The sequence below is a fragment of the Limnohabitans simekii (SeqCode) genome, assembly GCF_965234735.1.
GTDB lineage: Bacteria > Pseudomonadota > Gammaproteobacteria > Burkholderiales > Burkholderiaceae_C > Limnohabitans > Limnohabitans simekii.
The window spans coordinates 1-57671 of sequence record NZ_OZ248545.1 but is presented as its reverse complement, the minus strand read 5'-3'; the positions used below and the strand labels follow the sequence as shown (position 1 = coordinate 57671).

The following is a 57671-nucleotide window of genomic DNA, read 5'->3' as shown; positions in this document are numbered from 1 at the left end:
TTCGGGCATGGCCATCTTGGTGCGCTCGGTGGCAATGCGCAGTGATGCGCCCTGTGCCAAGCCCATGCCCCCGCCCATCACCACACCGTCCATGAAAACGATGCAGGGTTTGGCGTAGTGGTGAATCAAATGGTTCAAGCGGTACTCTTCGGTGAAGAAATCATCCAAGGCCGCGTCCCCTGCCAATGCCGCTGCATGAAAAAACCGAATATCACCACCCGCGCAAAACGCACCAAACGCGCCCTCTTTGCCCATGCCGCGCAGGGCCACAGCTTGCACACGGTCGTCTTGCGCCCACGCCAACAACACCTCGGTCAGGCTGCGCACCATGCCCAGGGACAAAGCATTCAAGGCCTTGGCACGGTTCAAGGTGATCAGGCCCACTGCGCCTTGCACCTCGGCCAACACATCACCTTGTTGAATTGAGAAAGGATCATCCATGTTGCGTTCTCCTGCTTCGCGATTCGTTCCACGCCAAGGCGCACAGCACCAAGCCGCCGCCCACCAACACATTCAAGCCGGGCTCTTCACCCGCGCCCCACCAAGCCCAAGCAATGCCAAACAACACCTCGAGCAAGGCCAACAAGGCCAGCTCGTGTGAAGCCAACACTTGCGCGGCCCGCACTGCCAACAAACAAGGCACGGCCAATTGAAACAAACCCAAGGCGGCCAACCAAGCGATGTCGTTGGTGCTGGCCACGGTGGGCCAAGCCAGTGGTGCGGTGTACACACAGGACAACAAGGCACCGACCCACACGGCGGACATGAAGTCTGGGGGTTGCGCCGCATTTTGCAGACGGTGTGTCACGGTCCATTGAACTGCACCAGCCATCGGCACACACAAGGCCACAGCCATGCCCCAGACATGCCGTGTGCCTTCCAACTGCACTTGGCTGATGAACATGAAGGCCATGCCCACCCCAGCGGCAGCAATCGCCCACCAGGTGTGCGCGGCCAACGGTTTTTTCAGGACCAGGCGCGACAACAAGGCGGTGAGCATCGGCCCCATGGCCATGGTGATCAGCACATTGGCCACGGTGGTCATGGTCAGGGCCAGCATGAAGGCGGTGAACATCACCGACCAACAGACACCCGAGAGCCAAAAGGTTTTGTCACGCCAAGGCAGTTGCGTCAACAGCGACCGGCCTTTGAGCATCGGCAACAAAACACTGAGCGACAGCACCGTGAAAAAGCTGCGCCAGAAGGTGACTTCAAAGCCCTGGGCGTGGGTCACCTGACGCGACACCACACCCGCGATGGACCACAGCAAGGTGGCCAGCAACATCAGCCCCAGGGCTTGAGTGTGGCTGAGCTTGTGAACCATGGCGTGGCGTTCAGGCGTCGCGGCTGGCACGTTTGCGTTCGTGCTCTTTCAAGTGGCGCTTGCGCAAGCGAACGCTCTTGGGTGTGATTTCCACCAACTCGTCGTCTTCAATGAACTGCACACCGTATTCCAAAGTGCATTGGATGGGTGGTGTGATCTTGATCGCGTCTTCTTTGCCGGACACGCGGAAGTTGGTCAGCTGCTTGGTGCGGGTGGCGTTCACCACCAAGTCGTTGTCGCGGCTGTGGATGCCCACGATCATGCCTTCATACACCGGGTCGTTGGGTTTCACAAACATGCGGCCACGGTCATCGAGTTTGCCCAAGGCGTAGGTGAAGATTTCACCGTCATCCATGGAAATCAGCACGCCGTTTTTGCGGCCACCAATCTCGCCCTTGTGCGGTTCGTACTTGTCAAAGATGTTGGAAATCAAGCCCGAGCCACGCGTCAAGTTCAAGAACTCGGTGGTGAAGCCAATCAGGCCCCGTGCAGGAATGCGGTATTCCAAACGCACACGACCACGGCCATCGGGTTCCATGTTGACCAACTCGCCTTTGCGCTCGCCCAGGGCTTGCATGACGCCGCCTTGGTGCTGCTCTTCGATGTCAGCGGTGACCAATTCGATGGGTTCGCAACGCTCGCCGTTGATTTCACGAAACACCACGCGCGGTTTTGACACGGCCATCTCGTAGCCTTCGCGGCGCATGTTTTCCAACAAAATCGTCAAGTGCAATTCACCCCGGCCGGCGACTTCAAAAATACCGTCTTCATCGGTTTCTTTGACGCGCAGCGCCACGTTGTGTTGCAACTCTTTTTGCAGTCGGTCCCAGATTTGACGGCTGGTGACGTACTTGCCTTCGCGACCGGCCAAGGGGCTGGTGTTGACGCAAAAATTCATGATCAGCGTGGGCTCGTCCACTTTCAACATCGGCAAGGGCGCAGGTGTCAGCGGGTCGGTCACGGTCACGCCAATGCCAATCTCGTCGATGCCGTTGATCAACACAATGTCGCCAGGACCTGCTTCGGTGGCTTGAATCCGGTCCAGGCCTTGGAACTTCAACACTTGGTTGATGCGGCCTTTCACAGGCGTGCTGTCCGGACCTTCCATCACCACCACGTCCATGTTGGGCTTGATGGTGCCTGCGCTGATGCGACCCACGCCAATGCGGCCCACAAAGGTGGAGAAATCAAGCGCTGAAATTTGCAATTGCAAAGGCGCAGCAGGGTCACCTTGTTGGGCGGGCACGTGTTTCAACACGGTGTCAAACAAGGCCGACATGTCGGGGCCCCATTGCTCGCCTTGTGGGCCTTCTTCGAGTGAAGACCAGCCATTGATACCCGAGGCATAGACCACGGGGAAATCGAGTTGCTCGTCGTTGGCGCCCAGTTTGTCGAACAAATCGAAAGCGGCGTTGATGACCTTGCCGCAATCGGCACCGGGCTTGTCCACTTTGTTCACCACGACGATCGGCTTCAAGCCCAAGGCCAAGGCTTTCTTGGTGACAAAGCGGGTTTGTGGCATGGGGCCTTCTTGCGCGTCAATCAACAGCACGACGCCGTCAACCATCGACAAAGCACGCTCCACTTCGCCACCGAAGTCCGCGTGTCCGGGCGTGTCCACGATGTTGATGTGGGTGCCCTTCCAACTGACCGCGCAGTTCTTGGCCAAGATGGTGATGCCGCGTTCGCGTTCAATCGCGTTGTTGTCCATCACGGTGTCCACCACTTTTTCATGGTCGGCAAAGGTGCCGGACTGGCGCAACAGTTGGTCGACCATGGTGGTTTTGCCATGGTCAACGTGGGCAATGATGGCGATGTTTCGAATTTGTAAGGTCATGCTGCACTCTCGAGTAAAGATTGGATTTCTTGGGGATTCAACAAGCGCTCGGGAATCAATTCCCCAGCGCGAACATGGGCGGTGCCCAGCAAGGCATGCGGGCTGGCACCATAGACAGCCACTTGGTCTTGGTCGGGCCAGTCACCCCGGCGGCGCAAGCCACTCAGGAATCGACCTGCATCATCGGGCTGCAATGTGATCGGTTGATGACTGTCGAGCAAACTGTCCACAGCGCGAAGCTGACTGAAACGCTGTGCTTCAGGCAAGGCTTCCAAAGCCTCCAGGCTCACACACGCATCAATCGAAAAACGGCCGCTTTGCAAGCGACGCAGTGCACTCAAATAAGCGCCACAACCCAGTGCCTTGCCAATGTCTTCGCCCAAGGTGCGGATGTAGGTGCCTTTGGAGCAATGGGCTTTGAGCCAAACACTGCGCACACCGTCTTGCACCGGCAGTTCTTTCAATGCAAGCGCATGGATAGTGACTTGCCGGGGGGCGCGTTCCACTTCCAAACCTTCGCGGGCATATTCATACAAGGCCTTGCCGTCTTTTTTCAAGGCGCTGTGCATGGGCGGCACTTGCATCAACACACCGGTGAACAAGGCTTGCACTTGCAGCAGTTGTTCGGGTGTGAAGTTCACCGGTGCTTCGGCAATCACTTCGCCTTCGGCGTCGCCGGTGCTGGTGCATTGACCCAAGCGCAAAACGGCTTCATAGGTTTTATCGGCGTCCAAATGCAACTGGCTGAATTTGGTGGCCGCACCAAAACAAAGTGGCAAGACACCGGTGGCCCGCGGGTCGAGCGTGCCGGTGTGACCGGCTTTTTCAGCCCGCAACAACCACTTGGCTTTTTGCAAAGCCTGGTTGCTGGAGAGTCCGAGGGGTTTGTCCAACAGCAACACCCCATGCACGGGGCGCCGTTGCACCCGTGTGCGTGGCGTGTTCATGGGTTCAGTCGGTGTCTTTGGCACGCGAGGCGACAGCCCGCGCAATCAAGGCGTTCATGTCGGCGGCGCGTTCGGGGGTGCGGTCGTATTGAAAATGCAGCGTGGGCACGGTGTGAATGTGCAAGCGCTTGAACAAACCATTGCGCAAAAAACCAGCGGCTTGGTTCAGGCCTTCCACGCAAGCCTCGGGGTCGCCCACCAAGACGCTGAAAAACACCTTGGCGTGGGCATAGTCGGGCGTGACTTCCACCGATTGGATGGTGACCATGCCCAAGCGCGGGTCCTTCAGCTCACGAATCAACTCGGCCAAATCGCGCTGGATTTGGTCGGCGACGCGGAAACCGCGGTGGGCTGTGGAGGACTTCTTGGCGGGCATGCAGGTGGTTTAAATCGTGCGAGCGACTTCCTTGATTTCAAAGAACTCGAGCTGATCGCCTTCTTGAATGTCGTTGTAGCCCTTCAGGTTCAAACCGCACTCGAAGTTTTCTTTCACTTCGCGCACGTCATCCTTGAAGCGCTTCAAGCTTTCCAATTCGCCGGTGAACACCACCACGTTGTCGCGCAGCAAACGCAAACGCGCATTGCGACGCACCACACCCGTGGTGACCATGCAACCCGCGATCGCGCCGATTTTGCTGATGCGGAAGACTTGGCGAATCTCGGCCATACCGATGATTTCTTCCTTCTTGTCTGGCGTCAACATGCCCGACATGGCGGCCTTCAATTCATCGACCGCGTCGTAAATGATGTTGTAGTAATGGATGTCCACACCATTGCCTTCAGCCAGCTTGCGCGCACCTGCGTCAGCCCGCACATTGAAGCCAATCACCACGGCTTTGGAAGCGATGGCCAGGTTGATGTCGGACTCGCTGATGCCGCCCACCGCGCCATAGACCAGCTGCACACGCACTTCTTCGTTGGTGAGCTTGAGCAAGGACGCGGCCAAGGCTTCTTGCGAACCTTGCACGTCGGCTTTGATGATGATGGGCAGGTTTTTGATTTCGCCAGAGCCCATGTCGGTGAAGATGTTCTCCAGCTTGGCGGCTTGTTGCTTGGCCAGTTTGGTGTTGCGGAATTTGCCTGCACGGTAGGTGGCGATTTCGCGGGCACGACGTTCGTCGTTGAGCACCATGAATTCGTCCCCTGCTTGCGGCACTTCCGTGAGACCTTGGATTTCCACAGGAATGGACGGGCCGGCTGATTTGATGGACTTGCCGTTTTCATCCAGCATGGCGCGAACACGGCCAAAGGTTTGACCGGCCAACACCACATCGCCTGTTTTCAAGGTGCCAGACTGCACCAAGATGGTGGCCACAGGACCACGACCTTTGTCCAAACTGGCTTCAATGACCAGGCCCTTGGCCATGGCGTCAATCGGTGCTTTGAGCTCCAACACCTCGGCTTGCAACAGCACTTGCTCGAGCAAGTCGTCAATGCCTTGACCGGTTTTGGCCGAGACGGACACGAAGGGTGAGTCCCCTCCGAATTCTTCAGGCACCACCTCTTCCACCACCAACTCGCCTTTGACCCGGTCGGGGTTGGCGTCAGGCTTGTCGATCTTGTTGATGGCGACCACGATGGGCACACCGGCTGCTTTGGCGTGCTTGATGGCTTCTTTGGTTTGCGGCATGACGCCGTCATCGGCGGCGACCACCAAGATCACGATGTCGGTGGCTTGGGCACCACGGGCACGCATGGCCGTGAAGGCCTCGTGTCCAGGGGTATCCAAGAAGGACACCATGCCACGCGGTGTTTCCACGTGATACGCGCCAATGTGTTGTGTGATGCCACCGGCTTCACCCGAGGCCACTTTGGCGCGGCGGATGTAATCGAGCAAAGAGGTTTTGCCGTGGTCGACGTGACCCATCACCGTGACCACAGGAGCGCGGGTGACGGACTCGGCTTGCAAACCAGAGGCTTCTTCTTCGGTGAAAGCTTCCGGGTCGTCCAACGCGGCGATGACCGCTTTGTGGCCCATTTCTTCCACCACGATCATGGCGGTGTCTTGGTCCAAGGGCTGGTTGATGGTGGCCATTTGGCCCAGCTTCATCAGTTGTTTGATGACCTCGGAGGCTTTGATGGCCATCTTGTGGGCCAACTCGGCCACGGTGATGGTTTCAGGCACATGCACTTCAATGATGCGTGCTTCCGCCGGTGCGCTTTGCACCGGGGTGTCATCCCGATCCCGGTCCCGGCGGCCACGGGGGCCGCCACGCCAGCTGTTGCGACCCACACCCCCGCTGGCGTCGCCACGGGTTTTGATTTCTTTTTTCTTGGCTTGTTCATCGGCCCAGCTGGACGACAGCTTGGCGCTCTTGACTTCTTTTTGGCCGTCTTTGGTAACCGCGCCACCAGCTGGACGTGCACCGGGTGCGGTGCTGCCAGCAGCCGGTTTGTGCAAGGTGCCTTTGATGGCTTTGGGGTCGACCGCGGCTTTTTCGGGCTCTGGTTTTTTGGCGACCAAGACTTTCTTGGGCGCATTCATCATGGTGCGGATGGCTTCGGCTTCGGCCAACGCGGTGCGGCGGCGGCTGTCCAAATCTTTGGCGCGAACCGCGTCCTCTTCAGCACTGACCTTGGCAGCGGCTTCGCGCTCTGCGGCTTCGGCCTGGGCTTGGGCCAATTGCGCGGCAGCGGCATCAGCGTCTTTGTCGTTGGCGGGCACGGCTTTGGCGGCCAAGACTTCGCGGTCTTTGGCCTCTTGGGCTTCGCGCAAGCGGCGTTTTTCCGCCAGCTCTTCTTCTTGACGGCGAATGAATTCGGCTTGGCGACGCGCTTCTTCTTCGCGACGCGCCAATTCGGCTTGATCGAGGATGGGTTGAACGGGCGCGGCTTCTTGCGCAGACTCAGCAGGGGCTTCGGCTTCCACCTCGTCGTCGCGTTTGACGAAGGTGCGTTTCTTGCGCACTTCCACTTGGATGGTGCGGGCTTTGCCCGTGGCATCGGCTTGTTTGATCTCCGAGGTGGATTTCTTCACCAAGGTGATTTTTTTGCGCTCTGGCGTGTCTGTGCCATGGCTAGCTTTCAAAAAGCTCAGCAGTTTTTGCTTGTCAGCATCCGTCAACTCGTCTGTGACCGCGCCCTTGGCGACGCCCGCAGACTTCAACTGCTCAAGCAGTGTGTCGGGAGATTTTTTGAGTTCCTTGGCAAACTCGGCAACCGTTGTGATGGTCATCTGTGGTGTTCCTCTTCATGACCGTTACGCTTGACCCGTGAACCAATGTTCACGCGCCTTCAGGATCAAAGTTTTTGCATCTTCTTCAGACTGGCCGGTGATGTCCACCAACTCGTCCACCGCCAAATCGGCCAAATCATCGCGGGTGTTGATGCCACCCTCGGCCAATTTGGCAATCAATTCGGTATCCAAACCGTCGAGGTCGCGCAGGTCTTGGGAGACCTCTTCCACGCTTTCTTCACGGGCAATTTCCATGGTCAGCAAAGCGTCTTTGGCACGGGCACGCAGTTCATTCACGGTGTCTTCGTCAAAGCTTTCAATCTCCAGCATTTCTTGCAGCGGCACATAGGCCACTTCTTCCAAGCTGGTGAAACCTTCTTCGATCAAGATGTCGGCCACTTCTTGGTCGACGTCGAGTTTTTCAACGAACAAAGCACGCAGGCCTTCGGTTTCGTTGGCTACTTTTTGCGCCGATTCGGCGGCGTCCATGATGTTGATTTTCCAACCGGTGAGGTCGGAGGCCAGGCGCACATTTTGGCCGCCGCGACCAATGGCCATGGCCAAGTTTTCATCGTCCACCACCACGTCCATGGCGTGTTTTTCTTCGTCCACCACGATGGAGGACACGTTGGCCGGGGCCAACGCACCGATGACGAACTGGGCGGGGTCTTCGCTCCACAACACGATGTCGACGCGCTCGCCAGCCAATTCGTTGGTGACCGCGTTCACGCGGGTGCCGCGCACACCGACACAGGTGCCGATGGGGTCGACGCGTTTGTCGTGCGAAATGACCGCGATCTTGGCGCGGGAGCCGGGGTCGCGGGCGCAAGATTTGATTTCCAACAAGCCTTGCTCGATTTCAGGCACTTCTTGGCGGAACAACTCGATCATGAACTCGGGCGCAGAGCGCGACAAGATGATGGGCGCACCGCGCAAGGTGGTGTCGACTTCCATGATCATGGCGCGCACACGGTCGGCGCTGCGCAGGTTTTCTTTGGGGATCATTTCGCCACGGCGCAAACGACCCTCCACACGGCCGCTTTCAACAATCAAGTCGCCTTTGTCCATGCGCTTGACGGTGCCCACAAAGATGCGGTCGCCGCGTGCCAAAAAGTCGGTCAGCAGCATTTCGCGTTCGGCATCTCTGATTTTTTGCAGGATGACTTGCTTGGCCGCCATGGCGCCAATGCGACCAATGGGCAAAGAGTCCATGCTTTCTTCGATGTACTCGCCCACCTCGATGTCGGACAAACGCTCTTTGGCGTCCATCAGCATTTCTTCGGCGTCGGGGTTTTGCAAACCGGCTTCGTCGGGCACCACCAACCAACGGCGGAAGGTTTCGTACTCGCCCGAGTCACGGTCCATGGCAACGCGGATATCGGCGTCTTCCACGGGGTTTTCTTTGTCTGCTTGCAGCAGCTTTTTGGTGGCTTGCGCCAAAGCGGATTCCACCGCGCCAAACACCAAGTCACGCTCGACATTTTTCTCGCGCGAGATAGCGTCCACCAACATGAGCATTTCGCGATTCATGGTTCAGTACTCCTGTCCTCTGTGGCCCTGCGGCCCTTGAAATTCACAATCGGCGCCAGTCGCGCGTCTCGCAACTCACTCAGGGTGAATTGCAGCGCTTGCACTGGCAAGTCTTTTTTGACCCGCGCCGGGCGCATGCCCGGTTTGCTGACAGGCTCATCACGCCAGGTGATTTGCCAGGTCTGGGGGGTATCGGTGCTTTCCAACACACCCCGAAATTTCTTGCGGTTGGCGGCCACCAAACCAGCGGCTGCCGCACCCATGGGCGCTTTGAGAGTCAGGTCAATCTCTTGACCGACAAAACGGGCGAAGTCGTTTTCTGTTCGCAGTGGCCGGTCGATGCCCGGCGAGGACACTTCCAAACGGCTGTACTCGGTGCCTTCGACTTCCAACACGAACTGCAATTGGCGGGTGACTTTTTCGCAGTCCTCGACTTGCACAAACTGCTCGGGCTGACCCGGCTGCCAAGGCAAATCCAGGGTGATGCGCAACAAGCCGCCCGCAGAGCGTTCGACTTCCACCAGCTGGTAACCCAGGCCGGTGACGGTTTGTTCAATGATGTCTTGCAATGCCAACGCTTTTCACCCGACCAAAAAAAACGGGCGGTTGGGATGTCCGCCCGTTATCGTTCATTTGGTCGGCATTGTACCCGCAAAAACAGGCCCAAACCCAACAAATTTGTTGGTTTGCGCGGGGTTTTCAGGCTGCTGCAAGTCTTTCTGCCAGAAAAGACGCGGCCAACAGGCTGCGCGTGTAATCGGATTGAGGCTGGTTCAACACGCTGTCCAAGCTGCCCGCCTCAACCACCTGCCCGTCTTTCAAGACCATCACATGGTGGGCCATGGCCTCGATCACCTCGATGTCGTGGGTGATCAGCAAATAGCTCAAGCCCCGTTCGCGTTGCAACCGCTGCAACAGATCGAGCACTTGTTTTTGAATCGACACGTCCAAGGCGCTGGTGGGTTCGTCCAACACCAAGACCCGGGGCTGCACGATGAGCGCCCGCGCGATGGCGATGCGTTGGCGCTGACCGCCTGAGAACTCGTGCGGGTAACGGGCCAGCAAACCAGGAAACTGTTCTTCGCTCATGCCGACATCGGCCAGCGCTTGCAGCACCTTGATTTGCCGCGCCAAGGGGTTCAGGTCGGGGGCGTGGACTTGCAAGCCCTCTCCCACCACCTGCTCGACGGTCATGCGCGGTGACAGCGATGAAAACGGGTCTTGGAACACCACTTGCAAAGCGCGGCGCAAGGGCAAATCGGCCAAAGGCTTGCCTTGCCAGGTTTGGCCTTCCACCTTGAAGTCGCCTTGGAAGGGAATCAGGCCCAGCGCCGCCAAGGCCAGCGAAGACTTGCCCGAGCCGGATTCACCGATCACGCCCAGGGTTTGGCCGCTGCGCAACTCGAAGTCGGCCCCGTGCAAAGCCGTGAACGAGCCACGCCCAAACCAACCGCGCCAACCAGGGCGTGGCACCGGGTAATGCACTTGCAGTCCAGAGGCTTGCAACAAGACCGGCGCGTTCGACACCGGCTCGAACACATTGCGCTCGGGTTGGCTGTCCACCAGGCGCTTGGTGTAGGCGTGTTCGGGGTGGCTCAGCACCTGGGCCACCGCGCCCTGCTCGACCACCAAACCGTTTTCCATCACCACCACGCGTTGCGCAAAACGGCGCACCATGTTCAGGTCGTGGGTGATGAGCAGCACTGCCATGTTGTGCTTGGCTTGCAAGCTGTCGAGCAAGGCCAATATTTGCCCGCGCAAAGACACATCCAGGGCGGTGGTGGGCTCGTCAGCCAGCAAGAGTTTGGGTTCACCGGCCAAGGCCATGGCGATCATGGCGCGTTGGCGTTGGCCGCCTGACAACTGGTGCGGGTAGCTGGCCACGCGCCGCTCGGGCTCGGGGATACCGGTGTCGTTCAGCAAGTCGATGGCACGTTGCCAAGCGTCTTGGCGGGACAAGCCTTTTTTCAGTTCCAACACCTCGGCGATTTGGTCGCCGATGGTAAACAGCGGGTTCAAAGCCGTCATGGGTTCTTGGAAGACCATGGCGATCTCGCTGCCGCGGATGCCGCGCAATTCGTTTTCAGTCATGTGCAACAGGTCTTGGCCTTCAAACAAGGCCTCGCCGCGCACCCAAGCGCCACGTGCCAAGCCCAGCAGGCTGAGCGCGGTGACGGTTTTGCCCGAGCCGGACTCGCCCACCAAGGCCAGTTTTTCACCAGCTTGCATCTCAAAGGACACGCCGTGCACCACCTCGCGGCCTTGGAAAGACATGTGCAGGTTGTGAACGCGCAGCAAGGGGCTCATGAGAAGGCCTTTGGGCAAGCGTTGAAGGCGCTCAGGCGCATGAAGGCTTTCATGAGGCAGCCTCTTGCTTGAGTTTGCGCGGGTCTAAGGCATCGCGCAGCGCGTCACCCATGAAGGTCAAGAGCAGCAGCGTGACCACCAACACGCCGAAAGTGGAGATGGAAATCCACCACGCGTCGATGTTGTTTTTGCCTTGCGCCAGCAACTCGCCCAAGCTCGGCGTGCCGGGGGGCACACCCAGCCCCAAGAAGTCCAGGCTGGTGAGCGCCAAGATGGCGGCACTCATGCGAAACGGCAAAAAGGTGACCACCGGCGTCATGCTGTTGGGCAGCACATGCCGCCAAATGATGGCCCAGTTCGACAAACCCAAAGCGCGGGCGGCACGCACATAGTCGAGTTGGCGGTTGCGCAAAAACTCGGCACGCACATAGTCGGACAAGCCCATCCAGCCAAACAGACTCAACAGAATCAGCAGCAAGCTAACGCTGGGCTCGAACACCGCCGAAAAAATGATGAGCAGGTACAGCTCGGGCATGGCGCCCCAAATCTCGATGAAGCGCTGCATGGCCAAATCGATCTTGCCGACAAAGAAACCTTGAATGGCCCCGGTGACCACGCCCAGAATGGTGCCGGTGACGGTCAGGGCCAGCGCGAACAACACCGACACCCGAAAGCCATAAAGCAAACGCGCCAGCAAATCGCGGCCACGGTCGTCCGTGCCCAGCCAGTTGTCGGCCGAGGGCGGCGCGGGGTTGGGTTCTTTGGCGAAGTAATTCAGCGTCCCGTGGTGATAAGGGTTGAGCGGGTAAACGGCCCAGTTGCCGGGCTGCTGAAACTGCTGGCGAATGAAGGGGTCGAGGAAGTCGGTGGGGGTGGCGAAGTCGCCGCCAAACGCGGTTTCGGGTGGGTTCTTGAACACCGGCGCATACCACTGGTCTTGGTACCTGGCCACCAGCGGTTTGTCATTCGACACAAACTCAGCGGCCAAACTGATCACAAACAACAGCACAAACAAGACCAGGCTGACAAAGCCCAGCCGGTTGCGGCGGAAACGCTGCCAAGCCAGGGCGGAGGGGGACAAAGAAGGGGTCGCCATGGCGGTCAATCAAACTTCACGCGCGGGTCCACCCACACGTAACACAGGTCGCTGATCAGCTTGGTGACCAAGCCAATCAGGGTGAACAAATACAGCGTGCCCAAGACCACCGGATAGTCGCGGCGCATCACGCTTTCATAGCTCAAGAGGCCCAGTCCATCGAGCGAAAACAAGGTTTCGATCAACAAGGAGCCTGCGAAAAAAGCACCAATGAACGCGGCTGGGAAGCCGGTGACCAAGGGAATGAGCGCGTTGCGCATGACATGCTTCCAGAGCACTTTGCGCTCACTGAGTCCTTTGGCGCGGGCGGTGAGCACGTATTGCTTGCCAATTTCTTCCAAGAAAGCGTTTTTCGTCAGCATGGTGGTGACCGCAAACGCGCCCAAGACGCTGGCGGTGACGGGCATGGCGATGTGCCACAGGTAGTCCACGACTTTCGCGCCCATGCTCAGCGTTTCCCAATTGCTGGACGTCAGGCCGCGCAATGGAAACCATTGCAACTGGCCACCAAACACCACGAGCAAGGCCACGCCCAGCACAAAGCCAGGAATCGCATAACCAATCAAGACCACGATGCTGGTGAGCATGTCAAAACGGGTGCCCGCCCGCACCGCTTTGGCAATGCCCAGCGGCACCGACACCAAGTAGCTGAGGAAAAACGTCCACAACCCCAGGCTGATGGAGACCGGCAGTTTTTCTTTCACCAGTTGCCACACGTCTTTGGGGTAGAAAAAACTCTTGCCCAAATCGAAGCGGGCAAACTGCTGGAGCATTTGCACAAAGCGCTCGAGCGGCGGTTTGTCAAAGCCATACAACTGCTTGATTTCTTCAATCCGCGCCGCATCCACGCCTTGGCGGCCCCGGTAGCCTGCTCCGCTGGCGGCAGCGCCCTCGCCGCCCGTGTCACGGCCTTGCAACTGCGACACCATTTGCTCGACCGGTCCACCCGGCACGAACTGGATGACCACGAAGGTGAGCAACAAAATCCCAAACAACGTGGGGATCATCAACAACAAGCGTTTCAGGATGTAACTGAACATGTCAGCGGTCCCCCACCAAGTTCGCGGTACTGCCCCACCAGGTGCTGGTGATCCAGGTTTCGGGTTGGTAAAAACGCGGCGTCACCTGGGGCCGCTGAAAGCGCCCGGCCCGCCAAGCCACGCGGTGCACGCTGCCATACCAATGCGGCACGGTGTAGTGGCCGTGTCGCAACACACGGTCGAGTGCCTTCACGGCTGCCACCAACTGCGGTCGGGTTTGCGCGGCCACGGCCTTGTCCAGCAAGGCGTCGATGGCCGGGTCTTTGATACCGATGACGTTGCTTGAGCCTTCGGTGTCGGCGGCTTTCGAGCCAAATCGCTCGAGCAACTCGGTGCCCGGTGCTTCACTGCCGCCGATGCGGTTGCTGATGAGCTCAAAGTCGAACACGTCCATGCGCTTTTGCAGCACGGCGAAATCCACCACTTTGTAGTTGACCTTGAAACCCAGTTTCTCCAGGTTTTTCGCGTACGGCGTGACCACCCGGCCCATCGAGCCCGAGTTGTCCAAAAATTCCAAGGTGAAGGCCTCGCCTTTGTCGTTGCGCAAGGCGCCATCGCGGAAGGTCCAGCCGGCTTGCGCCAGCAGGTCCCGGGCTTGGCGCAAATGGTCGCGCAGCGTGTGGCCCGAGGCAGGATCGAGGTTGGTTTGCGGCGGCAGCGGTACCGACTCGGTGAACACCTCGGGCGGCAGTTTGTCGCGCAAGGCTTGCAGCAAAGCCAGTTCATCCGGCGCGGGCAAGCCCTTGGCCTCGAAATCGCTGCCCACGAAGTAGCCGCGCACCCGTGTGTAGGCTTGGTAGAAGAGTTGGCGGTTCATCCACTCGTAGTCCATGGCCAGGCCGATGGCTTGGCGCACCCGTTTGTCCTTGAACTTGGCCAAGCGGGTGTTGAACATGAAGCCTTGGAAGTCGCCAGCGTTGCCGTGTTGCAGCTCTTGTTTGATGAGGGTGCCGTTGTCAAACAGCTTGCCCTTGTAGCCCCGCGCCCATTCGCGGGCCACGAAAGCTTGGATGTAGTCAAACTCACCGGCTTTGAACGCCTCGAACTGCGCGGTGGTGTCTTTGTAAAGCTTGTAAGTGATGCGGTCGAAATTGAACATGCCACGACGCGCCCCGAGGTTTTTCGCCCAGTAGTCGGGGTTGCGCACGTACTGGATGTCTTTGCCAAAGTCGGTTTTGCCCAGCTTGTAGGGGCCGGAGGCGATCGGCACGTCGGTCACCACCTGGTCCAAGGGCTTGCCTGCGCCCCATTTCTGGCTGAACACCGCCATGCCGCCGACGATGAGCGGCAATTCGGCGTTGGCGCGTTTGAACTCGAACTTGATTTCCCGCTCGGACAAGATGGTGGCGCCCTTGACCTCGCTGAAATAGGTGCGAAATTGCGGCGCGGCTTCTTTGCTGGTGAGGCGGTCAAACGAATATTTCACATCGGCGGCCAGCACCGGGTCGTTGTTGTGAAACCGCGCCTCGGGGTGCAGCCGGAAGGTGACGGACAGCTTGTCGGGTGCCACGGTCACGTCCTCGGCCAGCAGGCCGTAAGCGGTGGTCGGTTCTTCGGTGTTGCCCACCAATAGAGTTTCAAACATCAAAAAACCCAAGCCAGGGGGTGCTGTGCCCTTCATGGTGAACGGGTTGTATTTGTCAAAACTGGAAGCGCGGGTTGGGGCCACCAAAGCGATGTCGCCGCCCTTGGGCGCGACCGGGTTGACATGGCTGAAATGCTTGAAGCCCGGCGGGTAGAGGATGTCGCCAAACTGGGCATAGGCGTGCGCCGCCCACACGGGGGACGCGCAACACAACCAAACGCCAAGTAAAAAAGTTCGCATGCGACAATTCTGCAAGATTTTTCAGGAGCCGCGAAATGCAGGAAAAAACAGGGTTTTTAGCGGGCAAGAAATTGCTCATCACCGGCGTGTTGTCGAACCGCTCGATCGCCTATGGCATTGCCAAAGCCTGCCACGCCCAAGGTGCCGAGCTGGCGTTCAGCTACCAAGGCGAGCGTTTCAAAGAGCGGATCACCGAGTTCGCCGCCGACTTTGGCTCGACCCTGGTGTTTGATTGCGATGTGGCCAGCGACGATCAGATCGCCGCCATGGTGAGCGGCCTGACCGCCGCCTGGCCGAAGTTTGACGGCTTTGTGCACGCCATCGGCTTTGCGCCGCGCGAAGCGATTGCCGGTGACTTCCTGGACGGCTTGAGCCGCGAAGCCTTCGCCATCGCCCACGACATCAGCGCCTACAGCTTCCCGGCCATGACCAAGGCGATGCTGCCCTATTTCAACGACAAGGCTGCCGTGCTGACCCTCAGCTACCTGGGGGCGCTGCGCAACGTGCCCAACTACAACACCATGGGCCTGGCCAAGGCCTCCTTGGAGGCGTCGGTGCGCTATTTGGCCGAGTCTTTGGGCAGCCACAACCGCGGCATGCGGGCCAACGGCATCAGCGCCGGGCCGATCAAAACCTTGGCGGCCTCGGGCATCAAAGGCTTTGGCAAGATTTTGGACGTGGTCGCCAACAACTCACCCATTCGCCGCAACGTGACCATCGAGGATGTGGGCAACGTCGCCGCCTTCTTGTTGTCGGACTTGGCGGCTGGCGTATCGGCGGAAATCACCTATGTGGACGGCGGCTTCAGCCAGGTCGTGCCCGGCATTGCGGAGTAATGGGGGTCAGATTCCAATTCTTTCTAATTGGGGTCAGATTCCAATTGTTTTGGCGTTGAAGGCACGCTCAAGCCGCCTGCCATGAGTGAGTAATTGGGGCACTAATTGGGGTCAGATTCCAATTATTTTTAATTCCGAGCTCAAACGATTTAATTGGAATCTGAACCCAATTTTTTACAAAAAAAATGGACCCTAGGCCGTGCGGCTTTACAGATGTTTCGGCACTTGGAACATCGGCCTTGGGGTTGATTTCGCCATGAATTCAGGGATCGCATCACCAAATTTGGTCGGCATGCATCACACCCTCTGAAGGCTTTGAAGGCACACACTTGAAGATCAAAATGCTTCAAGACCTTGACTCATACAAAATTTTATATAATTCAGGCCTCACGGGCGGTTAAGCAGATTCAATTCAGGGGCAGCTCGCTCGCCGACCTCAAGTTGTTTCCGGCGACGGCCAAACGCGAGGCTGGTTACCAACTGGATCAAGTGCAATCCGGCGGCGATCCTGATGATTGGAAACCCATGCCCAGCATCGGGCCAGGTGTGCGTGAAATTCGGATCAGGGATGCGGCTTGGGCATTTCGCGTCATCTATGTAGCCAAGTTTGCGGAGATGGTGGTGGTACTGCATTGCTTTCAAAAGAAATCAGCAAAAACATCGAAACCAGATTTGCAATTAGCAACATATAGATATCAAGAGGTCATCAAGGAGCGGCAAGCATGAACAAGAACACTTTCGACAGCATCTGGGACGCAGTAGAGGAAGACCCCGGCACGGCTGAAAACATGAAGATGCGTTCGCGTTTGATGATGGCGCTGAAGGCTCACATGAGAAGCGAGGGCTGGAGCCAGGCACAAGCCGCCAAGTTGTTTGGCGTCACCCAGCCTCGCGTGTCGGACCTGATGCGCGGCAAGATCAATTTGTTTGGTTTGGACGCCTTGGTGAACATGGCGGTGGCGGCCGGTTTGCAAGTGGAGTTGCAAATTCGATCAGTCGGTTCGGCCTCGGCGTGATACAAAAATTCAGAGAAATCTCGCTTTTATGTATCATAAAAAAGGCTGCAATTCCCGTCCTGTATGACCCCCTGCCCAAAACAAGCTGTTTTGGGCCGCCTCCAAAAAAGCCAAGTATGGTTAATAAATCTTCAAATTATTGGGCGGTCTTATCTCAAATTCGGCGGGCAAACTCTTTGGGGTAATTGGGGTCAGATTCCAATTGTTTGGAATTCCGAGCTCAAGCGATTTAATTGGAATCTGACCCCAATTCTTCTGCGGAGGTCCATTGCGCCAAAGCGACGCCGGGCAAGATCAGCAAGGCGCCGACCAAGTGGTGCCAGCCCAGCGGCTCGTTCAGCACACCCCAAGACACCACCGCGCCCCACAGCGGCCCCAAATACAGCACCATGCTGACGCGGCTGGCGCCCAACAGCTTTTGGCCCCAGGCGTAGACGCTGTAAGCCAAGATGCCCGGAAACACACCAACCACCAGCACCAGCACCGCTGCATGGCTGCTCCACGCCGGAGTGGTGGGCAGGCTCGCCTCCCACAGCACAAAGGGCAACACCACCCAACACCCAAAAAACGCCATCACGGCCAAGCGGGCCAGGCCGCTCAGCGGCGAGGCCCAGCGTTTTTGCAGCAAGGCAAACGCCGCCCAACTGCAGGCCGCCAGCAAAATCAGTGCATCCCCTTGCACCCATTGCACCTCGGACAAATGCGCCCAATGGCCCTGCACCACCACGTGCACCACACCGCCCAGCGCCACCAGCACGCCCAAAGCCTGCCACCAGCGCATCCGCTCCTTCAGCCAGAAGACGGCGGCCAGACAAATGAACACCGGTGAAGATGAATAGATGAGTGAAATATTCATGGCCGACGAGGTGCGGGCTCCAACATACACCCAAGCGCCGCAAATCAACATGCCAAAAACACTGAGCACCAGATAGCGCCACCAGTCTTGCCAAATATGCGCTCGGTGTTGCCAAATTTCGCGCCTTGTCCACCAGCCCAAAGAAAGCGTGACGATCAGCCAGCGCCCCAGCGCCAAGCCATGCGGTTCGATGACGCCGGGGGCCAAGCGGGCGACCATGAAGTTGAAGGCCCACATGGCGGGCACGCACCAAATCGCGATGGCGGCCAATCTGACAGAGGACGCCAAGTTCATGCCTTCAAAGCCTCTTGCGCCAGCTTGGCCACTTCATGCGCCGGGCGGTCTTTCAGGCGGTGGTCGCTCCACACCTGCCGCCAACGTCGGGCACCCGACTGGCCATGGCGCAGCCCCAGCATGTGGCGGGACACCGCGAACCAGCCCACACCTTGGCTGGCCTGCAAACCCATGTAGCGCACCATCTGGTTTTCCACCTCGTCGCGTTCCAGCGGCGCAGAAGCCAAGCCCATCAGCGCATCCCATTCGCTTAAGAACCAAGGCCGGTGGTAGGCCTCGCGCCCGACCATCACACCGTCCAATGCAGACAAGTGCTCTGAAATCTGCGCCTCGGTGGTGATGCCGCCGTTGATCACGAACTCCAGCGCAGGGAAATCGGCTTTCAGGCGCAGCACCCACTCGGGCTTCAAGGGCGGAATCTCGCGGTTTTCTTTGGGTGACAAGCCCTGCAGCCAAGCGTTGCGGGCATGCACGATGAAATGCTGGCAACCCGCTTGCGCCACGGTGCCCACAAAATCGCGCACAAAGTCGTAGCTCTCGCCACGGTCCAGCCCAATGCGGTGCTTCACCGTCACCGGCACATCCACCGCGTCGCGCATGGCCTTGACGCCATCGGCCACCAGTTGCGGCTCGGCCATCAAACACGCGCCAAAAGCACCGCGCTGCACCCGCTCGGAGGGACAGCCGCAATTGAGGTTGATTTCTTGGTAACCCCATTGCGCGCCCAGCTTGGCGGCTTGCGCCAAATCGGCGGGTTCGCTGCCGCCCAATTGCAGCGCCACGGGGTGCTCTTCGGGGTTGAAGTCGAGGTGCCGGGGCACGTCACCGTGGATGAGTGCGCCGGTGGTGACCATCTCGGTGTAGAGCAGCGCGTGGCGCGACAACAAGCGGTGGAAGTAGCGGCAGTGCCGATCGGTCCAGTCCATCATCGGGGCCACCGACAGCGAGCCAGGGCGCGGGTTCAAGTCTTTAGGCATTGAAAACAGGCGTCTCAGCCACCCTGTTTCCCGCCGCATGAAGCCAACGGACACCCCACAAGCGATTCAAACTGAATACCAAATAAAGCATTTGCAAAATAATTTTCAAGTTTTTTCGGCTGGTGTCGAGAGTTGATAACCCATCGTGGAATTCATGTGAACAACGATATTTTGCCCCTCTTCCGCCCCCAGCCTCGGGGATGGCCTGTCGCCAAAGCGATGTCAGGCAGCTTGCTCGCGACCCTGGTCGTTGGGCTGCTGCCTGGGCCAAGCGCCGCTGCTGATCAACAAGTGGCGATCAGCGCGGTGGATGACCGCGCCAACTGGGTGCAGTTCCCCCCGCCCAAGCCCAAACCCGTGCAAGCCGACCGCGACAGCGTCGCCCCGAAACCGGCTGAAGCGACCAAACCAACAGAAGCCGCCAAACCCGTTGAAGCTGCCAAGCCACCCGAAGCGGTCAAACCTGTTGAAACCGCTAAACCACTTGAAGCTGGCAAACCTGTTGAAGCGGCCAAGCCCGCCGATGTGCCGCGTGTGGCGAATCAGGCCGAGGTGGGCATTGAATTGGTCGGCTTTTTGTTTGTCGGCAACCAAGCCATCAGCAGCACCGAATTGGGCCAGGCCTTGGCGGGCCAGTTGGGCATGAAATCCAACATGGCCGAGTTTGAAAAAATCGCCGAAGAAGTGACCCGCTATTACCGCCAACGCGGCATCCTTGCGCGGGCTGATTTGCCGCAACAAGAATTGAGTGCGGGTGTGCTGCGGGTCAACATCACCGAAGCCAAATTTGGCGGTGCGGTGATGGACGACCCCGGCGGCGCCTTGAAAGCCTCCGACCACTTGGTGCGTTTGATCGAGCGGCAACAACCTGTGGGTCAAACCATCAATCTCAAAGGCTTGGAAACCGCCTCCTTGCTGGCCGCTGAACTGCCGGGCGTGAAAACCCAAATCAGTTTGCAGCCCGGCGCCAACGCTGGTGAATCCGTGGCGCTGGTGCAGGTGATGCGCAGCAAAGAAAAAGAAGTGCAAGTGGACTTGGACAATCACGGCTCGCGGGCGGTGGGAGCGTCTCGGCAATCGCTGATCTTCAAGCTGAACAATCCCGGCAACCGGGGCGACAACATCACGGCGAACCTGCTCAACAGCGAAGGCGTGAAATACGGCAAGCTGCTCTACAGCTTGCCAGTGGGCGACAACGGTTGGCGCTTGGCCACCTATGGTTCGGCCATGCACTACAGACTGATCACGCCCGACTTCAAGTCTTTGCAAGCAGAAGGGCCTTCGACGACGCTGGGCATGGCCTTGAACATCCCTATGGAAAGAACCGAGAACCAGCAAATCAATCTCAACATCGCTGGGGACTGGAAGCAGTACCGCAACGATGTGGTCGGTCAAACCATCTCCAAATACAGCGGACAAGCCCTGACCTTGTCGCTGGAAGCTGCTGGGCAAGACCCCTTTTCGCCTTGGCAATACCGCAGCAACGCAGCCTGGGTGCTGGGTTATCTGGATTTGAGCAACTCCACCTCAGAACATATTCAGGGTGACGCGCTCACCGCGAAAACCGCTGGTCATTTCCAGCGCTGGCGTTTGAGCCATTTGCAGCGCTATGCCATCAACGACCGTCAAGCCGTGCTGGGGCAATTCCAAACCCAATGGGCGAACAAGAATTTGGACGGTGCCGAAAAACTCTACTTGGGCGGTGCCCAAGGCGTTCGCGCCTACCCAGCCAATGAGGCGGGGGGCAGTTTGGGCAACTTGTTGAACTTGGAGTATCAACACCAACTGCCTGTGGGCAACAACAAGCTGACGCTGGCTGGGTTTTACGATTGGGGTGACGTCACCATCAACAAAGACAGCGCCTACACCAGCGCTTTGAACCACTACCAGTTGCAAGGCGCAGGCTTGTGGATGGGCAGCAGTGTGCAGTCTGGCTTGGGCCAAACCGAGCTGAAATTGACCTGGGCACGGCGCATCGGTCACAACCCGAATGCCAACAGCAGTGGTCTGGACCAAGATGGCAGCTTGGTCCTGGACCGCTATTTGTTCAACCTCAACCATGCGTTCTGACATGAAACAAGTCCACCGCCACACCACCTTGGTTTCGTGCTTGGCCTTGTTGGGGCTGCAATTGCATGCACAAACACCCCCCGTGGCCAGCAGCGCCTTGCCGCAAGGTGCCAACCTGGTGTCAGGACAAGCCACGGTGACGCAAACCGCACCGAATGCTTTGTCAATTGGGCAAACCAGCAACCGCGCGGTGCTGGACTGGAACAGTTTCAACATTGGCAGCCAAGCCTCGGTGCAATTCAACCAACCCAATGCCAACGCTGTGGTGTTGAACCGGGTGCTCGATACCAACCCGAGCCAAATTTTGGGCCGCCTGAGCGCCAATGGCCAGGTGTTCATCAGCAACCCCGCCGGTGTTTTGTTTGGCCCCACAGCCCAGGTGAATGTGGCCGGCTTGGTGGCCACCACGCAAGCGATTTCCAACGAGGACTTCAATCAATTTGGCGCAGCGCTGGCCGTCAACGGCCAGCAAGGCGCGGTGGTGAACCAAGGGCAAATCACCGCAGCGCTGGGCGGCTACATCGCCTTGCTGGCCCCCGAGGTGCGCAACGAAGGCGTGTTGCTGGCGCGTGAAGGCACGGTGGCCTTGGCCGCAGGCGCTAAGACCGTTTTGCAATTCGCCGACAGCAAGCTGGTGTCGGTGTTGGTCGAGCAATCGGTGATGGACGCCTTGGTGGTCAACAAGCAAGTCATTCGGGCCGATGGCGGCTTGGTGATCTTGTCGGCTCGCAGCGCGAATGCCATTTTGGGCAGCGTGATTCAGCAAAGCGGCACGATTGAAACCCTGTCCTTGGTCAGTCGCGAAGGCCGCGTGTTTTTGGATGGCGGCACGCAAGGCTTGGTGGACATGAGTGGCCAGATCAGCGCCGCCGGTGTGGACGCAAACACCAAGGGTGGCGAGGTGGTGGTGACCGGCGACAAAGTCACCCTGTCGGCGCAAGCGCGGGTCGATGCCAGTGGCCAAGCCGGTGGCGGCAAGGTCTTGATTGGTGGCGACTGGCAAGGCCAGAACCCGCTGATTCGCCAAGCCAATGAAGTGATCGTGAAACCCGGCGCTGTGCTGAATGCATCTGCGCTGAACAAAGGCCACGGCGGCACCGTGGTGGTCTGGTCCAACATTCGCAACACCCAAGGCAGCACCCAGGTGCAAGGCCAGTTGCTGGCGCGGGGCGGCGCCTTGGGCGGCGACGGCGGCCGCATTGAAACCTCGGGCCACCAGCTGAACACCAACGGCGTGCAGGGCGACGCCAGTGCACCCGCAGGCCAAGCAGGCACTTGGTTGTTTGACCCCTGGAACGTCGAAATCACCTCGGCCAGCGTGAACAACAACGAGAGCAGCGGCACCTGGACGGCCAGCGGCAGCAGCTCGACGATTGCCAATACCGCCATCAACAGCTTGCTCGAAGCGGGCACCAATGTGGTGGTCAGCACCACGGGCATCGGCACAGAAGCAGGCAACATCACGGTCAGTGCGCCCATCACGCGCAGCACCAGCACCGGCTCGGCCAACCTGACTTTGAATGCCGACAACAACATCATCATCGGCAGCGCGGTCAACATCAGCGGCAGTGGCTCGAACCTGAACCTGAACGCCGGTGGCACCGGCGGGGTGGCCCTGAATGCCGCCGTGACGGTGGACACCTTGAACGTGAGCGTGCCCGGCGCTGGCACGGTGACGCAATCGGCGGCGATGGACGTGAACAACCTGAAATTGGTGGGCACCGGCTCTGCCGTGGCTTTGAACCACACCAGCAACCGCATTGGCACACTGGCGGCCAATGTGAACACCCTGGGGCTGGTCAGCACCACCGGGGCCAATTTGTCCGACCCCTATGGCACCGGTTTGTACATCGGCACTGTGGCGGGCTTGAATGGCGTTACCGCTGTCGGTGATGTGAACATCGCGGTGCGCAACGGCAATTTGTTTGTCAATCAAAACATCGCCACCAGCAGCACGAATGCCACGGCCTTGGTGTTGAACGCGGGTGCCGACTTGGCTGTGGGTGCCTACACGGGCGCCACCAGCAGCGTCAACCCCTATGGCTTCAACATCATTTTGGGCACCGGCAAAACCATCACCATGGGCAGCGGCGCAACCGGCAAGCTCTACAGCGGTTCGGTGGCTGGCAGTGGCCTGGCCTTGAGCACCTATGTGGGTTCGGGCAGCGGCAAGTTTCGCTACAACAGCAATGCCACGACCACGAATTACAGCCAAGCCTTGGGCACCGGCTTGAACCTGATTTACCGCCAAAACCCGCAACTGAGCATCAGCTCGAGCAGCCGCAGCATCACCTATGGGGCCAGCTTCAGCGCCCTCACCCCCACGGTGACGGGCTTGCTGAATGCAGACACGGCCAGTGGCGCGCTGCAAGGCTTGAGTGAAAGTTTGACTGGCAACAGCACGTCCACCCAGGGCTACACGAAAGCGGGCAGCTACGCCATCACCCCGTCCGCTCTCAGCTTGTTGGGCTATGGCACCAGCAGCAGCAACGGCACCCTGACTGTGACGCCCAAAGCCTTGACCGTGACCGCCTTGGTCACCGATGCCAACAACAAGGTGTATGACGGCACGGCCGCCGCGACCTTGCAACTGAGCACCAACAAGTTTGACAACGATCTGGTGACCGCCGTGCCCAGCAGCGCCTTCTTTGCCAACAAAAATGTGGGCACCGGCAAGACCATCACGGCCACCGGCTTGAGCCTGACCGGCGCGGACGCGGCCAACTACAGCCTGAGCAGCACCACTGCCGCTTCCACCGGCAACATCACCGCCAAAGCCCTGAGCCTGAGCTATGCCGGTGTGAACAAGGTGTATGACAGCACGGCCATCGCCACCGTCACCGTGACCGATGACCGGGTTGCTGGGGATGTGTTGACCATCGGCCGCACCGCCGTGTTCAGCGATAAAAACGTGGGCACCGGCAAAACCGTCACGGTGTCGGGCGCAGCCTTGTCGGGCACCGACAGCGGCAACTACAGCCTGAGCAGCACGACCGGCAGCACCACCGCCGACATCACCCAGCGCACCCTGACCATCAGTGGCATCACCGGGCCCAGCCGCGCTTACGACGGCACCACCACCGCCACACCGAACACCTCGGCCATTGTTTACAGCAACAAGGTCAGCGGCGACAGCCTGAACCTGAGCACCAGCAGCGGCGTGTTCACCGATAGCAAGGACGTGGGCACCAACAAGCCCATCAGCTTGACCAATGTGTACACCGGCACCGATTTGGCCAACTACAACGTGGTGGACCAAACCAGCACCACCGGCTCGGTCACACCGAAAACACTGACGGCTACTTTGACAGCCAGCAACAAGGTCTATGACCAAACCACGGCAGCCACAGCCACGATTGGCAGCATCACCGGTTTGGTCGGCAGCGAGACCGTCACCGCCACCGGTACCTCGACTTTCAACACCAAAAATGTGGGCACTGGCAAAACCGTGACCGTCAACAGCGTGGTCTTGGCCAACGGCACCAACGGTGGCGTGGCCAGCAACTACAGCTTGGCCAGCGGCTTCACGACCACGGCCAACATCACGGCCAAAAGCTTGTCGGTCACCGCGGCGGCCAACAACAAGGCGTATGACGGCACCGCCACCGCCACCTATGTGCTCAGCAGCGACCAGTACCTGACCGACCTGTTGACCATCACCGGTACCACCGGTTTGTTCAGCGACAAAAACGCAGCCAACGGCAAAACCGTGAGCGTGGGTGGCATCGCCGTTTCGGGCACGGATGCCAGCAACTACAGCTTGGTCAACACCACCACCACGACCACCGCCAACATCACGCCCAAGGCCTTGACCGCCAGCGTGACCGCGCCCAACAAAACCTATGACGGCAACACCACCGCCACGCCCACACTGACCATCACCAGCGGCTTGGTGGGGGCTGAAACCGTGGCCGCTACCGGCATCGCCAGCTTCAATTCCAAAAATGTGGCCAACGCCAACACGGTCACGGTCAACAACACCAGCTTGGCCGATGGCAGCAACGGCGGCTTGGCCACCAACTACAGCTTGGCGGCGGGTCAAACCGTGGCCGCCTACATCACGCCCAAGGCCTTGACCGCGACCGTGGCCGCGCCGAACAAAACCTACGACGGCACCACCACCGCCACGCCCACATTGACCATCAATCCCGCTGGTCTTGTGGGGTCAGAAACCGTCACGGCCACCGGCACGGCCACTTTCAACACGAAAAATGTGGCCACCGCCAACCTGGTGACGGTGAACACCACCACCTTGGCCAATGGTGACTCCGGCGGCGTGGCCAGCAACTACAGCTTGGCCGCGGGCCAAACCGTGGCGGCCAGCATCACGGCACGCGCCATCGCCGTCGATGCCCCCACCGTCACCAAAATTTACGACGGCAGCAGCAGCATCACGCCGTCGATCGCCACCATCAACCCCTTGTTGCCCACCACAGCGACCGGCAGCAGCTTGGGCACCTCTGACGCCATCACGGCCAGCGACTTGGCCTATGCCAGCGCCCGCGCAGGCACCAGCAAAGTGGTGAATGCCTCGAACCTGGTGATCCGCGACAACAGCGGCACGGGTGAGGTGATGAACAGCAACTACACCATCACCTACAACGCCAACAACGCCAGTGTCATCACACCAAAAACGCTGACAACCACCCTTACCAACACCGGTGTCACCAAGGTCTACGACGCCACCACCGCAGCCCCCAGCGGCTTCACGCCCAGCTACAGCTGGTCGGGCTTCATCAGCGGCGACACTGCCGCCACCTTGAGCAACACCTCCTCGGCTTACAACACCAAAAACGTCAGCACGGCGAACCAAGTCACGGTCAGTGGCTTGGCGATCACCGCGGTCACCGGCAGCAACAGCAGCGCTGCCACGGACTACCAGTTGGACAGCACCAGCAAAACCGTCGCGGCCACCATCACCCCAGCCACCTTGACCCCGACCCTCTCGAACACCGGTGTGACCAAGGTGTATGACGCCAGCACCGCCGCACCCACAGGCTTTGCCCCCACCTACACCTGGTCCGGCTTGGTCGCTGGTGACAGCGCCGCCACGCTCAGCAGCACGTCCTCCAGCTACAACAGCAAGAACGTCAGCACCGCCAACCAACTCACCGTGAATGGCTTGGCCATCACGGGCATCACCGGCAGCAACAGCAGCTTGGCGACGGACTATGTGCTGAACGCCAACAGCAAAACCGTGGCGGCCAGCATCACGCCGAAAACCATCATCGCCAACATCAGCAACACGGGTGTCAGCAAGGTCTATGACGGCGCTAACTCTGCGCCCACAGGCTTTGCACCCACCTACACCTGGTCGGGCTTGGTGGCAGGCGACACCGGTGCTGCGGTTGGCAACACCGGCATGGCCTACAACAGCGCACGGGCGGCCCTGGCCAATCAAATCACGGTGAGTGGCATGACGCTCTCCAGCATCGTCGGCACCAACAGCAGCTTGGCCGGCGACTATGCGCTGGACACGAACAGCAAAACCGTGACGGCCACCATCACCGCCAAAACCTTGACACCGTCCGTGAGCAACACCGGGGTCACCAAGGTGTATGACGGCAGCACCGATGCGCCTTCGGGCTTCACACCCACCTACACCTGGTCGGGCTTCATCGGCGGTGACACCGCCGCTGCGTTGACCAACACGGGCTCGAGCTACAACAGCCAAAACGTGGTCGCGGCCACGACGGTGACCGTCAATGGCTTGGCCCTGACAGGCAGCATCACCGGCAGCAACAGCAGCGCCTTGTCCGACTATGCGCTGGACGCCACGGCCAAACCCGTGGCAGCCAGCATCACGGCCAAGCCCCTCACGGCCACGGCAACCGCCGCGAGCAAAACCTATGACGGCACCAACACGGCCACCCCCGTGCTGAGCATCACCAGCGGCTTGGTGGGCACCGAAACCGTGACCGCCACAGGGACAGCCAGTTACAACAGCCAAAACGTCAGCACTGCCAACCTGGTGACGGTCAATACCACCAGCTTGGCCAATGGCAACAATGGCGGCTTGGCCACCAACTACAGCTTGGCAGCCGGCCAAACTGCAGCCTCCAGCATCACGCCCAAGACCATCACGCCGACCCTCAGCAACACCAATGTGACCAAGGTGTATGACGGCAGCACAACGGCACCCAGCGGTTTTGCGCCCACCTACACCTGGTCGGGCTTGGTCACCGGCGACAACGCGGTCACCCTGAGCAACACCTCCTCGAGTTACAACACCAGCAATGTCAGCACCGCCAATCGACTCACGGTGAATGGCTTGGCCATCACCGGTATCACCGGCAGCGCGGGCAGCTTGACCAGCGACTATGTGCTGGACGCGACCAGCAAGGGCGTGGCCGCCAGCATCACACCGAAAACACTAACCGCCAGCATGAACAACACTGGGGTCACCAAGGTTTATGACGGCACCACCACAGCACCCACCGGCTTTGTGCCCAGCTTCACTTGGTTGGGTTTCATCACCGGCGACACCGCCGCCAGCACCAGCCACACCGCGGCCAACTACAACAGTGCCCGGGTCAACAGTGCCAACCAGATTACAGTGAATGGTCTGGCCTTGACCGGCAGCATCACCGGCAGTGCCACCACCGGCAGTTTGATCAGCGACTATGCGATGGACGCCAACAGCAAAACCGTGGCGGCCACCATCACGCCCAAAACCTTGACGGCCACCATCAGCAACAGCGGTGTGTCCAAGGTGTACGACGGCAGCACCGCTGCGCCCACCGGCTTTGCACCGGCCTACACCTGGTCGGGCTTGGTCAGTGGCGACACCTCGGCCACCCTCAGCAACACGGGCTCGGCTTACAACAGCAAGGATGTGAGCACCGCCAACCAAATCACGGTGAACGGCTTGGTGCTCAGCAATGTGACCGGCAACAACAGCAGTGTCGTGAGCGACTATGCGATTGATGCCACCAGCAAAACCGTGGCGGCCAGCATCACGCCCAAGACCTTGACGGCCACGGTGACCGCGCCCAGCAAAACCTATGACGGCACCACCACCGCCACGCCCACATTGACCATCACGCCAGCTGGATTTGTGACGGGTGAAACCGTCACCGCCAGTGGCACGGCCAGTTTCAACAGCAAAAATGTGAATGAAGCCAATCTGGTGACGGTCAACACGACCACCCTCACCAATGGCAACAACGGCGGCTTGTCCAGCAATTACCACCTGCCTGCTGGCCAAACCGTGGCAGCCAACATCAGCCGCCGCGACCTGACGCTGACAGCCCCCCAAGTCATCAAAACCTATGACGGCACCACCACAGCGCTGACCAGCAGCGCCAACATCAGCAACAGCGTGCCTGTGGTCAGCAGTGGTGCCTTGGCGGCCAATGACAGTTTGACGGGCAGCAGTTTGTTGTTTGACACCCCAAGAGCGGGCAACAACAAAACGGTGACGGTCGGACAGGCCGTCATCAAAGACAGCCTGAACGCGGACATGGGCAGCAACTACAACACCACCTATGCCGCCAACACCAGCAGCACGATCAATCCCAAAACCTTGACCCCCAGCCTTGGCAACACTGGCGTGACCAAGGTTTACGACAGCAACACGACAGCGCCCACGGGGTTTGCGCCGCAGTTCAACTTCTCTGGGTTGGTCGCGGGTGACACCGCCGCCACACTCACCAGCACGGGTTCAAGCTACAACAGCGCCAACGTGACAACAGCCACCCAGGTGAGCGTCAGTGGTTTGAACCTGACGGCTGTCACAGGCAGCGCGGGCAGCACGGTGTCTGACTATGTGCTCAGTGGCAACAGTGTTGGGGTTTCAGCCACCATCACGCCCAAGCCCGTGACGGTGACGGGCATCACCGCCCAAACCAAAATCTATGACCAGGCCACCAACGCTGGAGTCAACAGCACGGCAGCCCAAATTCAAGCCAGCGCCAGCAGCAGCGATGATGGCCGTTATTACAGCAGTGACCAGGTGACGCTCGACACCAGCAATGCCAGCGGCCAGTTTGACAACAAAAACAGCGGTGCTGACAAAACCGTGACGGTCAATGGTGTGCGCTTGGGTGGCACGGCCGCGGGCAATTACATCGTCAACCCGATCACGGCCCGCGCGAGCATCACGCCCAAATTGATTGCCGCCACCGGCATCACGGCCGAGGTGAAAACCTACAACAACAGCAGCGACATCGGCATCAATGTTGACTCAGCGCGAATCAACGCTGGCGCAACAAGCACCAACGACAACAAGTACCACAGCGGTGACAACGTCAGCTTGGACGCCCGCCAAGCCAAAGGCACGCTGACCGACAAGCAAATTGGCAACAACAAAACCGTGCAAATCAGCGGTCTGCGTTTGGAAGGCGTTGACGCGCCCAACTACATGGTTCAAGGTTCCACCACGACCAGTGTGCAACCCGAGTACGCCAACTCCGCTGGCTTGGTGCCGATCACCAACGCCAGTGCACCTGCCCCAGCGGTCCTGAATTTGAGTGTGACGCCCAACAGCCTGACGCCATCAGACACCGTGAAGGACCTGGCCTTGCCAACAACAACAGCCAATTCAACCTTGGCGCCGGTGGCCACGCCAGTGATGCCCAACAGCAGGCCCAGCTTGGCGCAGCAAGCCATTCAAGGCGTCACCCCGAAAACCATGAGTCAGTGGAGTGATGTGCAAGTCCAGTCGCTGCCCGCGGCGCAAGTTGCTGCCATGGAAGTGTCGCAACTCAAACAGGTGATTCGCTTGCTGAACCCAGAGTCACAAATCCGCGCCATCAACCCGCAGGTCTTGTCCAAGTTGGACTTGCAAACCTTGTCCGGCCTGAGCAACAAACAAATCAACGCCTTGACGCCCGAGCAATTGGCCAACATGACCAAGGCACAAATCAACTACATGATGCCGATTTTGTCGCCGGCCCAAGTCAACGCATTGCGGGGTAAGTCCTAAAACAGCTGCAATTGGTTTGAATGCAGCAAGTGGTTGGCGACAAACTGCCACAGCACCGGGTGGTGTTGGTTGTCATGCCAATGCGGCTGCATGTATTTGCGGCCATACCAATGTTCTTGACTTTCCAAATGACAACCAATGAGCCCCACATGGCCTTGCACGATGGCCATCGGATCGCCGTTGGCATAGGTGGCCACGGTTTGAAAACTGCCGCCTAAAAAGGTGGGGCCATCGTAGAAGTACATCTTCTCTTGGCGGCCCAACCAGGTCACGGGTGCTACCGTGCCGTACGAAGATCGGATGTCAGCCTTGGGGCGTTTGATGTACTGCACACAGCGGGTGTTTTGCAGCAAATTGAAATAGTAGGCGTCCGCCCAGTAAGCGCCCATGCAGATGCCCAAGTACTTGCCGCCGCGCTGCATGAACGACCGAACTTGGCTCAAGTTGTTTTTCAGCACCGTGCGAAATGCTGTGGCCTCGCCATCACCACCCGGAAAGACCACCAAATCCACATCATTGAAAAAGCCAGGTTCAACCTTGTGCTTGGTGAATATTTTGATCCTGGCCAAGCCCGTAAAAGCAGCGATGACACCATTGACCGAATCGGCTGAGCAAGTGGGATGTTCTAGAAAAATGGCAATCGTTTTTTTCATCTGAACCGCTGCCCGCTGCTCAATGTCCGATGTCGAGCACCACGTTGCCGATGGTCTGCCCAGCTTCCACGGTTTCGTGCGCTTGCACGATGTCTTGCAAAGGAAACACCGCGCCAATGCAGTGCTGCAAAACGCCTTGGCTCAACATCTCAGTCAACTGCGCCAAACATGCTTGGCGGTCGGCGGGTGTGAGGTCGTAGACCAAGAAAAATTTCAAGCCAATCGAGGCAAACAACAAGGGGCGAAAACTGAGGCTGATGTCGGGTGGGGGGTTGGAGCCATAACAAATGACTTGGCCGTGGTGTTTCACCAAACCGTGGGCCAACCAGCCTGCGGTGGTGGAGAAATCCATGTCGATGACCGCGTCCACGCCCTGCCCGTGGGTGATGTCTTTCACCCGGGCCACCACGTCCTCGGTTTTGTAAAACAAACAATGCGCCGCACCAGCGGCTTTGGCGTGGGCTGCTTTGGCGGGGTTGCCCACCGTGCCAATGACGGTGGCACCGGCTTGGGACAGCATTTGCGTGACGTAGTGGCCCACCGCCGATGATGCACCTGTCACCAAGATGTGTTGACCACGCACATTGCCCGCCAAGCGCACGGCTTGCAGGGCTGTGAGGCCCGGAATGCCCATGCAAGCCCCAGCATGAAACGACAGACTGTCAGGCATCAACACGGCTTGTGCACTGGGCAACACCACAAACTGCGCCGAGGTGCCGTCAGGCCGTTGCCACTGCGCGTTCCAGGTCCAGACGCGTTCACCGATGCGGCTGGCAGACACGCCCTCGCCCACCGCGTCGATGACGCCTGCGCCATCGCTGTGCGGCAAGATGCGCGGGCCCCCCAAGGGCCGCGCCATGCGCGATTTCACATCCGAAGGATTGACACCCGAGGCGTGCAAACACACCCGTACTTCACCGGCCGCAGGCGTGGGCGTGGGCAACTCGCCCACCACCAACACCTCGGAGGCCGCGCCATTGCGTTCGTACCAAGCTGCTTGCATGACTTACCCCATGTGCAGGCCACCGTTGCAGGAAAAATCTGCACCGGTGGTAAAGCCTGATTCGTCACCGGCCAACCAGCCGACGATGGAGCCGATTTCTTCGGGTGTGCCCAAGCGCTTCACAGGGATGGTGGCAACGATTTTTTCCAGCACTTCGGGCTTGATGGCTTTGACCATGTCGGTGCCGATGTAGCCCGGGCTCACGGTGTTGACGGTCACGCCCTTGTTGGCCATTTCTTGTGCCAAGGCCATGGTGAAGCCGTGCATCCCGGCTTTGGCAGCCGAGTAATTGGTTTGACCCGATTGGCCTTTTTCACCGTTGACCGATGAAATTTGAATGATCCGGCCCCAACCCTTTTCCACCATGCCCGGCACCACTTGTTTGGTGACGTTGAACATGGCGTTCAAGTTGGTGTCAATGACGGCTTTCCAGTCGTCCACGGTCATCTTCAAAAACATGCGGTCACGGGTGATACCCGCGTTGTTCACCAGCACATCGATGGGGCCATGCTCGGCCACGGCTTTGCTGAAGGCTTGCGTGGTGGAGTCCCAGTCGGCGACATTGCCCACCGAGGCATAGAAGGTGTAGCCTGCGGCTTTTTGCTCGCCCAGCCATTTGTCGAAGTCGCGGCTGGGGCCGCAACCGGCAATCACTTTGTAGCCCATCTTGTGCAGGCGGTGGCAGATGGCGGTCCCGATACCGCCCATGCCGCCGGTGACGTATGCGATTTTTTGGCTCATTGGGGTCTCTCCTGTGGTTGATTTGAATCGGGATCAGGCGCGTTGTTGAACATAGCGACCAGGTGCAGCTTCGATGGCTTTGATCTTGCCGCGTCCATAGGTTTTCGGCGCAGCCACTTGCTGCCCTGCGTGTTTTTTCAGCCAAGACGACCAATCGGTCCACCAGCTGCCGGGGTGCTCTTTGGCTTTGGACAACCAGCCATCGATGGTCTTGGGAAAGCTGCTGTCAGAGCGCATCCAATGGCAGCGTTTGTTGGCCGTGGGCGGGTTGATGACACCAGCGATGTGCCCCGACGCACCCATCACAAAACGCTTGGGGCCCGGCAGCACCTGGGTGGACGCATAAGCGCCGCCAATGGGCACGATGTGGTCTTCGCGCGAACCATAGATGTAGACCGGCAAATCAACTTTGCGCAAATCAATCTGTTCGCCGCACACCGTGGCCTTGCCCGGCTTGATGAAGTTGTTTTCCAAATAGGTGTTGCGCAAATACCAGGCGTACATGGGGCCGGGCAAGTTGGTGGAGTCGCTGTTCCAGTAAAGCAAATCGAAAGGCGGCGGTGTTTCACCCTTCAAGTAGTTGCCCACCACGTAGTTCCAGACCAAGTCGTTCGGGCGCAAGAAACTGAAGGTGGAGGCCATGTCCCGACCGGCCATCAAGCCGCCCTCGGAAAACTGGGCTTCACGGAACTTCACAAAGGCTTCGTCGATGAACACATCCAAAACCCCAGCCTAAGAGAAATCGACAAAGGTGGTGAGCAAGGTGGCACTGGCCACCGGGTCTTGCCCACGCGCCGCCAACACCGCCAGCGCGGAGGTGAGCAAGGTGCCCCCAACGCAAAAACCCAGGGCGTTGATTTGCGGCATGTTGCCAATTTGTCGCGCCACCTCGATGGCTTGCATGACACCGCGCTCGACATAGTCATCCCAGGTGGTGTGCGACATGGATTCGTCCGGGTTGCGCCAACTCACCACAAAGGTGCGGTGGCCTTGCGACACGGCATAGCGCACCAAAGAATTGGTGGGCTGCAAATCGAGGATGTAAAACTTGTTGATGCAAGGCGGCACCAGCAAAAATGGGCGCTGATACACCTTGGCAGTGAGCGGCTTGTATTCGATGAGTTGGAACAACTCGTTTTCAAACACCACCGCACCTTCGGTGGTGGCCACGTTTTTGCCCACCTCGAACAGGCTTTCATCGGTCATCGACACATGGCCTTGTCGCATGTCGTGCAACATGTTTTGAATGCCTTGCTTGATGCTCTCGCCTTGGGTGTCGAGTGCTTTTTTCTGCGCATCCGCGTTGAGCGCCATGAAGTTGCTGGGGGATGTGGCGGCCACCCATTGCTCGACCGCAAACTGAATGCGAGCCCGGGTTTTTTCGTCGGTATCGACCTTCTCAGCCAAGGCCATCAGGGTGCGGGCATTGAGCAAATACAGCGCGGCGTTGAACCCGGCCAAGGGGTTTTCTTGCCAAGCAGGGGCCGCAAAACGTCGGTCTTTCAAGGGGGCGCTGGCGTTCAAACCTTGCAGCCAAAGCGCTTGCAGTTCTTGCGCGTATTGCGCCTGCAATTCGGTCAATGTCTCGGGCGGTATTTGAATGGCGGGAATTGACGTCATGGGCTTGTTGGGGGGTTGTGAACCCATCTTATGCGCCGTATTAGATTGCGCCACCCCTACAAACCCCTGACAGGGCTCAAGCCAGCGCGATACCCGCTGCAAATCGACCACTGCGGCCATCGCGTCTGTGCGAAAAATACAGCTGCGCTTGGCTGAAGGTGCACCAATCTGGTGAACTGTCATTGCCTTCGAGATGCACAACACCTGTTTGGTGCAAGCGCTGCCGTGCCAGGGCTGGCAAATCCGCCAGGTACTTGCCCGGCTGCGCCAAGGGCTTGAAAGCCCCGTCCGCTGGGGCTTGGCGCACGAACGCGGCACGCACATCCTCACCCACCTCGAAGACCTGAGGACCAATGCACGGGCCCAGCCACACCCGCCAAGAGCCAGGTGCGCCGAAGTCTGACAAAGCATGCAAGGTGTGTTCCAACACACCGGCTGCCAGACCGCGCCAACCAGCGTGGGCGGCGGCCACCACCCGCGCTTGTGCTTGGTAGAACAACACGGGCAAGCAATCGGCCACCATGATGGTGCAGGCGACACCGGGCTGCTGGGTCCAACAGGCATCGGCCTCTTGCATGTCTGGGCTGTGGTCGTCCAATCGAACCAGTGCCGTGCCATGCACCTGGTTCAAAAACACCGGCTTGGCGCCCCAGGCTTGCGCCAAGCGTTGGCGGTTCTCAACCACATCTTCGGCGGCGTCACCCACATGCAGCCCCAGGTTCAGGCTGTCAAACGGTGGCTTGGAGACGCCGCCCGCGCGGGTGCTGCAAAACGCACGGACGCCCGGCCAGTCGGGCAAACGTGGCAGGCTTTCAGGGCTCAAAGTCGGGGCAGGCACTGGGCTGGGCTTGTTGAAACGCGGGCAAGGCCATGCAGGCCTCGAACACCGCCATGGTGCGCTTGAAGCCACCGAGTTCCACATTGAAACGTTTGGCGTTGAAAATTTGCGGCACCAACACGCAGTCGGCCATGCCGGGGGTGTCACCATGGCAAAACGCACCGGCGGGTGAATGCGCCAACTGCTTTTCAAAGGCTTGCAGGCCAAGGCTGACCCAATGGCGGTACCAGGTGTTTTTCGTGTCCTCGTCCAGCTTCAGGGTGCCGCTCAGGTACTTCAAGATGCGCAAGTTGTTGATCGGGTGAATCTCACAGGCAATCGCTTGGGACAAGGCCCGCACACGGGCCCGGCCAGCGGCGTCTTGGGGCAGCAGCGCTGGCGTGGGATGGGTTTCATCCAAATACTCCATGATGGCCATGGATTGCGTCAGGCGCAGGCCGTCAATTTCCAACATGGGCACCAAGGCGTCGCTGTTGAGTTGGGTGAAGTCGTCAAGCAATTGCTCGCCTTTGGCCAAATGCACCGCGTGGTACTCGTAAGGCAAGCCTTTGAGGGCCAGCGCAATCCGCACCCGAAAAGACGCAGAAGAACGGAAGTAGTTGTAGAGTTTCATAGGGCCTAGGATACCAAGGCGCACACCCAGCGCAGGCCTCGCCTAAACTCGTGGCCTGCCCTCCTAGCCCGAAAGCATCCACATGACGAACGCCTGGTCCAGCGCGATCAAACATTGCAAAAACTGCGGCACCGCTGTGGTGCGTCGATTGCCTGACGACGGGGACACACGCCAACGTGCGGTATGCCCAGCGTGCAACACGGTGCACTATGAAAATCCCTTGAACGTGGTGGGCACCATTCCAGTGTGGGGCGACAAGGTGTTGCTGTGCAAGCGCAACATCGAACCGCGCAAAGGCTTTTGGACCTTGCCCGCAGGCTTCATGGAATTGCACGAAACCTTGGCCGAAGGCGCGGCCCGTGAAACCGATGAAGAAGCCGGTGCCGACATTGAAATGCAAGCTTTGTTCACGGTGCTGGATGTGCCACGTGTCGGCCAGGTGCATTTTTTCTTTCGCGCCGCCATGCAAAGCGAGGCCTTGAACCCTGGCCATGAAACCATGGAAGCGCGTTTGTTTTCAGAAGCCGAAATTCCTTGGGACGACCTGGCCTTCAGGACCGTGAAAGAAACCTTGCGCAGCTACTTTGCCGACCGCGCCCAAGGAGAATTCGGTTTTCACACCCTGGTCATCAGCTGAGCCTTACTTGCCCAGGCCCATGCTGCGGGTGATGACCTCTTTCATGATCTCGTTGGTGCCGCCATAAATGCGCTGCACCCGTGCATCCGCATAGGCGCGAGTGATGGGATATTCCCACATGTAGCCGCTGCCGCCGTGCAACTGCACGCATTCGTCCATCACCTTGCATTGCAAATCGGAGCACCAGTATTTCGCCATGCTGGCGGTCGCCGTATCAAGCTCGTCTTTGAGCAGCAACTCGGTGCATTTGTCGACAAACACTTGGGCGATTTGCACCTCGGTTTGCATCTCCGCCAATTTGAAGCGGGTGTTTTGATAAGCCGCCACCGCTTGGCCAAACACTTGGCGTTGCTTCACAAAGTCCATGGTCCAGCCGATGGCCGCTTGCGAAGCCGCCACCGCGCCAATGGCGATTTGCAAACGCTCCCAAGGCAGTTGCTCCATCAAACCGATGAAGCCCTTGTTCAAAAAGTCGGGGCCGCCCAGCAGGTTGTCGGCGGGCACTTTCACGTTGTCGAAAAACAATTCGCAGGTGTCTTGGGCACGAAGCCCTAGTTTGTTCAGTGGCTTGCCCTTGGTGAAACCGGCCATGCCTTGCTCGACCAACAACAAGCTGGTGCCCTTGGCCCCCGCGCTGGGGTTGGTTTTGGCCACCACAATCACCAAGTCGGAATGCCAGCCGTTGGTGATGTAGGTTTTGCTGCCGTTCAGCACAAAGCTGCCATCGGCTTGTTGCATCGCCGTGCTTTTGATCCCTTGCAAATCACTGCCCGCAGCCGGTTCGGTCATGGCGATCGCACCCACCATCTCGCCCGTGGCCAGCTTGGGCAAGTACTTGGTTTTTTGCGCATCCGTGCCGTAATGCATCAAATAGGGCGCCACGATTTCAGAATGCAAGCCATAACCAATGCCTGAAAAACCAGCGGCACTCAGTTCTTCCATTTGAATGATGGAAAACAATTTGTCGGCATCCGCGCCGCCATAGGCTTCAGGCAGGCTCATGCACAAGAAGCCCAAAGCGCCCGCTTTGTTCCAAACACTTTTGTCTACATACCCTTGTTCTTCCCACTGGGCATGGTAGGGCGCGATTTCGGCTTGCATGAAGCGCTTGAAACTGTCGCGAAAGGCATCGTGTTCGGCTGAAAAGAGCGTGCGTTGAATCATGAAAAAAACCTTGATAGATGAAAGTGAATGCTCGGGTTTACCCTTTAAGAGGTGTTTCTATAATTTTCTATTTTTCGTCTCGGAGATATTCGCATGGTATGGCAACAAATATACGACCCCTTGGGCAATATGTTTCTATCCACCCTGTTGGCCTCGGTGCCTGTGGTGGTCATGTTGGCAGGTTTGGGTTTCTTCCATTTGAAAGCGCATATCGCCGCGGGTGCAGGTTTGGTGGCCGCTTTGGTGATCGCTATTGTGGTTTATGGCATGCCCAGCGAAATGGCGGCCAATGCTGCCTTGTACGGCGGCCTGACGGGCTTGTTGCCCATCGGCTGGATCGTGCTCAACATCATCTTCTTGCATCAACTCACCGAGCAAAACGGCAGCTTCAAGGTGTTGCAAGACTCGATTGCAGGCATCACTGAAGACCGTCGCTTGCAATTGTTGTTGATTGCTTTCGCCTTTGGTGCTTTCTTTGAAGGTGCTGCTGGTTTCGGTACCCCTGTGGCCGTGACCGCCGCCATCCTCATTGGCCTGGGCTTTTCACCTTTGGCAGCCTCTGGTTTGTCACTGATTGCCAACACCGCGCCTGTGGCCTTCGGCGCCTTGGGCACCCCCATCATCACCTTGGCCAAAGTGCACGGCTATGACGCCATGGAAGTCTCCATGATGGTTGGTCGCCAGTTGCCCTTCTTCTCCTTGTTGGTGCCTTTTTGGTTGATCTGGGCTTTTGCCGGACGCCGCGCCATGTGGGACATTTGGCCCGCCATCTTGGTCACGGGTTTGAGTTTTGCCATCATGCAATTCTTGGTCTCCAACTACATCGGCCCCGAGTTGGTCGACATCATCGCGTCTGTCGTCAGCATGGCCAGCTTGGTCACCTTCTTGCGCTACTGGCAGCCCAAAACCATTTGGACCTCGGTGTCTTTGAAAGGCCATGAAACCACTGGTGGAGAGGCGCAAGCGCCGCGTGCTCTCACCGTCCATTCACGCGAAGCCGTCATTCGTGCCTGGACCCCTTGGGCCATCCTCACGGTGTTCATCTTCATTTGGGGCCTGCCGTCCGTGAAGGCCTATCTGAACACTATTTTTGCGCCGCAATTCCCCATGGAAGGTTTGCACAACCTGATTGAGAAAATGCCGCCTGTGGTGCCCACGCCCAAAACAGAAAGCGCCATCTACACCTTGAACCTGTTGTCTTCCACCGGCACCGGCATTTTGTTGTCGGCCATCGTTGGTGGCTTGGTGATGAAATACAACCCGATCAACATGATCCGTATTTTCTTCTCGACACTGTGGTTGGTTCGCTATTCCTTGCTCACCATTGTGTTGATGTTGGGTCTGGGTTACCTGACACGTTATTCGGGCACCGACACCACCTTGGGTCTGGCCTTCGCCAACACCGGTGTGTTCTATCCCTTCTTCGGCACCTTGATGGGCTGGCTGGGCGTGGCCCTCACCGGTTCTGACACGGCATCCAACGTGTTGTTTGGTGGCATGCAAAAAGTGGCTGCCGAACAATTGGGCCTGTCGCCCAACCTGATGGGTGCGGCCAACAGCTCGGGTGGTGTGATGGGCAAAATGATTGACGCCCAGTCCATCGTTGTGGCTTCCACGGCCACGCGTTGGTTCAACCATGAAGGCGACATCCTGCGCTATGTGTTCTTCCATTCGATCGCCTTGGCCTGTTTGGTGGGCATCTTGGTGACCTTGCAAGCCTATGTGTTCCCCTTCACCTTGATGGTGGTTCACTGATCACAGCTCATGCTGCCAAACCGCCCTTCAGGGCGGTTTTGTGGCACAGCTCAACAAACCGCCCTTCGGGGCGGTTTTTTTTGCCCAGCTCAAGTTTGAATGTCTGGGGCCGACCCTCTAAGGATCGATCGCTGTTTGTCTACTTTGAGGTTTCCCATGAACGCCCTGCCTTTGCGCTTGACTTTTTTGTTGCTTCTGACGCTGGTTGGGTGCGCCACACCAGCGCCTGATCTGCACCATGTGGTGCTGGGCTCCAACACCTATGGTTACCCCGCAGTGAATGTTCGCGTGCTGAATGTGGTTCAAGGCGAAGACTTTGAGGCGCGTCAAGCACAAGTCAAGTACCCAGACTGTTTGTCGGGTTCGCTGGATATTGTTGAATTTTCAGGGACCATCAGCGCCAACAGCCTGCCCACCTTGAACAGCATGCTGCAACAACAAACCCCTTGTATCCGCAAAGACGGTCGCCGCGTCAGCACGCCGGTTTACTTGAACTCTGCGCAAGGCGAGTTGATGTTGGGCACACAATTGGGCATGTGGTTCCAAAGCAAAGGGGTGGAAGTCATCATCACCGAAGGGCAAATTTGCGAATCTGCCTGTGCACTGGCCTTTTTGGGCGCACAGCGCAAACGGGTGCAGGCCAATGGCCGGGTGGTGTTGCATTTCAACGGCGACAAAGGCCAAGGCTTGGACTGTGCCCGCTCGGTGGATATGATGCCATTGCAAAATTATCTGTACACCATCGCCGGCAAGCAATCGGGGCAAGCCTTGCTCAACCAAGCGCTGACCCACTGTAGAAGCGGCAAAGGCTGGGAACTGTCTTGATATGCCTGTGATTGTTGTCGCCAACCCCAAAGGCGGGGCCGGTAAATCCACCCTGTCCACCAACGTGGCAGGGTATTTCGCCTCCAAAGGCCATGCGGTCATGCTGGGCGACGCCGATGTACAGCAGTCCTCCAAGCTCTGGCTGGATTTGCGCCCCGACACGGTGCGCCCGATCGCCACCTGGGAATTGCAAGCCGATTTGGTGCTGACGGCCAAGCCACCGCGCGGCACCACGCATGTGGTGATCGACACCCCCGGCGGCTTGGGCGGATGGCGCTTCAAAGAGGTGGTGTCGCGGGCAGACCGGGTGATGATTCCCATCATGCCCAGCATCTTTGACATGTACGCCGCCCAAGCCTTCATCACGCAATTAAGAGAAGTAACGCGGGGCACGAAAACCAAAGTGGGCATCGTCGGCATGCGGGTCGATGAGCGCACCATCGCGGCCAACAAGTTGCGTGAATTCATGGCCACCCTCGACCTGCCCATCATCAGCTTTTTGCGCGACACCCAGTACTACCTTCACATGGCGGCACATGGCTTGAGTTTGTTCGACTTGTCGCCCAGCAAAATCGAGAAAGACCTGCTGCAATGGCAGCCCATCATCGATTGGCTGGAGAGCTGATCAGGCGATGAATTTCAAAATGGCTGCAGCCACCTTGGCGGGGGCTTCACGCTGCGGAAAGTGCCCCACACCCGGCATCACCTGGCGTTCATAACGTCCGCTGAAAAACTGCGCTTTGTTGGCCGAGGTGGCTGGCAAACTCGCACCATCCAAGGCCCCGTGCAATACCAATGAGGGAATGCTGATGACTGGCGCAGGTTGCAGCTGGGCTTCATCTTGGTCGTAATACGGGTCACCCGCTGCATGGCCCCAACGGTGCTGGTAGGAATGCAGCACCACCGCCGCCCAATCGGGGTTGTTAAAGGCCATGGCGGTTTGATCAAACTCGTTGGGCAAGTACCAACCGCTGGGGGCCCAGTGGTCCCACATGTGTTGGGCGAAGGCTTTGCCCTCTTCGCGCACGGTTTGCATGCCACGCTCGGTGGCCATGAACCAGTGGTACCAGTACAAATGGCTTTGTTCGATGCTGAGAGCTTGCTTGGGGTCGTTCGTGCCATAGCCCACCGACAACAGCACCATGTGGCTGGCGATGCCGGGCTGCAAGCCACAGGCATTGGCCACGGCACGCGCACCCCAGTCATGGCCTACCAACACAGGCTGATCGAGTTGCAGCGCCTGCACAAAATCCACCATGTCCCGACCCAAGGCGGCAAGTTGCCCGGTGCGAGGCGTGTCATCGCTCAAAAACGTGGTGGGCAAAAAACCGCGCAAAGCGGGTGCAATCACCCGGTAGCCTGCATCCACCAGCAAAGGTGCCACCTCGTGCCAGCAGCGCAAGCTGTCGGGCCAACCGTGGGCCAGCACGATGGTGCGTGTCCCTTCAGGGTTCCATTCTTTGTAGCCAATGCGCAGCAGCGGAGTTTCTGTGAAATTCATCGTTTGGGCAGCAAGGGGTAGCGCAAACAGGCGAAGTTGCGAATGGTTTGAATGATCGAACCTTGTGGCACCGGTCCCCATTCGGAGGGGTTGGGGTTGAAGATGAGGCGGGCACCGGTTTGCATTTGGCCTTCATAGCCATACACCGCAAGCAAACGGTATTTGTTTTTGTCGCAATCGAATTCAAGCCACTTGGACACCGACAACACATCTTGAATCGTCATGTTGCTGTAATTGGTCAACATCCAAATCGTGGCATTGCGCTTGGTTTGAACCAGGGTGGTTTTGTCGTACATCACCGTGTCGCCATCCAGATTGCCCAGATAGGTCCAGCCCGCCAAGGCGGGCCCGGCGAACAGACCCAGTACCAACAGCAACAGCCCTTTGCCAATGCGTGGTGGTAAGTGGCTCACAACTTGAACAACTGCAAGCGATCAGTGGGGTGCCACAGGCAGCACCGGCGCTTTGGCAAAGTCTGCGGGCACCTCGCCGCTCAGGCTCTCCAGGAAGCTGACGATGTGGGCCACGTCTTCTTCAGGGAGTTGTTTGCCGAGTTGCAACTGCGCCATGACGCGCACGGCTTGCGGCAAGCTGGCCACCGAGCCATCGTGAAAATACGGCGGCGTGACCGCCACGTTGCGCAACTGAGGCACCTTGAAGATGAAAGCATCGGCCTCGTTTTTGGTGTCGTGGAAACGGCCTTTGTCATAGCCCTTGAAGGCTTCTTTTTCCGTGCTGCCTGTAGCCAACCAGTAGTCTTGAGTGATGCCAAATTTTTGGTACATCTGCCCACCCACGGACACGCCGCTGTGACAAGCGGCACAACCGGTGTCGATGAATTTGTTCAAGCCCAGCTTGGCCTGAGGCGACAAGGCCTGGGTATCGCCCTTCAAAAAGCGGTCAAAGGGAGCAGGCGTCAACAAAGTGCGCTCGTAAGCGCCAATGGCCTTGCCCCAGTTGTCTGCGCTCAGTGGTTTGGCTTCCCCGGCGAACGCTTTTTCAAACCAGCTTTGGTAGCCCAGCACTTGCAACTTTTTTTCCACCTGCTCGTAGCTGGTGTTGCCATACGCCAAAGGACTCAGCAAGGCCTTCACCGCTTGTTCTTCCACAGTGGCTCGGTTGCCGCCGAAATGCTGGGAGATCAGCAAGGAGGTGTTGAACACGGTGGACGCATTGCGCGGCAGCACCTTGCCATTCACACCCACCGAGAGGGCCAGGGCGTCAGCACCATAAAACGCTGGGTTGTGACAGGTGGCACACCCAAGCCGTCCATCATTGGACACGCGGGTTTCAAAAAACAAGGCCTTGCCAAGCGCCACACGTTGCGGTGTGCTGTCGGCCAAAGCCGACGAAGCAGGCAGTGGTTTGAACAAGGCTTTGGCCTTGTCCAACAGGGCTTGATCCCCATCAGCCGCCCCCAAGGGCAACACGGCTGCCAGCAGCCCAGAGACCAAGGCGGTCAGCAGCAGTTTGCGAAAAACAGAGCGAGAAGCTTGCATGATGTCTTTCAGAAAAGGCCCACGATGTTGCCATGATCGTCCACGTCAATCGCATGGGCAGAAGGCACTTTGGGCAGGCCTGGCATGGTCATCACATCGCCACACACCACGACGATGAACTCGGCACCTGCGGCCAGCCTGACCTCACGGATGTTCAAGGTATGGCCTTCAGGTGCCCCCAACAGCTTGGGGTCGGTGGAGAAGGAATACTGGGTTTTGGCAATGCACACCGGGTAGTGGCCATAGCCCTGCTCTTGCAGCTTGTCAATTTGGCCGCGAATCTTGGCGTCGGCAGAAATGTCCTTGGCGCCGTAAATGTTGCGGGCAATGGTTTGGACTTTCTCCCACAAGCTGTCTTTGTCTTGGTAAACAAACTTGAATTCATTGGCTTGTGCGCACAACTTCACCACCGCGTGGGCCAGCTCTTCAGCGCCTGCGCCGCCATGGGCCCAGTGCTTGGCCACCACCACTTGTGCGCCATAAGCGGCACAGGTTTTTTCCAACAATGCCACTTCAGCCGCGGTGTCTTCGGTGCGGTGGTTGATGGCCACCACACAGGGCAAGCCGTAATGGACACGGATGTTTTTCAGATGCCGTTCCAAATTGACCATGCCTTTTTCAAGGGCCTGCAAGTTCTCCGTGCCCAACTCTTTGACAGGCACGCCACCGTGGTATTTCAAAGCCCGCACCGTGGCCACCAACACCACAGCTGAGGGCGTCAAGCCGGCTTTGCGGCACTTGATGTCGATGAATTTTTCGGCGCCCAAATCAGCACCAAAACCAGCTTCGGTGACCACATAGTCGGCCAATTTCATGGCCGTTTGGGTGGCGATGACCGAGTTGCAACCGTGGGCGATGTTGGCAAACGGACCGCCGTGAATGAACGCAAGATTGTTTTCCAAGGTTTGCGCAATATTGGGCGCCATCGCGTCTTTCAACAACGCAGTCATGGCCCCATGGGCTTGCAAGTCGGACGCCAGAACAGGCGCACCCTCGGTGTTGTAGGCCACCACGATGCGACCCAAGCGTTGTTTCAAATCAGCCAAGCTGGTGGCCAAACAGAAAATCGCCATCACCTCGGAGGCCACCACAATGTCAAAACCGTCCTCGCGTGGCACGCTGTTGGCGGTGCCGCCCAGCCCCACCACCAATTGGCGCAAGGCGCGGTCGTTCATGTCGATGACCCGTTTCCAAACAATGCGTCGGGTGTCGATCTTCAGGGTGTTGCCATGGTGAATGTGGTTGTCCAGCATGGCCGACAACAGGTTGTGAGCCAGCGCAATGGCGCCGAAGTCGCCGGTGAAATGCAGGTTGATGTCCTCCATGGGCACCACCTGGGCCATGCCGCCGCCGGTGGCTCCGCCCTTCATGCCAAACACCGGACCCAAAGAGGGCTCTCGCAAGCAGATCAGGCTTTTTTTGCCAATCTTGCACAGGGCGTCGCCCAAGCCCACGGTGGTGGTGGTCTTGCCCTCGCCAGCAGGCGTGGGCGAAATGGCCGTGACCAAAATCAACTTGCTGTCTTTTTTGGGGGGCAAAGAAGCAATGTGCTTCAAGGACAGTTTGGCCTTATGGTGTCCATAGGCATAAAGATGGTCATCCGCGATACCCAGGTTCTTTTGAACCAAATCGGGAATGCGCTCAAGGGATGCGGCCTGGGCGATGTCGATGTCACTGCGCATGATGATCCTAATAAAAATTGATGGCGTTGAGAGTTTACGACAGGCACATCGGCCCTGCAGGTCGTAATATTGGGCTGAATCAAGCAGGAGATGGGTATGAAATGGATAGCGACTTTGGTGGTGTGCTGGGCAGCGGGCGCGGCTTGGGCTCAGTCCAATCTGGGGGTTGAGTTTCGCTGGCAAATCGCCCACCACTGCAATACAAATTCACCCGTGATCAAGGTGAAGAACATTCCAGCGGGCACCACGTCCTTGGAGGTTGTGATGACGGACCTGGACAGCAACAATCCTGCGCACGGCGGAGGTGGCGGCATGGTCACACTTGAAGCCGGTTTTCCCTCGGACTACGCGATTCCCGCTGGCGCCCTGGACAAATACGTTGGCCCATGCCCAGACAATTTCACCACCTTGGGTCATGAGTATGAAATCAAAGTCACCGCTTTGAACGCAAACAAACAAGCCCTGTCTAAAGGGTCACACAAGGCCCCGTTTTCAGGGAAATTTGTCATCCTTCAAGGGGTAATTGGCAGCCCTTGATAACCGGGCATGGTTGGAAAGAGGCTGACCGTCAGAAGTTCAGTGGTACAAATCTTTGGTCATGTCCTGCACCAAATCTTGGTAAAGGGAATTGAACTCATCGGCACTGAGGTGCGGCCCATCGCTGAGGGGTTCATCCTGTTTGAAGATCAAAGGCCTGCACAATTGCTGCGCTACAGGCCATTTTTGTTCAATTGCAAATTTCATACATGCTCGGAATGAAACCAAACAAGCTTGAATCGCCGAGGGCTTGAGCCCTTGCATTTCAAGGTGGTAAATGAATTTTTGGACATGTGCAGGCGTGATGTCAGCCATGTTCATCGCGCCAAAAAAAACCATGGCATGCTGGCTCAAATGGTCAAGCCGTTGGTTCAATTGGGATGACGACAAAACTGAAGCTTGACAAGCCACGTAGCGCAATGCGAGTTCATTGAAAGAGTGGCTTGGAGAGTTCACGTGGCCCATCAATTCACCTTTTACATCAAACAACAATCATTTCACGCAGGCGTTCAATCCGCTGCATGATGATGGCCACATCTGGCTTTGCCACCCCAGCAGAATTCAAAATATCTTTCAACACATCAGCCACTTCATCAAAATGAATGCCGTGGATGTGGAATTTGGCATGAGCGGTGTACATGTCTCTGCCGGTATAAACCTCCGCCGGTTTCCCCATCACATAGGCAATGTACTTGACAGTATGTTCAGCCAAATGCGCCATGTCAATGCCTTGAAAGTAAGCGGCAAGGTGAGGACGGCGCATGATTTCCTGGTGAAAGCCACGCACCAACTTGGCAACGGTGGGGACACCGCCGTACTTGTCAAACAATGTGATGGTGTCTTCGACATTGTCGGTCGGCGCTTGTTCAGCTGGTTTTGCAGGTACTGAAGAATTCTGTTTTTTTCCAAAAGCAGACCCTTTGGATTCATAAAATTCTTTGCCGCCACATTTGCTGCAGCGGGAGGGTTTGACATCTTCTGACTGCACACCGCATTTCATACAAATCATTTGAGACATCAAGATACTCCCGGTAAATGTTCAATCATGAGCGCCACAAAACAACAGATCAGGGCTGATCAAGACAGGCTGCCTCTAGCAGCATGTGATCCACAGACCCCGCTTGGTTTTTAACCCATTGGCCATTACCGTGCCGACGAGCCAATAAATTCCCCCCAGCCATCTCTCCATCAAACGCTGAAATTTGCATGACACGTCCGGCTTTTTCGACGCAATCAAATTCTTCCACCGAGCGAAATGAGCGGGTTCCTTCAGAATTGGCTTGCGGTAAATTGTGCAGAATCCAAGCGCGTTTATAGCCATCCATCAATCGCACATTGCTGGGGTCAATGAAGAACTGTGAATTGTTGGGATCGGTATGGACCAGGCGCCAGTCGGCATGCACCATGGCAGATAGAAAACAAAGGATCAAGCCAAAGGTCTTTTTCACTGGGCCTCCCTGAAAATGACAGATACAAAAAAAAGGGTTGGTTCCTTTTGAGAACCAACCCTGAGTGATGATGGTCGGCGTGGCGGGATTCGAACTCGCGACCCCTTGCACCCCATGCAAGTGCGCTACCAGGCTGCGCTACACGCCGAAAAAATGAATTATAGCCGTCTCATGCTGCTGAATCAGTCCAAGAGTCCGCGAATTTCAAACAATTCCTGCCGCAACATCTGCAACTGGTTGACATCATTGTCAGCCATGGTCGACTGGACCACCGCTTCCAGTTTGGCATCCAAGGGCAAGTTGTCCTCTAAATCATCCAAGCCACTGAGCATGACTTCACCAGCGCGCTTTTTCTCACGCTCGAGTTGAACAATTTCTTGCAATTTATTGCGTGCACCGCTGATGGTGAACCCCTGTTCATACAAGAGATCACGGATGCGTCGAATCATCAAGACTTCATGATGCTGGTAATACCGTCGATTGCCTCGACGCTTCATGGGCTTGAGTTGCGTGAACTCCTGCTCCCAATAACGCAGCACGTGGGGCTTGACGCCACACAAGTCGCTGACCTCACCAATGGTGAAGTAGCGTTTGGCTGGAATGGATGGGAGAGAGGACTCCATGAATCGGGGCAGTCGGAAAAAGGGAAGACAAAGGTTACACGAAGTTCAAGCCGCAAAGTTGTTTATCGGCAGAAAATTCCTAAATTAAAGCAGTCAATGACGTTCTTGCAACTGGTTTTTTGGAAGCTTGGCTGACTCAGGCCACCGTCCAAGAGCCAAATGAAACGCTTAGTGTTCTTTACTCGACCGCTGGCGTGAACGACTCTTGAATCTGCTCTTTCAACTTGTGGCTGGCGTGAAAGGTCACGACCCTGCGTGCCTCAATCGGAATCGGCTGACCCGTGCGCGGGTTGCGCCCTGGTCGCGGCGCTTTGGTACGGATTTGGAAATTGCCAAAGCCTGAAATTTTCACGTCTTCGCCATCCACCAATTTTTGAGAAATCAATTCGAAAAAAGCGTCGATCATGTCCTTGGACTCGCGCTTGTTCAAACCAATCTGGTCGAACAGCAATTCGGCCAATTGAGCCTTGGTCAAGGCGGGGGTTTCAATGCTTTCAAACGACAAATCCATGATCGATTCCCTTCAGGTACGTAACTTGGCATTCAACTGCTTGGACAAATGCGCAAGGATGTTTTGCACGGTAGATTCAATCTGCGTCTCGGTCAGACTCACCTCATCGATGCTTTGCAACACCAATCGAACCGCCAAACTTTTTTCACCCATGGCCACCGAACCACCTGGTTTTTGCGGACGGTAGACATCAAACAATACCGCATCTTGCAGCAATCCGTCCACGGGTGCGGACCACAAGGCTTGCATCAAGGCGCTGTGGCTGACCGATTCGTTGACCACGATGGCCAGGTCGCGCTCCACGGCTTGCAAACGCGGCACAGCTTGAGCCACAGGCACGGGGTGTGTCAATGCAGCGTCCAAAGACAACTCGAAAACCACCGGCGCTTGCGGCAAGTCCCACTGCTGACGCCACTTGGGATGCAACTCGCCCAACCAACCCACTTGAGTGCCGTTGCACTCGATGCGTGCCGTGCGCCCGGGGTGCAAGGCGGGGTGTTCGGCGGCCACGAAGTTGAGCGGTTGTCCTGCAAACAAAGCAGAGACATCGGCTTTCACCGCATAAAAATCCACAGGCGCACGGTCGGCGTTCCAAGACAAGGTCTGGGCGGGGCCATAGGCCATGCCAGCCACGTGCATGGGTTGGGCGAAACCTTTGACAGTTTGCAAAGAATCTTCCACTTGGCTGTCGCGTTGAAACACACGGCCAATTTCAAACACGCGCACCCGCGACGCTTTGCGATCGAGATTGAATTTCACCACTTGCAACAGAGAGCCGATCAGGGAAGAGCGCATGACACTCATCTGACTGGCAATCGGGTTGAGCAATTGGATGGGGTTCGCATTGCCTGCGAGGCTGTGCTCCCACTGGGCATCGACGAAGCTGAAGTTGATGGTTTCTTGGTAGCCCAAAGCGGCCAACTGACGGCGCAAGGCAAAAGCGTTGCGCTTGTTTTCCGGCAAGACTTTCGGCGTGATCGGGGCCACGGGAGGTGTGGCGGGCAGTTTGTCAAAGCCCACCATGCGGGCCACTTCCTCGATCAGGTCTTCTTCGATTTTCAAGTCAAAGCGATAGGACGGTGGCGTGACGGTGATGACGCCAGCAGACTCTTCAACACGCAAGCCCAAGCCACGCAAAGCATCGGCCATGGTTTGCTGGCTCAAGGCCACGCCAATCACTTTGTTGGCTCGGGCCACCCGCAACGTCACGGGCACCGAAGCAGGCATCTGAATTAGTTGATCATCGATGGCACCCACCAAAGAACCTGCTGTGCCACAAACCGACAACACCAAGGCAGTGATGTGTTCGATGTGCTCCACCGTGTTGGCTGGGTCTACGCCGCGCTCAAACCGATGCCCCGCATCGGTAGAAAAATTGAAACGCCGTGAACGCCCGGCCACGGCTTGCGGCCACCAGAAAGCGGCCTCGATGTAAATGTGCTGCGTGTCATCAGACACCGCAGTGGCTTGCCCACCCATGATGCCCGCCAAGGACTCTACCTGTTGGTGGTCTGCAATCACACCCACTTTGTCGTCCAGCGTGACCGTGTTGCCATTGAGCAATTCGAGTTGCTCACCGGCTTGTCCCCAGCGCACCACCAAACCACCATGGATTTTGTCGAGATCAAAAATATGCGATGGGCGTCCGAACTCAAACATCACATAGTTGGAAATATCCACCAAGGCACTGACACTGCGTTGGCCGCAACGTGCCAAGCGCTCGACCATCCAATCGGGTGTTTTGGCTGTCGGGTTGACGTGTTTGACCACGCGGCCACTGAAGCGGCCACACAAATCGGGCGCCGCCACTTTCACCTCCAATTTGTCAGAGGTGTTGGTGGTGGCGGTGGGGAAACTTGGGGCTTTGAGGGGGGCACCTGTGAGCGCCGACAATTCACGGGCAATGCCATAGACACTCAGGCAATGCGCCAAATTGGGAGTGAGCTTCAAGGTGAACAAATGGTCGTCCAGGTTCAAGTGAACCCGAATGTCTTGACCCACTTTCGCTGCCTCATTCAACTCCAATAGACCTGCACTGTCGTCCGACAGCTTCAATTCTTTGGCCGAGCACAACATGCCTTGGCTTTCCACGCCACGCAATTGGCCCAGTTTGATGAGAAACGGTTTGCCATCCTCGCCGGGTGGCAATGCAGCGCCCACCAAGGCGCAAGGCACCTTGATGCCGACCCGCGCATTCGGGGCACCGCACACAATTTGAAGCGCTTGCGCAGCACCAACATCCACTTGGCACACTCGCAAGCGATCGGCATTGGGATGTTGTTCAGCGGACTTGATTTCACCCACCACCACATGGCTGAAAGGCGGTGCAACCGGGTGCATCTCTTCCACCTCCAGACCCGCCATGGTCAAGGTGTCAGCGAGTTGCTGGGTGTTGATGGGTGGGTTGCAAAATTCGCGCAACCAGGATTCAGGAAACTGCATGAAGAGGCCTTGCGAACATCATTGAAATTGGCTTAGGAAACGCAAATCGCCATCGAAGAACAAGCGCAAATCATTCACGCCATAACGCAACATGGTGAGTCGATCTGGACCCATGCCAAACGCAAAACCAATGTAATGCTCGGGGTCCAAGCCCATGTTTCTCACCACATTGGGATGCACTTGGCCAGAGCCTGCCACCTCCAACCATCGGCCCGCCAAGGGGCCGCTGGGGAATTGGATATCGATTTCGGCGCTGGGCTCGGTGAAGGGGAAAAAGCTTGGGCGAAAACGCAGCACCAGGTCGTCGTTTTCAAAAAAGGTTTTGCAAAAATCGGTGAACACCACTTTCAAATCTTTGAAGCTGATGTTTTCACCGATCCACAAGCCTTCGCACTGGTGAAACATGGGTGAATGGGTGGCATCACTGTCCACACGGTAGGTGCGGCCAGGCGCAATGACGCGAATTTCGGGCATGCCCTGCCCGGCATCGATGCGGCTTTGGTATTGCTGCACATGGGCCATGGCATGGCGAATTTGCATCGGGCTGGTGTGTGTGCGCAGCAAATGGCCACCTTCGATGTAGAAGGTGTCGTGCATGGAACGTGCAGGATGGTCTTCGGGGGTGTTGAGTGCGGTGAAATTGAACCAGTCGGTTTCAATTTCGGGGCCTTGGGCCACTTCAAAACCCATGGACGTGAAGATATTTTCAATGCGCTCCATGCTCAGGCTGACAGGATGCAAACCGCCTGCAGCACGCAGCGTGCTGGGCAAGCTGACATCCAAGGCCTCGGCCTTGAGTTGAGCGTCGAGTTCTGCGTCGGCCAGCGCTTGACGGCGTTGCGTCAGCGCTGCCTCGATGGCTTGCTTGGCCGCGTTGATGACCGCGCCTTGGGTTTTCTTGGCCTCGATGTCGAGTTGCGCGAGTCCTTTCATGAACTCGGTGATGCGTCCGGCCTTGCCCAAGTACTGCGCTTTGGCATTCTCCAAATCAGTGGGCGTGGTGCAACTGGCAAACAAATCTTGGGCCTGCGTCACCAAGGAATCAAGGTCGTTCATAGGGTCTCAGTGTGACAAATGAAGAAGGGATTGAAGCCGTGAAAGCCTCAATCCCTTGGGGTCCATCCATTCACCGTGGGTACGGTGACTGAATCCTCATCAAGCTGCTAAACGCGCCTTGACTTGATCAACGATGTGGCCAAAGGCTGCTTTGTCGTGCACCGCCAAATCGGCCAGCATTTTGCGGTCGATTTCGATGGACGCTTTGCGCAGTCCATTGGCAAATTGGCTGTAGGTGAGGCCGAATTCACGGGCTGCTGCGTTGATACGCGCAATCCACAACTGACGGAACACCCGTTTTTTGGCACGGCGATCGCGGTAGGCATATTGCCCCGCTTTCATCACGGCTTGCTTGGCAATCCGGTAGACATTGCCGCGGCGACCGCGGAAACCTTTTGCAAGGGCCAATACTTTTTTGTGTCTGGCGCGAGCCGTAACACCACGTTTTACGCGAGGCATGTTTGTTTCTCCTTGTTCGTCCGACGATTACAGGCCAGCCATGGGCAGCATTTGCGCCATGTGACCCATATTGGTTTCATGCACACCCACGGAACCACGCAAGTGACGTTTGTTCTTGGTGGTTTTTTTGGTCAGGATGTGGCGTTTGAAGGCTTGACCGCGCTTGACGGTGCCGCCTGGACGAACGCGAAAGCGCTTTTTGGCGCTGCTCTTGGTCTTCATTTTGGGCATGTGAATGCTCCTTTTTGTTTGTGCTCGTGAGGCGCTGCGAACCTGACGCAGACTTGTTAGCCCCGAGACACTTTTGTTGCGTCGCCTTTAAGCAGGGGTTGCTTGCGCAACATCTGCAACGGGTTTGGCCACGCTACCCGGTTTTTTCTTGCCTGGCGCGATCATCATGATCATCTGACGCCCTTCCAACTTGGGAAACTGCTCGACCACGATCAGGTCAGCCAGTTCATCCCGAATCCTTTGCAACAACGCCATGCCAATTTCTTGGTGGGTGATCTCACGACCCCGAAAGCGCAGTGTGATTTTGCATTTGTCGCCTTCATCCAAAAAGCGCTTGATGTTGCGCAGTTTGATGTTGTAGTCACCATCATCGGTGCCGGGACGGAATTTGATTTCCTTGACCTCGATCACCTTTTGCTTGGACTTGGCTTCAGCCGCTTTCTTTTGTTCTTGGTACTTGAATTTGCCGTAATCCATCAACCGACACACGGGTGGCACCGCCGTTGGGGAAATTTCCACCAAATCGACATCCAGCTCACCCGCCATGCGAAGTGCTTCTGCAAGACTGAGCACGCCTATGGCTTCATTGTTCGGACCGCTGACGCGGACTTCGGGGGCCATGATTTCCCGGTTAAGGCGGTGTTTGCGTTCCTCGCGTTGTCGGCGATCGCGAAATTCAGTAGCGATGGTTCAATCCTTCAAAAAACAACTGCCCCAAAGGGCAGGAAAACCGTCTTGCTGCCAAACAAATCATTGTTTGGTGGCAATGTCAGAGGCTAACTTTTGGAAGAAAGCTTCGAGTGGCATGACCCCGAGATCCACATTGCCTCGGGCGCGCACTGCGACGGTACCGGCTGCTTTTTCCTTGTCACCCATGACCAGGATATATGGCAGCTTCTGCATTGAATGCTCGCGTATTTTATACGTGATCTTCTCGTTTTTAAGGTCTGAGACCGCTCTAAACCCTTGATTATTCAGTTTTTTAACCACATCCGTGACGTAATCGGCCTGTGAATCGGTGATATTGAGCACCGCGACCTGCACCGGCGCGAGCCAAACTGGCAGCGCCCCGGCGAATTGTTCTATCAAAATGCCAATAAAACGCTCTAAGCTGCCCACAATGGCCCGGTGCAGCATGATGGGCCGGTGCCGTGCACCATCTTCGCCCACGTAGTCGGCGTCCAGCCGCTCGGGCATGTTCGGATCCACCTGGATGGTGCCGCATTGCCAAGGACGGCCAATGGCGTCTTTCAAGGTGTATTCAATCTTGGGGCCGTAAAAAGCGCCCTCGCCTGGCAGGTATTCGAAGTCACAGCCCGAGGCCCGCAAGCCTTCAGCCAAGGCGTTTTCAGCCCGGTCCCAGCTTTCTTCGGAGCCAATGCGTTTTTCTGGGCGGGTGGACAGCTTGTAAATGATGTCGGTGAAGCCGAAATCTTTGTAGACCTTTTGCAGCAAGGTGGTGAAGGCAATCACCTCGGATTGAATTTGCGCTTCGGTGCAAAAGATGTGGCCATCGTCTTGGGTGAAGGCCCGCACACGCATGATGCCGTGCAAGCCGCCCGAGGGTTCGTTGCGGTGGCATTGGCCAAATTCGCCAAAGCGCAAGGGCAAGTCGCGGTAACTCTTGATGCCTTGGTTGAAGATGATGATGTGCCCGGGGCAGTTCATCGGCTTCAAGGCGAAGTCGCGTTTCTCGGACTCGGTGACAAACATGTTCTCGCGGTATTTGTCCCAGTGCCCGGTTTTCTCCCACAGGCTTTGGTCCAAGATTTGCGGCGCTTTGACTTCTTGGTAGCCGTTGTCGCGGTAGACACGGCGCATGTATTGCTCGACCTCTTGCCACAGCACCCAGCCTTTGGGATGCCAAAACACGGTGCCGGGGGAATGTTCGTCGATGTGGAACAAATCGAGTTCACGGCCGAGTTTGCGGTGGTCTCGCTTCTCGGCTTCTTCCAGCATGGTCAGGTGCTGCTGCAAATCTTCTTTGCTGGCCCAAGCCGTGCCGTAAATCCGTTGCAGCATTTCATTGCGGTGGTCGCCGCGCCAATAGGCCCCGGCCACTTTCATCAGCTTGAAGTGTTTGAGCTTGCCCGTGCTGGGCACGTGCGGGCCACGGCACAGGTCTTCAAACGCACCTTCGCGGTACAAAGAAACGTCTTCATTGGCAGGGATGCTGGCGATGATGTCGGCTTTGTAGTGCTCGCCCAGGCCCTTGAAATACGCCACCGCTTCGTCGCGCGGCAGAACACGGCGCACCACGGGCTCATCGAGTTGGGCCAGTTGCGTCATTTTCTTTTCAATGGCTTCCAAATCTTCAGGCGTGAACGGACGCGAATAAGAGAAGTCGTAGAAAAAACCGTGCTCAATGACCGGGCCAATGGTGACTTGCGCCTCTGGAAATAAAGCCTTCACGGCATAGGCCAGCAAGTGGGCAGTGGAATGGCGAATCACTTCCAAGCCTTGCGCATCTTTGGCGGTGATGATGGACAAGCTGGCGGGTTTGGCGATGACGTAACTGGTGTCCACCACCTGGCCGTCCACTTGGCCTGCCAAGGCGGCCTTGGCCAAGCCCGCACCAATCGAGGCGGCCACCTCGGCCACGCTCACGGGGCCTGGGTAGTCACGTTGCGAACCGTCGGGAAGAGTGATCTGAACCATGTGCCTGAATGAAAAAAGCGCGGCATGGGCCGCGCTTGGAATGAAGAGGTTAAACGCTGAGGGCAGATTTTACGCCGCCCCGCATGCACCTTGGTCTCAATGGAATTGTTCTTCTTCGGTGGAGCCAGACAAGGCCTTCACGGAGGAAGAACCACCTTGAATGACGGTGGTCACATCGTCGAAGTAACCAGCGCCCACTTCTTGTTGGTGCGACACGAAGGTGTAACCCTTGTCGCGGGCTGCGAACTCGGGCTCTTGCACCATGTTGACGTAGTGCTTCATGCCTTCGCCGTTGGCATAGGCGTGGGCGAATTGGAAGGTGTTGAACCAGTTGATGTGGATGCCTGCCAAGGTGATGAACTGGTATTTGTAGCCCAACGCAGACAAGTCTTCTTGGAACGAAGCGATTTGTTTGTCGTTGAGGTTTTTCTTCCAGTTGAAGGAGGGCGAGCAGTTGTAGGACAAGAGCTTGCCGGGGCAAGCGGCCAACACGGCTTGGGCGAATTCACGGGCAAAGCCAATGTCGGGCACGCCGGTTTCGCACCACACCAAATCGGCGTAGGGCGCGTAGGCCACGCCACGGCTGATGGCTTGCTCGAGGCCGTTTTTCACGCGGTAGAAACCTTCTTGGGTGCGCTCGCCGGTCAGGAACGGCTTGTCGTTGGCGTCGTGGTCCGAGGTCAACAGGTTGGCTGCTTCCGCGTCGGTGCGGGCCAACACGATGGTGGACACGCCCATGACATCAGCAGCGAAACGAGCCGAGATGAGTTTTTCGCAAGCCTCTTGGGTTGGCACCAACACTTTGCCGCCCATGTGGCCGCATTTTTTCACCGCCGCCAATTGGTCTTCAAAGTGCACGCCAGCCGCACCAGCAGCGATCATGTTTTTCATCAACTCGAACGCGTTCAAGACACCACCGAAACCGGCTTCTGCGTCGGCGACGATGGGCAGGAAGTAGTCGATGAACTCTTTGTCGCCGGGGTTGATGCCGCGGCCCCACTGAATTTCATCGGCGCGTTTGAAGGTGTTGTTGATGCGGCGAACCATGGTGGGCACAGAGTCGTAGGCGTACAAAGACTGGTCGGGGTACATGGTTTCCGAGGTGTTGCCGTCGGCGGCGACTTGCCAACCCGACAGGTACACGGCTTCCAAACCGGCTTTGGCTTGCTGCATGGCTTGGCCCGCACTGATGGCGCCAAAGGCGTTCACATAGCCTTTTTTCGCGCCGCCGTTCACTTTTTCCCAGAGCTTTTCGGCACCGCGTTTGGCCAGGGTGTGCTCGATGGGCATGCTGCCGCGTAAACGCACCACATCGGCGGCGCTGTAACCGCGCTTGACGCCTTTCCATCGAGGGTTGGTGGCCCAATCTTTTTCCAGCTCGGCAATTTGCTGTTCGCGGCTCAAGGGTGATTTAGACATGACATGACTCCAATAGTGTTGAAAAGAAACCAGTGACCAGCACCGCGTTTGATAAACCTATTATATGTCTTATATAAGAGTTGATGCAAAATTCAAAGAATAGAACGACTTTGCAAAATGCCTATATAAATCAATGAGTTACGTCAAATCAATGGTTTGAGTGCTTGACCCAAGCTGAAATACACCCACAGGCCATGATCTAAGAAACGTAGTCAATTTTGTATCGTGAAAACAAGTTTCTCATGCGATTGGGGGCCGTTCTGCACGCAAACCATCGTTCAAACACCTTTTTTCAACGGTGAAGCAGGACTGAAAAAAACAACATTTCAGAGGAGAAAAGCGTGATTTTGTCTATGAAAACAGCGTTTTCTACCTTAGGATAGCGGTTGCCGACAAAAACAAAAAACAAGGCGGCGTTTCACTCACTTCTAGAAGGAAATTGAAAAATGGCAACTGCAAAGAAAGCGGCTAAAAAAACCGCACCGAAGAAAGCCCCTGCAAAAAAAGCCGCAGCTAAAAAAGTTGTAGCCAAAAAAGCACCGGCTAAAAAAGCACCCGCTAAAAAAGCGCCCGCAAAAAAAGTCGTCGCTAAAAAAGCCCCGGCCAAAAAAGCGCCAGCGAAAAAAGCAGCTGTGAAGAAAACAGCCGCCAAGAAAGCACCAGCTAAAAAGCGCACGCCCAATGCTGCGTTCATGAAGCCTCTGACACCTAGCGCCGCTTTGGCCGCAGTCGTGGGTGCCAATCCCCTGCCCCGCACCGAGGTGGTCAGCAAACTGTGGGTCTACATCAAGAAACACAGCCTGCAAGACAAAACCAACAAGCGCAACATCAATGCCGACGACAAACTCAAAGCTGTCTTTGGCAAAGCGCAAGTCACCATGTTTGAGTTGGCCAGCCTGATCGGCAAGCACCTGCGTTGATCAACGCTCACATGTGAAAAAGGCCGCGAAAGCGGCCTTTTTTCATGCTGAAGTGACTTGTGTGGTCGCCAGGGCGAACACACAGCTTGTCAAACGGCGGGCGTGGCAGTGAACATGAATTCCCCCGGCGCTCGAATCGGGTCCACCGAAATGGCAATCTGATCGTTCGGCATGAACTTGCCCTCCAGCAGCAGCTTGGACAGCGGGTTTTCAATCCGCTGTTGAATCGCCCGCTTAAGTGGCCGCGCCCCAAAAATCGGATCAAAGCCCACCTTGGCCAACTCATGCAAGGCTGCGGTGCTGACCTCCAAATGCAGGTCCAGTCGCGCCATGCGATCACTCAAGACCTTGAGTTGAATCTCGGCAATCTTTTCAATTTGCTGGGCGTCCAGCGAATGGAACACCACGGTTTCGTCGATGCGGTTCAAGAACTCGGGTCGGAAATGGTTTTTCAACTCGTCCCACACCGCGTCTTTGATGTCGGTGGCGTCTTGGCCCACCATGCGCTGGATGATTTTGGAACCGATGTTCGAGGTCATGGCGATGACGCTGTTTTTGAAGTCCACCGTGCGGCCTTGGCCATCGGTCAGGCGTCCGTCGTCCAGTACTTGCAACAAGATGTTGAACACATCAGGTGAACTGACCCCAATTAGTTGGACAGTTGAAACGGGCGGTTAACCCAAAGATGGCTGAGTTCTGTATTGCACAGGACTCAGCCCTTTTAATTTGCTCCTGATGCGCTCGTGGTTGTAGTAATGAATGTACTGTCGCAATCCATCT

The 57671-nt window shown here is 57.5% G+C and carries 48 protein-coding genes, 1 tRNA gene and 2 pseudogenes (1 of these 51 running past the window's edge); 11 read left to right on the top strand and 40 right to left on the bottom strand.

Annotated features, from left to right (window positions below; translation table 11 throughout):
* The 12 genes from AC8GFP_RS12215 to AC8GFP_RS12160 all read right to left on the bottom strand — a co-directional run.
* On the bottom strand, positions 1-441 hold the beginning of the coding sequence (locus AC8GFP_RS12215) for an enoyl-CoA hydratase/isomerase family protein (RefSeq protein ID WP_506613563.1). It extends 693 nt beyond the left edge of the window; only the first 441 of its 1134 coding nucleotides appear in the window; it begins with the start codon at positions 439-441; its stop codon lies beyond the left edge, outside the window.
* On the bottom strand, positions 434-1324 hold the full coding sequence (locus AC8GFP_RS12210; protein ID WP_506613561.1) for a DMT family transporter: 891 nt from the start codon (positions 1322-1324) through the stop codon (positions 434-436). Before AC8GFP_RS12210 ends, AC8GFP_RS12215 begins: the two co-directional genes overlap by 8 nt.
* A 10-nt stretch (positions 1325-1334) precedes the next feature.
* Positions 1335-3161 (bottom strand): translational GTPase TypA, encoded by a 1827-nt coding sequence (gene typA, locus AC8GFP_RS12205; protein WP_506613559.1) that lies wholly within the window; start codon positions 3159-3161, stop codon positions 1335-1337.
* The gene (gene truB / locus AC8GFP_RS12200; protein WP_506613557.1) at positions 3158-4108 is read right to left on the bottom strand and encodes a tRNA pseudouridine(55) synthase TruB; all 951 of its coding nucleotides are present in this window, start codon (positions 4106-4108) and stop codon (positions 3158-3160) included. Before truB ends, typA begins: the two co-directional genes overlap by 4 nt.
* A gap of 4 nt (positions 4109-4112) precedes the next feature.
* A complete protein-coding gene (gene rbfA, locus AC8GFP_RS12195; protein WP_506613555.1) occupies positions 4113-4484 on the bottom strand; it encodes a 30S ribosome-binding factor RbfA in 372 nt (123 codons plus the stop codon).
* 9 nt (positions 4485-4493) lie between these two features.
* Positions 4494-7283 (bottom strand): translation initiation factor IF-2, encoded by a 2790-nt coding sequence (infB, locus tag AC8GFP_RS12190; protein ID WP_506613554.1) that lies wholly within the window; start codon positions 7281-7283, stop codon positions 4494-4496.
* Positions 7284-7307: 24 nt separating this feature from the next.
* Positions 7308-8813, bottom strand: a complete 1506-nt coding sequence (nusA, locus tag AC8GFP_RS12185; protein WP_506613552.1) for a transcription termination factor NusA — start codon at positions 8811-8813, stop codon at positions 7308-7310.
* A complete protein-coding gene (rimP, locus tag AC8GFP_RS12180; RefSeq protein WP_506613550.1) occupies positions 8810-9388 on the bottom strand; it encodes a ribosome maturation factor RimP in 579 nt (192 codons plus the stop codon). Before rimP ends, nusA begins: the two co-directional genes overlap by 4 nt.
* Positions 9389-9512: 124 nt before the next feature.
* Positions 9513-11120, bottom strand: a complete 1608-nt coding sequence (locus AC8GFP_RS12175; RefSeq protein WP_506613548.1) for an ABC transporter ATP-binding protein — start codon at positions 11118-11120, stop codon at positions 9513-9515.
* A gap of 49 nt (positions 11121-11169) precedes the next feature.
* On the bottom strand, positions 11170-12216 hold the full coding sequence (locus AC8GFP_RS12170) for an ABC transporter permease (RefSeq protein ID WP_506613546.1): 1047 nt from the start codon (positions 12214-12216) through the stop codon (positions 11170-11172).
* 5 nt (positions 12217-12221) lie between these two features.
* The gene (locus AC8GFP_RS12165; protein ID WP_506613544.1) at positions 12222-13256 is read right to left on the bottom strand and encodes a microcin C ABC transporter permease YejB; all 1035 of its coding nucleotides are present in this window, start codon (positions 13254-13256) and stop codon (positions 12222-12224) included.
* Position 13257: 1 nt separating this feature from the next.
* On the bottom strand, positions 13258-15081 hold the full coding sequence (locus AC8GFP_RS12160; RefSeq protein WP_506613543.1) for an extracellular solute-binding protein: 1824 nt from the start codon (positions 15079-15081) through the stop codon (positions 13258-13260).
* Between the two features lie 35 nt (positions 15082-15116).
* On the opposite strand from AC8GFP_RS12160, the gene fabI reads away from it, so the two are divergent.
* The 3 genes from fabI to AC8GFP_RS12145 all read left to right on the top strand — a co-directional run bounded on the left by fabI (position 15117) and on the right by AC8GFP_RS12145 (position 16933).
* Positions 15117-15917 carry an enoyl-ACP reductase FabI gene (gene fabI, locus AC8GFP_RS12155; RefSeq protein ID WP_506613541.1) on the top strand — a complete coding sequence of 267 codons (801 nt, stop codon included), beginning with the start codon at positions 15117-15119 and terminating at the stop codon, positions 15915-15917.
* A 354-nt stretch (positions 15918-16271) separates the two neighbouring features.
* Positions 16272-16643: a type II toxin-antitoxin system RelE/ParE family toxin gene (locus AC8GFP_RS12150; protein WP_506613539.1), complete on the top strand. Its 372-nt coding sequence runs from the start codon at positions 16272-16274 to the stop codon at positions 16641-16643.
* A complete protein-coding gene (locus AC8GFP_RS12145) occupies positions 16640-16933 on the top strand; it encodes a helix-turn-helix domain-containing protein (protein WP_506613537.1) in 294 nt (97 codons plus the stop codon). The genes AC8GFP_RS12150 and AC8GFP_RS12145 overlap by 4 nt, the downstream gene beginning before the upstream one ends.
* A gap of 229 nt (positions 16934-17162) precedes the next feature.
* Here the strand turns inward: AC8GFP_RS12145 and AC8GFP_RS12140 are convergent, their stop codons facing one another.
* Positions 17163-18083, bottom strand: coding sequence for a DMT family transporter (locus tag AC8GFP_RS12140; protein WP_506613535.1), 921 nt, complete (start codon positions 18081-18083; stop codon positions 17163-17165).
* Positions 18080-19060: a tRNA dihydrouridine(20/20a) synthase DusA gene (dusA, locus tag AC8GFP_RS12135; RefSeq protein WP_506613533.1), complete on the bottom strand. Its 981-nt coding sequence runs from the start codon at positions 19058-19060 to the stop codon at positions 18080-18082. The genes AC8GFP_RS12140 and dusA overlap by 4 nt, the downstream gene beginning before the upstream one ends.
* Before the next feature lie 156 nt (positions 19061-19216).
* Between dusA and AC8GFP_RS12130 the strand changes: the two genes are divergently transcribed.
* Positions 19217-21130, top strand: a complete 1914-nt coding sequence (locus AC8GFP_RS12130) for a ShlB/FhaC/HecB family hemolysin secretion/activation protein (RefSeq protein WP_506613531.1) — start codon at positions 19217-19219, stop codon at positions 21128-21130.
* A gap of 1 nt (position 21131) precedes the next feature.
* Complete coding sequence (locus tag AC8GFP_RS12125; protein WP_506613529.1) at positions 21132-30056, top strand: YDG domain-containing protein; 8925 nt, start codon at positions 21132-21134, stop codon at positions 30054-30056.
* On the opposite strand, the gene AC8GFP_RS12120 is transcribed toward AC8GFP_RS12125, so the two are convergent.
* The 6 genes and pseudogenes from AC8GFP_RS12120 to maiA all read right to left on the bottom strand — a co-directional run bounded on the left by AC8GFP_RS12120 (position 30053) and on the right by maiA (position 35524).
* Complete coding sequence (locus tag AC8GFP_RS12120; protein WP_506613527.1) at positions 30053-30709, bottom strand: BPL-N domain-containing protein; 657 nt, start codon at positions 30707-30709, stop codon at positions 30053-30055. The genes AC8GFP_RS12125 and AC8GFP_RS12120 overlap by 4 nt on opposite strands.
* A gap of 19 nt (positions 30710-30728) precedes the next feature.
* Positions 30729-31712, bottom strand: coding sequence for an NADPH:quinone reductase (locus AC8GFP_RS12115; protein WP_506613525.1), 984 nt, complete (start codon positions 31710-31712; stop codon positions 30729-30731).
* A gap of 3 nt (positions 31713-31715) precedes the next feature.
* Positions 31716-32453, bottom strand: a complete 738-nt coding sequence (gene phbB / locus AC8GFP_RS12110; protein ID WP_506613523.1) for an acetoacetyl-CoA reductase — start codon at positions 32451-32453, stop codon at positions 31716-31718.
* A 33-nt stretch (positions 32454-32486) separates the two neighbouring features.
* Positions 32487-34193: pseudogene (locus AC8GFP_RS12105) on the bottom strand (PHA/PHB synthase family protein).
* Positions 34150-34911: a peptidoglycan editing factor PgeF gene (pgeF, locus tag AC8GFP_RS12100; RefSeq protein ID WP_506613521.1), complete on the bottom strand. Its 762-nt coding sequence runs from the start codon at positions 34909-34911 to the stop codon at positions 34150-34152. The pseudogene AC8GFP_RS12105 and the gene pgeF overlap by 44 nt, the downstream one beginning before the upstream one ends.
* Positions 34886-35524 carry a maleylacetoacetate isomerase gene (gene maiA / locus AC8GFP_RS12095; RefSeq protein WP_506613519.1) on the bottom strand — a complete coding sequence of 213 codons (639 nt, stop codon included), beginning with the start codon at positions 35522-35524 and terminating at the stop codon, positions 34886-34888. Before maiA ends, pgeF begins: the two co-directional genes overlap by 26 nt.
* Positions 35525-35606: 82 nt before the next feature.
* Here maiA and AC8GFP_RS12090 point away from each other — a divergent pair, with 82 nt between their 5' ends.
* Complete coding sequence (locus AC8GFP_RS12090) at positions 35607-36161, top strand: NUDIX hydrolase (RefSeq protein WP_506613517.1); 555 nt, start codon at positions 35607-35609, stop codon at positions 36159-36161.
* A 3-nt stretch (positions 36162-36164) separates the two neighbouring features.
* Here AC8GFP_RS12090 and AC8GFP_RS12085 read toward each other — a convergent pair whose 3' ends face one another.
* Positions 36165-37325, bottom strand: coding sequence for an acyl-CoA dehydrogenase family protein (locus AC8GFP_RS12085; protein ID WP_506613515.1), 1161 nt, complete (start codon positions 37323-37325; stop codon positions 36165-36167).
* A gap of 93 nt (positions 37326-37418) precedes the next feature.
* On the opposite strand from AC8GFP_RS12085, the gene AC8GFP_RS12080 reads away from it, so the two are divergent.
* The 3 genes from AC8GFP_RS12080 (at position 37419) to AC8GFP_RS12070 (ending at position 40530) form a co-directional block, all read left to right on the top strand.
* On the top strand, positions 37419-39080 hold the full coding sequence (locus AC8GFP_RS12080) for an L-lactate permease (RefSeq protein ID WP_506613513.1): 1662 nt from the start codon (positions 37419-37421) through the stop codon (positions 39078-39080).
* A 156-nt stretch (positions 39081-39236) separates the two neighbouring features.
* Positions 39237-39905 carry a hypothetical protein gene (locus tag AC8GFP_RS12075; RefSeq protein WP_506613511.1) on the top strand — a complete coding sequence of 223 codons (669 nt, stop codon included), beginning with the start codon at positions 39237-39239 and terminating at the stop codon, positions 39903-39905.
* 1 nt (position 39906) lies between these two features.
* Positions 39907-40530 (top strand): nucleotide-binding protein, encoded by a 624-nt coding sequence (locus AC8GFP_RS12070; protein ID WP_506613509.1) that lies wholly within the window; start codon positions 39907-39909, stop codon positions 40528-40530.
* On the opposite strand, the gene AC8GFP_RS12065 is transcribed toward AC8GFP_RS12070, so the two are convergent.
* The 4 genes from AC8GFP_RS12065 to AC8GFP_RS12050 are packed head-to-tail and all read right to left on the bottom strand — an operon-like array spanning position 40531 to position 44587.
* A complete protein-coding gene (locus AC8GFP_RS12065; protein WP_506613508.1) occupies positions 40531-41406 on the bottom strand; it encodes an alpha/beta fold hydrolase in 876 nt (291 codons plus the stop codon).
* Positions 41403-41819: a surface-adhesin E family protein gene (locus AC8GFP_RS12060; RefSeq protein ID WP_506613507.1), complete on the bottom strand. Its 417-nt coding sequence runs from the start codon at positions 41817-41819 to the stop codon at positions 41403-41405. The genes AC8GFP_RS12065 and AC8GFP_RS12060 overlap by 4 nt, the downstream gene beginning before the upstream one ends.
* 21 nt (positions 41820-41840) lie before the next feature.
* Positions 41841-42905, bottom strand: a complete 1065-nt coding sequence (locus tag AC8GFP_RS12055; RefSeq protein ID WP_506613506.1) for a cytochrome-c peroxidase — start codon at positions 42903-42905, stop codon at positions 41841-41843.
* Positions 42906-42913: 8 nt separating this feature from the next.
* Positions 42914-44587, bottom strand: coding sequence for a formate--tetrahydrofolate ligase (locus AC8GFP_RS12050; protein WP_506613504.1), 1674 nt, complete (start codon positions 44585-44587; stop codon positions 42914-42916).
* A 96-nt stretch (positions 44588-44683) separates the two neighbouring features.
* On the opposite strand from AC8GFP_RS12050, the gene AC8GFP_RS12045 reads away from it, so the two are divergent.
* A complete protein-coding gene (locus AC8GFP_RS12045) occupies positions 44684-45124 on the top strand; it encodes a YbhB/YbcL family Raf kinase inhibitor-like protein (RefSeq protein ID WP_506613502.1) in 441 nt (146 codons plus the stop codon).
* A gap of 39 nt (positions 45125-45163) precedes the next feature.
* Here AC8GFP_RS12045 and AC8GFP_RS12040 read toward each other — a convergent pair whose 3' ends face one another.
* The 13 genes from AC8GFP_RS12040 to aceA form a co-directional block, all read right to left on the bottom strand.
* Positions 45164-45589, bottom strand: a complete 426-nt coding sequence (locus AC8GFP_RS12040; protein WP_506613500.1) for a tyrosine-type recombinase/integrase — start codon at positions 45587-45589, stop codon at positions 45164-45166.
* Positions 45590-45605: 16 nt separating this feature from the next.
* Positions 45606-46142 carry a group I truncated hemoglobin gene (locus AC8GFP_RS12035; protein ID WP_506613498.1) on the bottom strand — a complete coding sequence of 179 codons (537 nt, stop codon included), beginning with the start codon at positions 46140-46142 and terminating at the stop codon, positions 45606-45608.
* A 49-nt stretch (positions 46143-46191) separates the two neighbouring features.
* On the bottom strand, positions 46192-46572 hold the full coding sequence (locus AC8GFP_RS12030; protein WP_506613496.1) for a surface-adhesin E family protein: 381 nt from the start codon (positions 46570-46572) through the stop codon (positions 46192-46194).
* Positions 46573-46643: 71 nt separating this feature from the next.
* Positions 46644-46720: transfer RNA gene (locus AC8GFP_RS12025), tRNA-Pro, on the bottom strand.
* Between the two features lie 34 nt (positions 46721-46754).
* On the bottom strand, positions 46755-47195 hold the full coding sequence (locus tag AC8GFP_RS12020) for a MerR family transcriptional regulator (RefSeq protein ID WP_506613495.1): 441 nt from the start codon (positions 47193-47195) through the stop codon (positions 46755-46757).
* A gap of 178 nt (positions 47196-47373) precedes the next feature.
* Positions 47374-47706, bottom strand: a complete 333-nt coding sequence (locus AC8GFP_RS12015) for an integration host factor subunit alpha (RefSeq protein WP_506613494.1) — start codon at positions 47704-47706, stop codon at positions 47374-47376.
* A gap of 12 nt (positions 47707-47718) precedes the next feature.
* Positions 47719-50148 (bottom strand): phenylalanine--tRNA ligase subunit beta, encoded by a 2430-nt coding sequence (gene pheT / locus AC8GFP_RS12010; RefSeq protein ID WP_506613492.1) that lies wholly within the window; start codon positions 50146-50148, stop codon positions 47719-47721.
* Between the two features lie 18 nt (positions 50149-50166).
* A complete protein-coding gene (locus AC8GFP_RS12005; protein WP_506613490.1) occupies positions 50167-51204 on the bottom strand; it encodes a phenylalanine--tRNA ligase subunit alpha in 1038 nt (345 codons plus the stop codon).
* A gap of 99 nt (positions 51205-51303) precedes the next feature.
* Positions 51304-51663 (bottom strand): 50S ribosomal protein L20, encoded by a 360-nt coding sequence (rplT, locus tag AC8GFP_RS12000; RefSeq protein ID WP_506613488.1) that lies wholly within the window; start codon positions 51661-51663, stop codon positions 51304-51306.
* 27 nt (positions 51664-51690) lie between these two features.
* On the bottom strand, positions 51691-51894 hold the full coding sequence (rpmI, locus tag AC8GFP_RS11995; protein ID WP_506613486.1) for a 50S ribosomal protein L35: 204 nt from the start codon (positions 51892-51894) through the stop codon (positions 51691-51693).
* An 87-nt stretch (positions 51895-51981) separates the two neighbouring features.
* A complete protein-coding gene (gene infC, locus AC8GFP_RS11990; protein WP_506613794.1) occupies positions 51982-52581 on the bottom strand; it encodes a translation initiation factor IF-3 in 600 nt (199 codons plus the stop codon).
* A gap of 63 nt (positions 52582-52644) precedes the next feature.
* Positions 52645-54552 (bottom strand): threonine--tRNA ligase, encoded by a 1908-nt coding sequence (gene thrS, locus AC8GFP_RS11985; protein WP_506613484.1) that lies wholly within the window; start codon positions 54550-54552, stop codon positions 52645-52647.
* Positions 54553-54648: 96 nt separating this feature from the next.
* On the bottom strand, positions 54649-55971 hold the full coding sequence (gene aceA, locus AC8GFP_RS11980) for an isocitrate lyase (protein ID WP_506613483.1): 1323 nt from the start codon (positions 55969-55971) through the stop codon (positions 54649-54651).
* Positions 55972-56417: 446 nt separating this feature from the next.
* Between aceA and AC8GFP_RS11975 the strand changes: the two genes are divergently transcribed.
* Positions 56418-56891 (top strand): SWIB/MDM2 domain-containing protein, encoded by a 474-nt coding sequence (locus AC8GFP_RS11975; protein ID WP_506613481.1) that lies wholly within the window; start codon positions 56418-56420, stop codon positions 56889-56891.
* A gap of 89 nt (positions 56892-56980) precedes the next feature.
* Here the strand turns inward: AC8GFP_RS11975 and AC8GFP_RS11970 are convergent.
* Positions 56981-57526: pseudogene (locus tag AC8GFP_RS11970) on the bottom strand (ClpB D2-like domain containing protein); the annotation flags it as partial.
* Positions 57527-57565: 39 nt separating this feature from the next.
* A partial coding sequence (locus tag AC8GFP_RS11965) for an IS3 family transposase (protein WP_506613792.1) occupies positions 57566-57671 on the bottom strand: 106 nt, incomplete at its 5' end.

What these genes read in the sequence shown, in the direction of transcription:
- AC8GFP_RS12210 (WP_506613561.1), bottom strand. Translation starts at nt 1,324, where the DNA reads ATGGTTCACAAGCTCAGCCACACTCAAGCCCTGGGGCTGATGTTGCTG.
- typA (WP_506613559.1), bottom strand. Translation starts at nt 3,161, where the DNA reads ATGACCTTACAAATTCGAAACATCGCCATCATTGCCCACGTTGACCAT.
- truB (WP_506613557.1), bottom strand. Translation starts at nt 4,108, where the DNA reads ATGAACACGCCACGCACACGGGTGCAACGGCGCCCCGTGCATGGGGTG.
- rbfA (WP_506613555.1), bottom strand. Translation starts at nt 4,484, where the DNA reads ATGCCCGCCAAGAAGTCCTCCACAGCCCACCGCGGTTTCCGCGTCGCC.
- infB (WP_506613554.1), bottom strand. Translation starts at nt 7,283, where the DNA reads ATGACCATCACAACGGTTGCCGAGTTTGCCAAGGAACTCAAAAAATCT.
- nusA (WP_506613552.1), bottom strand. Translation starts at nt 8,813, where the DNA reads ATGAATCGCGAAATGCTCATGTTGGTGGACGCTATCTCGCGCGAGAAA.
- AC8GFP_RS12175 (WP_506613548.1), bottom strand. Translation starts at nt 11,120, where the DNA reads ATGAGCCCCTTGCTGCGCGTTCACAACCTGCACATGTCTTTCCAAGGC.
- AC8GFP_RS12170 (WP_506613546.1), bottom strand. Translation starts at nt 12,216, where the DNA reads ATGGCGACCCCTTCTTTGTCCCCCTCCGCCCTGGCTTGGCAGCGTTTC.
- AC8GFP_RS12165 (WP_506613544.1), bottom strand. Translation starts at nt 13,256, where the DNA reads ATGTTCAGTTACATCCTGAAACGCTTGTTGTTGATGATCCCCACGTTG.
- AC8GFP_RS12160 (WP_506613543.1), bottom strand. Translation starts at nt 15,081, where the DNA reads ATGCGAACTTTTTTACTTGGCGTTTGGTTGTGTTGCGCGTCCCCCGTG.
- fabI (WP_506613541.1), top strand. Translation starts at nt 15,117, where the DNA reads ATGCAGGAAAAAACAGGGTTTTTAGCGGGCAAGAAATTGCTCATCACC.
- AC8GFP_RS12145 (WP_506613537.1), top strand. Translation starts at nt 16,640, where the DNA reads ATGAACAAGAACACTTTCGACAGCATCTGGGACGCAGTAGAGGAAGAC.
- AC8GFP_RS12140 (WP_506613535.1), bottom strand. Translation starts at nt 18,083, where the DNA reads ATGAACTTGGCGTCCTCTGTCAGATTGGCCGCCATCGCGATTTGGTGC.
- dusA (WP_506613533.1), bottom strand. Translation starts at nt 19,060, where the DNA reads ATGCCTAAAGACTTGAACCCGCGCCCTGGCTCGCTGTCGGTGGCCCCG.
- AC8GFP_RS12125 (WP_506613529.1), top strand. Translation starts at nt 21,132, where the DNA reads ATGAAACAAGTCCACCGCCACACCACCTTGGTTTCGTGCTTGGCCTTG.
- AC8GFP_RS12120 (WP_506613527.1), bottom strand. Translation starts at nt 30,709, where the DNA reads ATGAAAAAAACGATTGCCATTTTTCTAGAACATCCCACTTGCTCAGCC.
- AC8GFP_RS12115 (WP_506613525.1), bottom strand. Translation starts at nt 31,712, where the DNA reads ATGCAAGCAGCTTGGTACGAACGCAATGGCGCGGCCTCCGAGGTGTTG.
- phbB (WP_506613523.1), bottom strand. Translation starts at nt 32,453, where the DNA reads ATGAGCCAAAAAATCGCATACGTCACCGGCGGCATGGGCGGTATCGGG.
- maiA (WP_506613519.1), bottom strand. Translation starts at nt 35,524, where the DNA reads ATGAAACTCTACAACTACTTCCGTTCTTCTGCGTCTTTTCGGGTGCGG.
- AC8GFP_RS12090 (WP_506613517.1), top strand. Translation starts at nt 35,607, where the DNA reads ATGACGAACGCCTGGTCCAGCGCGATCAAACATTGCAAAAACTGCGGC.
- AC8GFP_RS12085 (WP_506613515.1), bottom strand. Translation starts at nt 37,325, where the DNA reads ATGATTCAACGCACGCTCTTTTCAGCCGAACACGATGCCTTTCGCGAC.
- AC8GFP_RS12080 (WP_506613513.1), top strand. Translation starts at nt 37,419, where the DNA reads ATGGTATGGCAACAAATATACGACCCCTTGGGCAATATGTTTCTATCC.
- AC8GFP_RS12075 (WP_506613511.1), top strand. Translation starts at nt 39,237, where the DNA reads ATGAACGCCCTGCCTTTGCGCTTGACTTTTTTGTTGCTTCTGACGCTG.
- AC8GFP_RS12070 (WP_506613509.1), top strand. Translation starts at nt 39,907, where the DNA reads ATGCCTGTGATTGTTGTCGCCAACCCCAAAGGCGGGGCCGGTAAATCC.
- AC8GFP_RS12065 (WP_506613508.1), bottom strand. Translation starts at nt 41,406, where the DNA reads ATGAATTTCACAGAAACTCCGCTGCTGCGCATTGGCTACAAAGAATGG.
- AC8GFP_RS12055 (WP_506613506.1), bottom strand. Translation starts at nt 42,905, where the DNA reads ATGCAAGCTTCTCGCTCTGTTTTTCGCAAACTGCTGCTGACCGCCTTG.
- AC8GFP_RS12050 (WP_506613504.1), bottom strand. Translation starts at nt 44,587, where the DNA reads ATGCGCAGTGACATCGACATCGCCCAGGCCGCATCCCTTGAGCGCATT.
- AC8GFP_RS12045 (WP_506613502.1), top strand. Translation starts at nt 44,684, where the DNA reads ATGAAATGGATAGCGACTTTGGTGGTGTGCTGGGCAGCGGGCGCGGCT.
- AC8GFP_RS12040 (WP_506613500.1), bottom strand. Translation starts at nt 45,589, where the DNA reads ATGGGCCACGTGAACTCTCCAAGCCACTCTTTCAATGAACTCGCATTG.
- AC8GFP_RS12035 (WP_506613498.1), bottom strand. Translation starts at nt 46,142, where the DNA reads ATGTCTCAAATGATTTGTATGAAATGCGGTGTGCAGTCAGAAGATGTC.
- AC8GFP_RS12020 (WP_506613495.1), bottom strand. Translation starts at nt 47,195, where the DNA reads ATGGAGTCCTCTCTCCCATCCATTCCAGCCAAACGCTACTTCACCATT.
- AC8GFP_RS12015 (WP_506613494.1), bottom strand. Translation starts at nt 47,706, where the DNA reads ATGGATTTGTCGTTTGAAAGCATTGAAACCCCCGCCTTGACCAAGGCT.
- pheT (WP_506613492.1), bottom strand. Translation starts at nt 50,148, where the DNA reads ATGCAGTTTCCTGAATCCTGGTTGCGCGAATTTTGCAACCCACCCATC.
- AC8GFP_RS12005 (WP_506613490.1), bottom strand. Translation starts at nt 51,204, where the DNA reads ATGAACGACCTTGATTCCTTGGTGACGCAGGCCCAAGATTTGTTTGCC.
- rplT (WP_506613488.1), bottom strand. Translation starts at nt 51,663, where the DNA reads ATGCCTCGCGTAAAACGTGGTGTTACGGCTCGCGCCAGACACAAAAAA.
- rpmI (WP_506613486.1), bottom strand. Translation starts at nt 51,894, where the DNA reads ATGCCCAAAATGAAGACCAAGAGCAGCGCCAAAAAGCGCTTTCGCGTT.
- thrS (WP_506613484.1), bottom strand. Translation starts at nt 54,552, where the DNA reads ATGGTTCAGATCACTCTTCCCGACGGTTCGCAACGTGACTACCCAGGC.
- aceA (WP_506613483.1), bottom strand. Translation starts at nt 55,971, where the DNA reads ATGTCTAAATCACCCTTGAGCCGCGAACAGCAAATTGCCGAGCTGGAA.
- AC8GFP_RS11975 (WP_506613481.1), top strand. Translation starts at nt 56,418, where the DNA reads ATGGCAACTGCAAAGAAAGCGGCTAAAAAAACCGCACCGAAGAAAGCC.